The sequence below is a fragment of the Klebsiella sp. A-Nf5 genome, from assembly GCF_002810545.1.
Lineage (GTDB): Bacteria > Pseudomonadota > Gammaproteobacteria > Enterobacterales > Enterobacteriaceae > Klebsiella > Klebsiella variicola.
The window spans coordinates 1-57,671 of record NZ_PIOG01000269.1; the positions used below are offsets into that span (position 1 = coordinate 1).

50 protein-coding genes, 1 pseudogene and 1 riboswitch (1 of these 52 running past the window's edge) are annotated in these 57,671 nt (G+C 57.4%); of the genes and pseudogenes, 28 read left to right on the plus strand and 23 right to left on the minus strand.

Annotated elements, in window-relative coordinates:
* Positions 1–248: 248 nt before the first annotated feature.
* Positions 249–710, minus strand: a complete 462-nt coding sequence (locus CWM53_RS27255; protein WP_061156145.1) for an acetyltransferase — start codon at positions 708–710, stop codon at positions 249–251.
* Positions 711–866: 156 nt separating this feature from the next.
* On the opposite strand from CWM53_RS27255, the gene metA reads away from it, so the two are divergent.
* The 4 genes from metA (at position 867) to aceK (ending at position 6,869) form a co-directional block, all read left to right on the plus strand.
* Positions 867–1,796, plus strand: coding sequence for a homoserine O-acetyltransferase MetA (metA, locus tag CWM53_RS27260; protein WP_074387372.1), 930 nt, complete (start codon positions 867–869; stop codon positions 1,794–1,796).
* A 260-nt stretch (positions 1,797–2,056) separates the two neighbouring features.
* Positions 2,057–3,658, plus strand: coding sequence for a malate synthase A (gene aceB, locus CWM53_RS27265; RefSeq protein WP_074387371.1), 1,602 nt, complete (start codon positions 2,057–2,059; stop codon positions 3,656–3,658).
* A gap of 79 nt (positions 3,659–3,737) precedes the next feature.
* Positions 3,738–5,042, plus strand: a complete 1,305-nt coding sequence (aceA, locus tag CWM53_RS27270; RefSeq protein WP_012543201.1) for an isocitrate lyase — start codon at positions 3,738–3,740, stop codon at positions 5,040–5,042.
* Positions 5,043–5,144: 102 nt separating this feature from the next.
* The gene (aceK, locus tag CWM53_RS27275; RefSeq protein ID WP_074387370.1) at positions 5,145–6,869 is read left to right on the plus strand and encodes a bifunctional isocitrate dehydrogenase kinase/phosphatase; all 1,725 of its coding nucleotides are present in this window, start codon (positions 5,145–5,147) and stop codon (positions 6,867–6,869) included.
* An 87-nt stretch (positions 6,870–6,956) separates the two neighbouring features.
* On the opposite strand, the gene iclR is transcribed toward aceK, so the two are convergent.
* On the minus strand, positions 6,957–7,787 hold the full coding sequence (gene iclR, locus CWM53_RS27280; protein ID WP_100730081.1) for a glyoxylate bypass operon transcriptional repressor IclR: 831 nt from the start codon (positions 7,785–7,787) through the stop codon (positions 6,957–6,959).
* A gap of 194 nt (positions 7,788–7,981) precedes the next feature.
* Here iclR and metH point away from each other — a divergent pair, with 194 nt between their 5' ends.
* Positions 7,982–11,665 (plus strand): methionine synthase, encoded by a 3,684-nt coding sequence (gene metH / locus CWM53_RS27285; RefSeq protein WP_074387369.1) that lies wholly within the window; start codon positions 7,982–7,984, stop codon positions 11,663–11,665.
* A 130-nt stretch (positions 11,666–11,795) separates the two neighbouring features.
* Entirely contained in the window at positions 11,796–13,427 is a 1,632-nt protein-coding gene (locus CWM53_RS27290; protein WP_061156140.1) for a Na/Pi cotransporter family protein, read from the plus strand.
* An 87-nt stretch (positions 13,428–13,514) separates the two neighbouring features.
* Here CWM53_RS27290 and CWM53_RS27295 read toward each other — a convergent pair whose 3' ends face one another.
* The 8 genes from CWM53_RS27295 to CWM53_RS27330 form a co-directional block, all read right to left on the minus strand.
* Positions 13,515–14,324, minus strand: a complete 810-nt coding sequence (locus tag CWM53_RS27295; RefSeq protein ID WP_074387368.1) for a shikimate 5-dehydrogenase — start codon at positions 14,322–14,324, stop codon at positions 13,515–13,517.
* A complete protein-coding gene (sorE, locus tag CWM53_RS27300) occupies positions 14,317–15,549 on the minus strand; it encodes an L-sorbose 1-phosphate reductase (protein WP_008807323.1) in 1,233 nt (410 codons plus the stop codon). Before sorE ends, CWM53_RS27295 begins: the two co-directional genes overlap by 8 nt.
* 72 nt (positions 15,550–15,621) lie before the next feature.
* Positions 15,622–16,446: a PTS system mannose/fructose/sorbose family transporter subunit IID gene (locus CWM53_RS27305; RefSeq protein WP_002884590.1), complete on the minus strand. Its 825-nt coding sequence runs from the start codon at positions 16,444–16,446 to the stop codon at positions 15,622–15,624.
* An 11-nt stretch (positions 16,447–16,457) separates the two neighbouring features.
* The gene (locus CWM53_RS27310) at positions 16,458–17,258 is read right to left on the minus strand and encodes a PTS mannose/fructose/sorbose transporter subunit IIC (RefSeq protein WP_100730082.1); all 801 of its coding nucleotides are present in this window, start codon (positions 17,256–17,258) and stop codon (positions 16,458–16,460) included.
* A 65-nt stretch (positions 17,259–17,323) separates the two neighbouring features.
* Positions 17,324–17,818, minus strand: a complete 495-nt coding sequence (locus CWM53_RS27315) for a mannose/fructose/sorbose PTS transporter subunit IIB (protein WP_004151751.1) — start codon at positions 17,816–17,818, stop codon at positions 17,324–17,326.
* The gene (locus CWM53_RS27320) at positions 17,818–18,225 is read right to left on the minus strand and encodes a mannose/fructose/sorbose PTS transporter subunit IIA (RefSeq protein ID WP_100730083.1); all 408 of its coding nucleotides are present in this window, start codon (positions 18,223–18,225) and stop codon (positions 17,818–17,820) included. The genes CWM53_RS27315 and CWM53_RS27320 overlap by 1 nt, the downstream gene beginning before the upstream one ends.
* 9 nt (positions 18,226–18,234) lie before the next feature.
* Positions 18,235–19,038, minus strand: a complete 804-nt coding sequence (locus tag CWM53_RS27325; RefSeq protein WP_025713358.1) for an SDR family oxidoreductase — start codon at positions 19,036–19,038, stop codon at positions 18,235–18,237.
* A 70-nt stretch (positions 19,039–19,108) separates the two neighbouring features.
* Complete coding sequence (locus tag CWM53_RS27330; protein ID WP_002884616.1) at positions 19,109–20,056, minus strand: sugar-binding transcriptional regulator; 948 nt, start codon at positions 20,054–20,056, stop codon at positions 19,109–19,111.
* Positions 20,057–20,405: 349 nt separating this feature from the next.
* Here CWM53_RS27330 and rluF point away from each other — a divergent pair, with 349 nt between their 5' ends.
* Positions 20,406–21,281, plus strand: a complete 876-nt coding sequence (gene rluF / locus CWM53_RS27335) for a 23S rRNA pseudouridine(2604) synthase RluF (protein WP_074387367.1) — start codon at positions 20,406–20,408, stop codon at positions 21,279–21,281.
* On the opposite strand, the gene CWM53_RS27340 is transcribed toward rluF, so the two are convergent.
* From CWM53_RS27340 to lysC, 3 genes are all read right to left on the minus strand, one after another.
* Complete coding sequence (locus CWM53_RS27340; protein WP_012969166.1) at positions 21,278–21,550, minus strand: DUF3811 domain-containing protein; 273 nt, start codon at positions 21,548–21,550, stop codon at positions 21,278–21,280. The genes rluF and CWM53_RS27340 overlap by 4 nt on opposite strands.
* A 116-nt stretch (positions 21,551–21,666) precedes the next feature.
* The gene (panS, locus tag CWM53_RS27345) at positions 21,667–22,596 is read right to left on the minus strand and encodes a ketopantoate/pantoate/pantothenate transporter PanS (protein ID WP_100676111.1); all 930 of its coding nucleotides are present in this window, start codon (positions 22,594–22,596) and stop codon (positions 21,667–21,669) included.
* A 139-nt stretch (positions 22,597–22,735) separates the two neighbouring features.
* The gene (lysC, locus tag CWM53_RS27350; protein ID WP_074387365.1) at positions 22,736–24,085 is read right to left on the minus strand and encodes a lysine-sensitive aspartokinase 3; all 1,350 of its coding nucleotides are present in this window, start codon (positions 24,083–24,085) and stop codon (positions 22,736–22,738) included.
* 179 nt (positions 24,086–24,264) lie between these two features.
* A riboswitch (Lysine riboswitch) is annotated at positions 24,265–24,500 on the minus strand.
* 349 nt (positions 24,501–24,849) lie between these two features.
* On the opposite strand from lysC, the gene pgi reads away from it, so the two are divergent.
* Positions 24,850–26,499, plus strand: coding sequence for a glucose-6-phosphate isomerase (gene pgi, locus CWM53_RS27360; protein WP_012543196.1), 1,650 nt, complete (start codon positions 24,850–24,852; stop codon positions 26,497–26,499).
* Positions 26,500–26,546: 47 nt separating this feature from the next.
* Here pgi and CWM53_RS27365 read toward each other — a convergent pair whose 3' ends face one another.
* Positions 26,547–27,002 carry an acyltransferase gene (locus CWM53_RS27365; RefSeq protein ID WP_032701144.1) on the minus strand — a complete coding sequence of 152 codons (456 nt, stop codon included), beginning with the start codon at positions 27,000–27,002 and terminating at the stop codon, positions 26,547–26,549.
* A gap of 32 nt (positions 27,003–27,034) precedes the next feature.
* Positions 27,035–27,184 (minus strand): annotated as a pseudogene (locus tag CWM53_RS27370) (N-acetyltransferase); the annotation flags it as partial.
* 144 nt (positions 27,185–27,328) lie between these two features.
* On the opposite strand from CWM53_RS27370, the gene psiE reads away from it, so the two are divergent.
* On the plus strand, positions 27,329–27,739 hold the full coding sequence (gene psiE, locus CWM53_RS27375) for a phosphate-starvation-inducible protein PsiE (protein WP_004206282.1): 411 nt from the start codon (positions 27,329–27,331) through the stop codon (positions 27,737–27,739).
* 192 nt (positions 27,740–27,931) lie between these two features.
* Here psiE and malG read toward each other — a convergent pair whose 3' ends face one another.
* The 3 genes from malG to malE form a co-directional block, all read right to left on the minus strand.
* Positions 27,932–28,822, minus strand: a complete 891-nt coding sequence (gene malG, locus CWM53_RS27380) for a maltose ABC transporter permease MalG (RefSeq protein WP_002884725.1) — start codon at positions 28,820–28,822, stop codon at positions 27,932–27,934.
* Between the two features lie 14 nt (positions 28,823–28,836).
* Complete coding sequence (gene malF, locus CWM53_RS27385; RefSeq protein WP_100631198.1) at positions 28,837–30,381, minus strand: maltose ABC transporter permease MalF; 1,545 nt, start codon at positions 30,379–30,381, stop codon at positions 28,837–28,839.
* 117 nt (positions 30,382–30,498) lie between these two features.
* Positions 30,499–31,689: a maltose/maltodextrin ABC transporter substrate-binding protein MalE gene (gene malE / locus CWM53_RS27390; protein WP_061156128.1), complete on the minus strand. Its 1,191-nt coding sequence runs from the start codon at positions 31,687–31,689 to the stop codon at positions 30,499–30,501.
* Between the two features lie 370 nt (positions 31,690–32,059).
* Here malE and malK point away from each other — a divergent pair, with 370 nt between their 5' ends.
* The 5 genes from malK (at position 32,060) to ubiA (ending at position 37,152) form a co-directional block, all read left to right on the plus strand.
* The gene (gene malK / locus CWM53_RS27400; RefSeq protein WP_061156127.1) at positions 32,060–33,169 is read left to right on the plus strand and encodes a maltose/maltodextrin ABC transporter ATP-binding protein MalK; all 1,110 of its coding nucleotides are present in this window, start codon (positions 32,060–32,062) and stop codon (positions 33,167–33,169) included.
* Positions 33,170–33,254: 85 nt separating this feature from the next.
* On the plus strand, positions 33,255–34,544 hold the full coding sequence (locus CWM53_RS27405; protein WP_100681897.1) for a maltoporin: 1,290 nt from the start codon (positions 33,255–33,257) through the stop codon (positions 34,542–34,544).
* Between the two features lie 114 nt (positions 34,545–34,658).
* On the plus strand, positions 34,659–35,588 hold the full coding sequence (gene malM / locus CWM53_RS27410) for a maltose operon protein MalM (protein ID WP_100730084.1): 930 nt from the start codon (positions 34,659–34,661) through the stop codon (positions 35,586–35,588).
* A gap of 187 nt (positions 35,589–35,775) precedes the next feature.
* Positions 35,776–36,273, plus strand: coding sequence for a chorismate lyase (ubiC, locus tag CWM53_RS27415; RefSeq protein WP_008807309.1), 498 nt, complete (start codon positions 35,776–35,778; stop codon positions 36,271–36,273).
* Positions 36,274–36,285: 12 nt separating this feature from the next.
* Complete coding sequence (gene ubiA / locus CWM53_RS27420; RefSeq protein WP_023287012.1) at positions 36,286–37,152, plus strand: 4-hydroxybenzoate octaprenyltransferase; 867 nt, start codon at positions 36,286–36,288, stop codon at positions 37,150–37,152.
* 56 nt (positions 37,153–37,208) lie between these two features.
* Here the strand turns inward: ubiA and plsB are convergent, their stop codons facing one another.
* Positions 37,209–39,632 (minus strand): glycerol-3-phosphate 1-O-acyltransferase PlsB, encoded by a 2,424-nt coding sequence (gene plsB / locus CWM53_RS27425; protein WP_100730085.1) that lies wholly within the window; start codon positions 39,630–39,632, stop codon positions 37,209–37,211.
* Between the two features lie 128 nt (positions 39,633–39,760).
* On the opposite strand from plsB, the gene CWM53_RS27430 reads away from it, so the two are divergent.
* The 4 genes from CWM53_RS27430 to CWM53_RS27445 all read left to right on the plus strand — a co-directional run bounded on the left by CWM53_RS27430 (position 39,761) and on the right by CWM53_RS27445 (position 42,691).
* Positions 39,761–40,129 (plus strand): diacylglycerol kinase, encoded by a 369-nt coding sequence (locus CWM53_RS27430; RefSeq protein WP_004206290.1) that lies wholly within the window; start codon positions 39,761–39,763, stop codon positions 40,127–40,129.
* A gap of 122 nt (positions 40,130–40,251) precedes the next feature.
* Positions 40,252–40,860, plus strand: coding sequence for a transcriptional repressor LexA (gene lexA / locus CWM53_RS27435; RefSeq protein ID WP_016160103.1), 609 nt, complete (start codon positions 40,252–40,254; stop codon positions 40,858–40,860).
* 69 nt (positions 40,861–40,929) lie between these two features.
* Positions 40,930–42,246, plus strand: coding sequence for an MATE family efflux transporter DinF (gene dinF, locus CWM53_RS27440; protein WP_100730086.1), 1,317 nt, complete (start codon positions 40,930–40,932; stop codon positions 42,244–42,246).
* 235 nt (positions 42,247–42,481) lie between these two features.
* Positions 42,482–42,691, plus strand: coding sequence for a CsbD family protein (locus tag CWM53_RS27445; protein ID WP_004206293.1), 210 nt, complete (start codon positions 42,482–42,484; stop codon positions 42,689–42,691).
* 95 nt (positions 42,692–42,786) lie between these two features.
* On the opposite strand, the gene zur is transcribed toward CWM53_RS27445, so the two are convergent.
* The gene (gene zur, locus CWM53_RS27450; RefSeq protein ID WP_061156124.1) at positions 42,787–43,302 is read right to left on the minus strand and encodes a zinc uptake transcriptional repressor Zur; all 516 of its coding nucleotides are present in this window, start codon (positions 43,300–43,302) and stop codon (positions 42,787–42,789) included.
* A gap of 249 nt (positions 43,303–43,551) precedes the next feature.
* Here zur and CWM53_RS27455 point away from each other — a divergent pair, with 249 nt between their 5' ends.
* From CWM53_RS27455 to pspG, 3 genes are all read left to right on the plus strand, one after another.
* Complete coding sequence (locus CWM53_RS27455) at positions 43,552–44,040, plus strand: cupin domain-containing protein (protein ID WP_061156123.1); 489 nt, start codon at positions 43,552–43,554, stop codon at positions 44,038–44,040.
* 100 nt (positions 44,041–44,140) lie between these two features.
* Positions 44,141–45,139 carry a tRNA dihydrouridine(20/20a) synthase DusA gene (dusA, locus tag CWM53_RS27460; RefSeq protein ID WP_100730087.1) on the plus strand — a complete coding sequence of 333 codons (999 nt, stop codon included), beginning with the start codon at positions 44,141–44,143 and terminating at the stop codon, positions 45,137–45,139.
* A 139-nt stretch (positions 45,140–45,278) separates the two neighbouring features.
* Positions 45,279–45,521 (plus strand): envelope stress response protein PspG, encoded by a 243-nt coding sequence (gene pspG, locus CWM53_RS27465; protein WP_012543188.1) that lies wholly within the window; start codon positions 45,279–45,281, stop codon positions 45,519–45,521.
* A gap of 181 nt (positions 45,522–45,702) precedes the next feature.
* Here the strand turns inward: pspG and CWM53_RS27470 are convergent, their stop codons facing one another.
* Complete coding sequence (locus CWM53_RS27470; RefSeq protein ID WP_100730088.1) at positions 45,703–46,686, minus strand: quinone oxidoreductase; 984 nt, start codon at positions 46,684–46,686, stop codon at positions 45,703–45,705.
* 169 nt (positions 46,687–46,855) lie between these two features.
* Here CWM53_RS27470 and dnaB point away from each other — a divergent pair, with 169 nt between their 5' ends.
* The 6 genes from dnaB (at position 46,856) to CWM53_RS27500 (ending at position 52,567) form a co-directional block, all read left to right on the plus strand.
* Positions 46,856–48,271, plus strand: a complete 1,416-nt coding sequence (dnaB, locus tag CWM53_RS27475) for a replicative DNA helicase (RefSeq protein WP_008807299.1) — start codon at positions 46,856–46,858, stop codon at positions 48,269–48,271.
* A 31-nt stretch (positions 48,272–48,302) separates the two neighbouring features.
* The gene (alr, locus tag CWM53_RS27480) at positions 48,303–49,382 is read left to right on the plus strand and encodes an alanine racemase (RefSeq protein ID WP_074387353.1); all 1,080 of its coding nucleotides are present in this window, start codon (positions 48,303–48,305) and stop codon (positions 49,380–49,382) included.
* Positions 49,383–49,559: 177 nt separating this feature from the next.
* Positions 49,560–50,753 carry an aromatic amino acid transaminase gene (gene tyrB, locus CWM53_RS27485; RefSeq protein ID WP_061156120.1) on the plus strand — a complete coding sequence of 398 codons (1,194 nt, stop codon included), beginning with the start codon at positions 49,560–49,562 and terminating at the stop codon, positions 50,751–50,753.
* Positions 50,754–50,946: 193 nt separating this feature from the next.
* Complete coding sequence (gene aphA, locus CWM53_RS27490) at positions 50,947–51,660, plus strand: acid phosphatase AphA (protein WP_100730089.1); 714 nt, start codon at positions 50,947–50,949, stop codon at positions 51,658–51,660.
* 130 nt (positions 51,661–51,790) lie between these two features.
* On the plus strand, positions 51,791–52,207 hold the full coding sequence (locus CWM53_RS27495; protein ID WP_008807295.1) for a secondary thiamine-phosphate synthase enzyme YjbQ: 417 nt from the start codon (positions 51,791–51,793) through the stop codon (positions 52,205–52,207).
* A 3-nt stretch (positions 52,208–52,210) separates the two neighbouring features.
* Complete coding sequence (locus tag CWM53_RS27500; RefSeq protein WP_061156119.1) at positions 52,211–52,567, plus strand: MmcQ/YjbR family DNA-binding protein; 357 nt, start codon at positions 52,211–52,213, stop codon at positions 52,565–52,567.
* Here CWM53_RS27500 and uvrA read toward each other — a convergent pair whose 3' ends face one another.
* Positions 52,568–55,393 carry an excinuclease ABC subunit UvrA gene (uvrA, locus tag CWM53_RS27505; protein ID WP_008807293.1) on the minus strand — a complete coding sequence of 942 codons (2,826 nt, stop codon included), beginning with the start codon at positions 55,391–55,393 and terminating at the stop codon, positions 52,568–52,570.
* A 251-nt stretch (positions 55,394–55,644) separates the two neighbouring features.
* Here uvrA and ssb1 point away from each other — a divergent pair, with 251 nt between their 5' ends.
* Positions 55,645–56,172: a single-stranded DNA-binding protein SSB1 gene (ssb1, locus tag CWM53_RS27515; RefSeq protein ID WP_008807292.1), complete on the plus strand. Its 528-nt coding sequence runs from the start codon at positions 55,645–55,647 to the stop codon at positions 56,170–56,172.
* A 151-nt stretch (positions 56,173–56,323) separates the two neighbouring features.
* On the opposite strand, the gene CWM53_RS27520 is transcribed toward ssb1, so the two are convergent.
* On the minus strand, positions 56,324–57,671 hold the 3' portion of the coding sequence (locus tag CWM53_RS27520) for a lytic transglycosylase F (protein WP_100730090.1). It continues 233 nt past the right edge of the window; the window shows 1,348 of its 1,581 coding nt (coding positions 234–1,581); its start codon lies off the right edge, out of view; the stop codon is at positions 56,324–56,326.

The following is a 57,671-nucleotide window of genomic DNA, read 5'->3' on the forward strand; positions in this document are numbered from 1 at the left end:
CCCATGTGAGAGTAGGGAACTGCCAGGCATCAAATAAAGCAGAAAGCTCAGTCGAAAGACTGAGCTTTTTGTTTTGCGTTAAAAAAGAACCCCGTGCCGAAAGGTGCGGGGTTTTTTGCTGTGTGGGTATATCTCTCCGGTGGCGCTGCGCTGACCGGGGCTACAAACCGGGGCCGACTGGTAGCCCGGATAAGGTGCGCAGCACCGCCTCAGGGGAAGCCCCTGTCTAAGAGTCAGCAGTTGCGACGTCAATCTTCGTCTGCTTCAGCCTGCGGCTCATGTATCAAATTCAATAATGGATACGGTTGCCCCAGATCGTCCGTCTCAGAACGTCCTGTCACGTTAAAACCCATCCTCTGATAAAACCCGACCGCTTGTTCATTCTGCTCATTCACATTCGTCGTCAACTTCGGCGTTAACGACAGCGCATGCTCAATCAGCAATTTCCCCACGCCACAGCCGCGGACATCCGGATCGACGAACAGCGCGTCCATATGCTCTCCGGTAAGCAGCATAAAGGCGATCGGCTCGTCCTGGGCGTTAACCGCTACCCACAGCGGAGCCTCCGGTAAAAATGCGCGTACCATCTCCTCCAGCTCCTTTCGATACGCTTTTGACAGAAAATCGTGCGTGGCGTCGACCGACCGACACCATATCGCAATCAGTTTATCCCCTTCATCAGGCCGGGAACGGCGGATGCTAATAACCATATTTTCTCCTTTTCTTCATTCTTATATTCTAACTCAACGCGCGCCGTGAAATTTTCTCACCGTGAACATGCAGACTCGACATTCACCCGATTCCTGGTTATCTTCAGCTATCTGGATGTCTAAACGTTTATACGTATGCTATGAGGTAATACAGTTATGCCAATTCGGGTGCAGGACGAGCTACCAGCCGTCAATTTCTTGCGCAATGAAAACGTCTTTGTGATGACGGCAACGCGTGCAACGACTCAGGAAATTCGCCCCCTGAAGGTGTTAATCCTCAACCTGATGCCGAAGAAAATCGAGACGGAAAATCAGTTCCTGCGTCTGCTGTCGAACTCTCCGCTGCAGGTGGACATCCAGTTGTTGCGTATTGATGCGCGTGAGTCGCGTAATACGCCGACGGAGCATCTGAATAACTTTTACTGCAATTTCGATGAGATCTGCGATCAGAACTTTGATGGCCTGATTGTCACCGGAGCCCCCTTAGGCCTGGTTGAGTTTAACGATGTTGCTTACTGGCCACAGATCAAACAGGTGCTGGAGTGGGCGAAGGATCACGTCACCTCCACGCTGTTCGTCTGTTGGGCGGTTCAGGCCGCGCTGAATATTCTGTACGGCATTCCCAAGCAGACCCGCGCCGAAAAGATTTCCGGCGTCTATGAACACCATATTCTGCATCCACACGCCTTACTGACCCGCGGCTTCGACGACTCTTTCCTGGCCCCGCACTCACGCTATGCTGATTTTCCGGCGGGGCTTATCCGCGACTACACCGATCTCGAGATCCTCGCGGAGACGGAAGAGGGCGATGCGTATTTGTTTGCCAGCAAAGATAAGCGTATAGCCTTTGTCACCGGCCATCCGGAGTACGATGCCAATACCCTGGCAAGCGAATATTTCCGCGACGTGGAAGCCGGTTTGGATCCAGAGGTGCCTTACAACTATTTTCCGCAAAACGACCCGCAGAACAAACCGCGCGCCACCTGGCGGAGCCACGGCAATCTGCTGTTCGCTAACTGGCTTAACTATTATGTCTACCAGATTACACCATACGATCTGCGACATATGAATCCTACGTTAGAGTAATACTCTACACGAAACGATCCTAAAGCGTTTCAGCACTTTGCCTCTGGCACCTTCGGGTGCCTTTTTTATTTCCGAAATTCACTTCACGGCTAATGATAACTTTAATTCTATTGTTATCAACATGTTAATTGTATTTTAAAATTAAAATGGAAATTGTTTTTGATTTTGAAAATTAATTGAGTAGTCTTAATTGTGCTGAGCGAAAACTACACAACGATCTTTCGCTCGCTTCCAGCGGATCAACCAAGAGGAACAGCACAATGACGCAGCAGGCGACAATCACCGATGAACTGGCCTTTAGTCAGCCCTATGGCGAGCAGGAGAAGCAGATCTTAACGCCTGAGGCGGTAGAATTTCTGACGGAACTGGTGAGCCGCTTTGCGCCGGCGCGTAATAAGCTGCTGGCCGCGCGTCAGCAGCAGCAGCAGGCCATTGATGAAGGTGTACTTCCGGATTTCATTTCGGAAACCGCTTCCATTAGAAATGGAAGCTGGACTATTCGCGGTATCCCTGCGGATTTGCAGGATCGCCGCGTTGAAATCACCGGCCCCGTCGAACGCAAAATGGTCATTAACGCGATGAATGCCAACGTCAAAGTCTTTATGGCGGACTTTGAGGATTCGCTGGCGCCTGACTGGCGTAAAGTCATTGATGGCCAAATTAACCTGCGTGATGCCGTGAACGGGACCATCAGCTACACCAACGAGGCCGGCAAAATCTACCAGCTGCAGCCCAATCCCGCCGTGCTGGTATGCCGTGTGCGCGGCCTGCACCTGCCGGAAAAACACGTCACCTGGCGTAATGAGGCTATCCCCGGCAGTCTGTTCGATTTTGCGCTCTATTTCTTTCATAACTACCAGGCGCTGCTGGCGAAGGGGAGCGGTCCCTACTTCTATCTGCCAAAAACCCAGGCCTGGCAGGAGGCGGCATGGTGGAACGATGTCTTCAGCTTTACGGAAGATCGCTTTGACCTGCCGCGCGGCACCATCAAGGCCACGCTGCTGATTGAGACGCTGCCAGCGGTGTTCCAGATGGATGAGATCCTGCATGCGCTGCGCGACCATATTGTTGGCCTGAACTGCGGCCGTTGGGACTACATCTTCAGCTATATCAAAACGCTGAAAAACCATCCGGACCGCGTGTTGCCTGACCGTCAGGTGGTGACGATGGATAAACCCTTCCTCAGCGCCTACTCACGTTTGTTGATTAAGACTTGCCACAAACGTGGTGCGTTTGCGATGGGCGGCATGGCGGCGTTTATCCCAAGCAAAGATGCCGAACGTAACCGCCAGGTGCTGAATAAAGTCACCGCCGATAAAGAGCTGGAGGCGAACAACGGTCACGATGGGACCTGGATCGCTCATCCGGGGCTGGCGGATACCGCCATGGCGGTGTTTAACCGCGTGCTGGGCGATAAGCCGAATCAGCTCTCGGTGACCCGTAATGAGGATGCGCCAATTACCGCCGAACAGCTGCTGGCCCCCTGCGAGGGCGAGCGTACGGAAGCCGGGATGCGCGCCAACATTCGCGTGGCGGTGCAGTACATCGAAGCCTGGATCTCTGGCAACGGTTGCGTCCCGATTTATGGCCTGATGGAAGACGCCGCGACGGCCGAGATCTCGCGCACCTCTATCTGGCAGTGGATCCATCATCAGAAAACCCTGAACGATGGTACCCCGGTTACTAAGGCGCTGTTCCGCCAGTGGCTGGCGGAAGAGCTGATGGTGATTCAGGAGGAGCTGGGAGAGCACCGCTTCAGCCACGGCCGCTTTGACGATGCGGCGCGACTGATGGAGCAGATCACCACCTCCGACGAGCTAATTGATTTTCTGACATTACCGGGCTACCGCCTGTTGGCCTAACCGCCAGAAGGTGTTGTTCGCCATTTAGTCCTTCACCAATGAGCCTGGGGAGCCAGGAAATTATATGGAGCATCTGCACATGAAAACCCGTACCCAACAAATCGAAGAATTAAACAAAGAGTGGACGAACCCGCGCTGGGAAGGCATTACCCGCCCGTACAGCGCGGAAGAGGTGGTGAAGTTACGCGGCTCGGTGAATCCGGAATGCACGCTGGCGCAGCTTGGCGCGGCGAAAATGTGGCGTCTGCTGCACGGTGAGGCGAAAAAAGGGTACATCAATAGTCTCGGCGCGCTGACCGGCGGCCAGGCCTTGCAGCAGGCAAAGGCCGGCATCGAAGCCATTTATCTCTCAGGTTGGCAGGTGGCGGCGGATGCTAACCTGGCGTCCAGCATGTATCCGGATCAATCTCTGTATCCGGCCAACTCGGTACCGGCGGTGGTGGATCGGATCAACAACACTTTCCGCCGCGCCGATCAGATCCAGTGGTCGGTCGGGATTGAACCGAACGATCCGCGTTATATCGACTACTTCCTGCCGATCGTGGCGGATGCGGAGGCCGGTTTTGGCGGCGTCCTTAACGCCTTTGAGCTGATGAAATCGATGATTGAAGCCGGTGCAGCGGCTGTTCACTTCGAAGATCAGCTGGCGTCAGTGAAGAAGTGCGGTCATATGGGCGGTAAAGTGCTGGTCCCGACTCAGGAGGCGATTCAGAAGCTGGTTGCGGCACGTCTGGCAGCCGACGTGATGGGGGTCCCGACGCTGGTGATTGCCCGTACCGATGCCGACGCTGCGGATTTAATTACCTCAGACTGCGATCCGTACGATCGTGAGTTTATTACCGGGGATCGCACCAGCGAAGGGTTCTTCCGCACCCACGCCGGGATCGAGCAGGCGATCAGTCGCGGGCTGGCTTATGCGCCGTATGCGGATCTGGTGTGGTGCGAAACGTCGAAACCGGATCTTGAGCAGGCGCGCCGCTTTGCCGAGGCTATTCATGCACGTTTCCCAGGCAAACTGCTGGCCTATAACTGCTCGCCGTCATTTAACTGGAAGAAAAATCTCGACGATAAAACCATCGCCAGCTTCCAGCAGCAGCTGTCGGACATGGGATACAAATACCAGTTTATTACCCTCGCCGGGATCCACAGCATGTGGTTCAACATGTTCGACCTCGCCCATGCCTACGCTCAGGGTGAGGGGATGCGCCACTATGTTGAGAAAGTGCAGCAGCCGGAATTCGCTGCCGCGCCGGAAGGCTATAGCTTCGTCTCGCACCAGCAGGAGGTGGGCACTGGCTACTTCGACAAAGTCACCACCATTATCCAGGGCGGCGCCTCATCGGTGACGGCGCTGACCGGCTCGACCGAAGAAGATCAGTTTTGAGCCATGCCCGGCGGCGCGACGCTGACCGGGCCTGGGAAGGGATGCAGGCCGGATAAGCGAGCGCGCCATCCGGCCTGACGTGGTGCCGGATGGGAGAAAGCGATGACGCGTGGCCTGGAACTACTGATTGCCCAAACCATTTTACAGGGATTCGACGCCCAGTACGGGCGTTTCCTGGAGGTGACCTCCGGCGCGCAGCAGCGCTTTGAACAGGCTGACTGGCACGCCGTGCAGCAGGCGATGAAGCAGCGTATCCATCTCTACGATCACCACGTTGGCCTGGTGGTAGAGCAGCTGCGCTGCATTACCGAAGGGAAAAGTACCGACGTCGATTTTCTTTTGCGGGTGAAACAGCAGTACACCCAACTTTTGCCGGATTACCCTCGCTTTGAAATTGCCGAGAGCTTTTTCAATTCGGTCTACTGCCGACTGTTTGACCACCGCTCGCTGACCCCCGAGCGGCTCTTTATTTTCAGTTCGCAGCCCGAGCGCCCCTTTCGCACCCTCCCGCGACCGCTGGCGAAAGATTTTTTTCCGGAACGCGGCTGGTCGCACCTGCTGGGCAAAGTACTGTCCGATTTGCCGCTGCGGTTGCCGTGGCAGAACAAAGCGCGGGATATCGGCTATATCATTGCCAGTCTGCAGGAGGCGCTGGGGGAGGAACTGCTCGCCACCTGTCATCTGCAGGTCGCCAACGAGCTGTTCTATCGAAATAAAGCCGCCTGGCTGGTGGGCAAACTGGTGATGCCGATGGCGACGCTGCCTTTTTTGCTACCGATCCACCGCAGCGATGAGGGCGAGCTGTTTGTCGATACCTGCCTGACCACCCATGCCGAAGCGAGCATCGTTTTTGGCTTTGCGCGTTCCTATTTCATGGTTTATGCGCCGTTGCCCGGCGCTCTGGTGGAATGGCTGCGTGAGATCCTGCCAGGTAAAACGACGGCCGAGCTGTACATGGCGATTGGCTGTCAGAAGCACGCCAAAACCGAAAGCTATCGCGAATATCTGCACTACATTACTCGCTGCGATGAGCAGTTTATTGAAGCGCCGGGCATTCGCGGGATGGTGATGCTGGTGTTTACCTTGCCGGGGTTTGACCGGGTGTTTAAGGTGATCAAAGACCGCTTCGCGCCGCAGAAAGAGATGACCGCCGCCCACGTGCGCGCCTGCTATCAGTTGGTAAAGGAGCATGACCGCGTCGGGCGGATGGCGGATACCCAGGAGTTTGAAAATTTCGTGCTGGATAAACGGCAAATCGCGCCGGCGCTGCTGGCGCTGTTGCAGACGGAAGCGGGGAACAAACTCACCGATCTCGGTGACCGCATCGTCATCAGCCATCTCTATATTGAGCGGCGAATGGTGCCGCTCAACCTGTGGCTGGAGCAGGTTAATGGCCAGGCATTGCGTGATGCGGTAGAAGAGTATGGCAATGCTATCCGCCAGCTGGCTGCCGCCAACATCTTTCCCGGCGATATGCTGTTTAAAAACTTCGGCGTCACCCGCCACGGCCGGGTGGTATTCTACGACTATGATGAAATCTGCTATATGACGGAGGTGAATTTCCGCCAGATCCCGCCGCCGCGCTATCCGGAGGATGAGCTGGCCAGCGAGCCGTGGTATAGCGTCTCGCCGGGGGATGTGTTTCCGGAGGAGTTCCGCCACTGGCTGTGCGCCGACCCGCGCATTGGGCCGCTGTTTGAGGAGATGCATGCCGACCTGCTGCGCGCGGACTACTGGCGCGAACTGCAGACGCGGATTAAAAACGGCCATGTGGAAGATGTCTACGCCTACCGGCGTAAGCAGCGTTTTAGCGTGCGCTATGGCTGATGTAGCCCGGCCGAGCGAAGCGACGCCGGGGTTTTGTGCCGTGCTTCCCCGGCGTCGCTTCGCTCGGCCGGGCTACTTAATCTTTCTTTATTTAACCCCGCCGTATGCCAGCGTGACCTCTTTCGCGGCCTTAATGACCAGCGCGCCAAGCTCGGTCACCCGATCATCGGTCATACGCGAGATGGGTCCGGAGATGGAGATCGCCGCGAACGGTTCGCGATGTTCATCGTAAATGCAGGCGGCGACGCAGCGCAGACCGAGCGCATGCTCCTCGTCATCGAAAGAGTAACCCCGCTTGCGGATCTGGGCTAAATCTTCCTTCAGATGTAGCGGGGAGACCAGCGTGGCATGCGTATAGGCATGCAGCCCTTTACGGTGCAGCAGGCTGGTGACCTGCTCTTCGCTCAATTGCGAGAGAAACGCCTTCCCGGCGCCAGAGGCGTGCATCGGCAACTTACCGCCGATCGGCGCCGACATACGCATCAGCTGGGTGCACTGCACCTGATCGATAATGATCGCCTGGTGGTCGCTCTGGTCAAGCACCGCCAGATTCACCGTTTCACCGGAATCTTCCATCAGCTGGCGCAGGATCGGGTGGACAATGGCCAGCAGATTACGGCTTTGCAGAAAGCTGCTGCCGACCACGAAGGCATGCGCCCCGACGGCCCAGTGTCCCAGCTCACCGACCTGGCGGACGAAGCCCAGCTGCTGCATGGTGGTCAGCAGACGGTGTGTGGTGGAGTTGGGCAGACCCACCTGTTGCGCCAGCTCGGTCAGCGCGACGCTGCTGTGGGACTCAGCAATCCATTCGAGTAATTTCAGGCCGCGGGTCAGCGACTGAACCTGACCGCCAGCCTGCTGGGCGGTGGCAGCCGCGGGTTTTCTGCCGCGTTTCGCGGGAACGGGGGTAGTGGCCATCGCGGACTCCTTTTTCTGTATCGTGGAAATGATTTTCGTTTTATTTGGCGATAATGCAATCACAACCGGACTCATCGGAGGAGTGAAGCTGAACATGTCTCATATTGCCTGTTGTTGTCTTTTCCGCTCCGGTGGTTTATGCCAGTATGGTTTGTTGGCTATTTGGCCTGAGTTGAGCGTTGTCGGGAGCAAGTGTGAGCAGCAAAGTTGAGCAACTGCATCAGCAGTTAAAAGAACGTATTCTGGTTCTGGATGGGGGCATGGGCACCATGATCCAGGGCTATCGTCTGAGTGAGCAGGACTTTCGCGGTGAGCGCTTTGCTGACTGGCCGTGCGACCTGAAAGGCAACAACGACCTGCTGGTGCTCAGCAAGCCCGAGGTGATCCGCGAGATCCACGACGCCTACTTCGAGGCTGGCGCGGATATCATTGAGACCAACACCTTTAACTCGACGACCATCGCGATGGCGGATTACCAGATGGAATCCCTGTCGGCAGAGATCAACTTTGCCGCGGCGAAGCTGGCTCGCGCCAGCGCCGACGCCTGGACGGCCCGTACGCCGGAAAAACCGCGCTACGTCGCGGGCGTGCTTGGCCCGACCAACCGTACCGCCTCTATTTCGCCTGATGTGAACGATCCGGCGTTCCGTAATATTACCTTTGACCAGCTGGTGGCCGCTTATCGCGAATCCACCCGGGCGCTGGTGGAAGGTGGTGTGGATCTGATCCTGATTGAAACGGTATTTGATACTCTGAACGCCAAAGCGGCCATCTATGCGGTGAAAGAGGAGCTGGAGGCGTTGGGTGTTGACCTGCCGCTGATGATTTCCGGCACCATCACCGATGCTTCCGGCCGCACGCTTTCCGGGCAGACCACCGAAGCCTTTTATAACTCGCTGCGCCACGCCGAAGCCTTATCGTTTGGTCTGAACTGCGCCCTCGGGCCGGACGAACTGCGGCAGTATGTCCAGGAGTTGTCGCGCATCGCCGAATGCTACGTCACGGCGCACCCGAACGCCGGTCTGCCCAACGCCTTCGGTGAATACGATCTGGATGCCGACACCATGGCGACGCAGATTCGCGAATGGGCGGAAGCCGGTTTCCTCAATATCGTCGGCGGTTGCTGTGGTACGACTCCGGAGCATATTGCCGCCATGAGCCGGGCGGTGGCCGGTTTACCGCCGCGCCAGTTGCCGGAACTGCCGGTGGCCTGCCGCCTCGCCGGTCTGGAGCCGCTGAACATCGGCGATGACAGTCTGTTTGTTAACGTCGGCGAACGTACCAACGTCACCGGCTCGGCGAAGTTTAAGCGCTTGATCAAAGAAGAGAAGTACAGCGAAGCGCTGGACGTTGCCCGTCAGCAGGTGGAAAGCGGCGCGCAGATTATCGATATCAACATGGATGAGGGGATGCTCGACGCGGAAGCGGCGATGGTGCGCTTCCTCAACCTGATTGCCGGCGAGCCGGACATTGCCCGCGTGCCGATCATGATCGACTCCTCCAAGTGGGAAGTCATTGAAAAGGGTCTGAAATGCATTCAGGGCAAAGGCATTGTTAACTCGATTTCGATGAAAGAGGGTGTCGAACCCTTTATCCACCATGCGAAGCTGGTTCGCCGCTATGGCGCCGCGGTAGTGGTGATGGCCTTTGACGAAGTCGGCCAGGCCGACACTCGCGAGCGAAAAATTGAGATTTGTCGTCGCGCTTACAAAATCCTCACCGAAGAGGTCGGCTTCCCACCAGAAGATATCATTTTTGACCCCAATATCTTCGCCGTTGCGACCGGTATCGAAGAGCACAACAACTATGCGCAGGACTTTATCGGCGCCTGTGAAGACATTAAGCGCGAGCTGCCGCATGCGCTGATCTCCGGCGGCGTCTCCAACGTGTCGTTCTCCTTCCGCGGTAATGACCCGGTACGTGAGGCGATCCACGCCGTATTCCTCTACTACGCGATCCGTAACGGTATGGATATGGGGATCGTTAACGCCGGCCAGCTGGCGATTTACGACGATCTGCCGGGCGAGCTGCGCGACGCGGTCGAAGACGTGATCCTCAACCGCCGCGATGACAGCACCGAAAGACTGCTTGAACTGGCGGAAAAATATCGCGGCAGCAAAGCGGACGATGGCGCGAATGCCCAGCAGGCGGAATGGCGCAGCTGGGACGTGAAAAAGCGTCTCGAATACTCGCTGGTAAAAGGGATCACCGAGTTTATCGAGCAGGATACTGAAGAGGCGCGCCAGCTGGCCGCCCGCCCAATCGAGGTGATTGAAGGGCCGCTGATGGACGGCATGAACGTGGTCGGCGACCTGTTCGGCGAAGGTAAAATGTTCCTGCCGCAGGTGGTGAAATCCGCACGCGTGATGAAACAAGCTGTGGCCTACCTCGAACCTTATATCGAAGCCAGCAAAGAAAAAGGCTCCAGCAACGGTAAGATGGTGATCGCCACCGTGAAGGGCGATGTGCACGACATCGGCAAAAATATCGTCGGCGTGGTGCTGCAGTGCAACAACTATGAAATTATCGATCTGGGCGTGATGGTACCAGCGGACAAAATCCTTAAAACCGCCAAAGAGGTGAATGCGGATCTGATCGGCCTTTCCGGGCTGATTACCCCATCGCTGGACGAGATGGTTAACGTGGCGAAAGAGATGGAGCGCCAGGGCTTCACCATCCCGCTGCTGATCGGGGGGGCGACCACCTCGAAAGCGCACACGGCGGTGAAAATCGAGCAGAACTACAGCGGCCCGACGGTCTACGTGCAGAACGCTTCGCGCACCGTCGGCGTGGTGGCCTCGCTACTCTCCGATACGCAGCGCGATGATTTTGTCGCCCGCACGCGCAAAGAGTATGAAACCGTGCGTATCCAGCACGGGCGTAAAAAACCGCGTACGCCGCCAGTGACCCTGGCCGCCGCGCGGGAGAACGATCTGGCCTTTGACTGGGAGAGCTATAGCCCGCCGGTGGCCCATCGGCTGGGCGTCCACGAGGTCGAAGCGAGCATCGAGACGCTGCGCAACTACATCGACTGGACGCCGTTCTTCATGACCTGGTCGCTGGCAGGCAAATACCCGCGAATTCTGGAAGATGAAGTGGTGGGGGAAGAGGCGCAGCGCCTGTTCAAAGACGCCAACGAGCTACTGGATAAACTCAGCGCGGAGAAAACCCTGAACCCGCGCGGCGTGGTGGGGCTGTTCCCGGCCAACCGCGTCGGCGACGACGTGGAAATCTATCGCGATGAAACTCGCACCCACGTGCTGACGGTGAGTCATCATCTGCGTCAGCAGACGGAAAAAGTCGGTTTCGCCAACTACTGTCTCGCCGACTTTGTTGCGCCGAAGCTGAGCGGCAAGGCGGACTACATCGGCGCCTTTGCCGTGACCGGCGGCCTGGAAGAGGATGCGCTGGCGGATGCCTATGAAGCGCAGCATGACGACTACAACAAGATCATGATCAAGGCCATCGCCGATCGTCTGGCGGAAGCCTTCGCCGAGTATCTGCACGAGAAAGTGCGCAAGGTGTACTGGGGGTATGCAGCCAATGAGAACCTCAGCAATGAGGAACTTATTCGCGAGAATTACCAGGGGATCCGTCCGGCGCCGGGGTATCCGGCCTGTCCGGAGCATACCGAAAAAGGCACCATCTGGCAGCTGCTGGACGTGGAAGCCCATACCGGCATGAAGCTGACCGAATCGTTCGCCATGTGGCCGGGCGCCTCGGTTTCCGGCTGGTATTTCAGCCATCCGGACAGCAAGTACTTCGCCGTGGCGCAGATCCAGCGCGACCAGGTCGAAGACTACGCGCTGCGTAAAGGGATGACGCCGGCGGAAGTCGAACGCTGGTTAGCGCCTAATCTGGGCTATGATGCCGACTAAGCCGTCACCTTTCCTTACAACAAACAAGGCGCTCTGTGAGCGCCTTGTCTCTTTATTGAGGTTAACCCCTTATACTGAGAGAGGTTCCAGAACGTCGGAAAACCTATAACGATAAGGAGAAGCTGATTCCGTGTTAACTCTGCTACACCTGTTGTCCGCGGTTGCTCTGCTGGTGTGGGGCACGCATATTGTGCGTACCGGGGTGATGCGCGTCTATGGCGCTCGCCTGCGTACCGTTCTCAGTAGCAGCGTAGAGAAAAAGCCGCTCGCCTTCTGCGCGGGTCTTGGCGTCACTGCGCTGGTACAAAGCAGCAATGCCACCACCATGCTGGTGACCTCGTTTGTCGCCCAGGATTTGGTGGGCCTGACGCCAGCGCTGGTGATGGTGCTGGGGGCCGATGTCGGGACGGCGCTGATGGCGAGGGTGCTGACCTTCGACCTGTCGTGGCTGTCGCCGCTACTCATTTTTATCGGGGTGATCTTCTTCCTTGGCCGCAAGCAAACCCGCGCCGGGCAGCTGGGGCGGGTGGGGATTGGTCTGGGGCTGATCCTGCTGGCCCTGGAGCTGATTGTGCAGGCCGTGAACCCCATCACCCAGGCCAACGGCGTGCAGGTGATTTTCGCCTCGCTGACCGGCGATATCATGCTGGATGCCTTAATTGGCGCGGTATTCGCGATCATCAGCTACTCCAGTCTGGCGGCGGTGCTGCTGACGGCGACGCTGACCGCGGCGGGAGCGATCTCCTTCCCGGTGGCGCTGTGCCTGGTGATTGGCGCCAACCTGGGCTCCGGGCTGTTGGCGATGCTTAACAACAGCGCGGCAAACGCGGCGGCGCGCCGGGTGGCGCTGGGTAGCCTGCTGTTTAAGCTGGTGGGTAGCCTGATTATTCTGCCCTTCGTCCATCCGCTGGCTGCGGCGATGCACAAGCTGCCATTGGCGGAGTCCGAGCTGGTTATCTACTTTCACGTCTTTTACAACCTGCTGCGCTGCATCGCGATGGTCCCCTTTGCCGGACCGATGGCAAAGCTGTGCCAGCGTATGATCCGCGATGAGCCCGAGCTGGATAACCAGCTGAAACCCAAGCATCTCGACCCGTCGGCGCTGGATACGCCGGCGCTGGCGCTGGCCAATGCTGCGCGCGAGACCCTGCGCATTGGTGATGCGATGGAGCAGATGCTGGAGAGCCTGCGCAAGGTAATGCATGGCGAACCGCGTCAGGAAAAAGAGCTACGTCGTATGGCGGACGATATCAACGTGCTGTACACCGCCATTAAGCTCTATCTGGCGCGAATGCCAAAGGATGAGCTGGCGGAGGAGGAGTCCCGGCGTTGGGCGGAAATTATTGAGATGTCGCTAAACCTCGAGCAGGCGTCCGATATCGTCGAGCGGATGGGCAGCGAGATCGCCGATAAATCGCTGGCGGCGCGGCGCGCCTTCTCGGTGGAAGGGTTAAAGGAGCTGGATGCGCTGTACGATCTGCTGCTCAGCAATCTGCAGCTGGCGATGTCGGTCTTCTTCTCCAGCGATGTCCCCAGCGCCCGCCGTCTGCGGCGCAGCAAACACCGGTTCCGCATTCTTAACCGCCGTTACTCGCATGCGCACGTTGACCGTCTGCATCAGCAGAACGTACAGAGTATCGAAACCAGTACGTTGCATCTGGCGCTGCTGGGGGATATGAAGCGCCTGAACAGCCTGTTCTGCTCGGTGGCCTACAGCGTGATGGAGCAGCCGGATGAAGACGACGAACGGGATGACTACTGAGACGGATTATTTTCCGTTTATGTCGCCTCTTTTCTGGCGAGATAGCCCTCCCGGGACGTGGCTGACGCCTTTCCCGGGAGGGGCATCCTAGCTTCTGGCAAACGCCGAGGCCTCTGCCACCAGCGCGCTATCCGGCCGTACGCCGGTATAAAGGACGAACTGCTCGACGGCTTGCAGGGCAATGACTTCCGCGCCGCTGATGGTTTGCTTACCCCGTTGTTGCGCCAGGCGGATCAGCGGGGTTTCCGCCGGCAACGCGACCACGTCAAACACGACGCTGGCCTGGGCCACCATGGCCTCGCTGAACGCCAGCGTGTTGCTTTCCGCTCCCCCCGCCATGCCCAGCGGTGTGACATTGACCAGAATCTCGGTTGCGATCCCTTCCGGCAGGGGCTGCCACTGAAAGCCATACTGTTTTGCCAGCGCCAGGCCGCGCTGGCGATTGCGGGCCGCAATGATCACGTCGCGGAAACCGGCATCACGGAAGGCGGCAATGACGGCTTTCCCCATGCCGCCGCTACCCTGAATCATCACTCTGGCGTTGGTATCGAGCCGATGGCTGGCGATCAGGCTTTTGACCGCGATGTAATCGGTGTTTAGCCCGGTTAACTTCCCGTCGTCATTGACGATGGTGTTGACGGAATCGATGACTTTTGCTGACGGATCGATAGCGTCAAGAAACGGTATGCAGCTCTCTTTAAACGGCATGGAGACCGCACAGCCGCGGATACCCAATGCGCGAACCCCTTTTACCGCCGCCTCAATATCCTTAGTCGTAAAGGCTTTGTAGAGGTAGTTCAATCCCAGCTTGTCATACAGATAGTTATGAAAGCGGGTGCCGAAGTTGCCGGGGCGACCCGCCAGGGAGATGCACAACAGCGTATCGCGGTTAATCATGCGTAATATCCTCCGCGTGGGCCAGCAGATACGCTTCAGCTTCCTGGGACCAGATCCCATGGTGACGCGCCACAATCGCTGCCAGTTCGGGATCGGCGATCTCGCCCAGCGGCGTGAGCGGGAAGGCTTTTCCGGTATACACCAGCTTTTTTCCCCCGCCGACGGCAGGCAGATCGAGGGTGGTTTCGCCCGCGGCGTTCAGGCCGAGAATATGGGTGACCACTTTCGCCGTCTGGACCTTTTTCGCCTGCATCAGCGCCACCGCGGCGCGCATATCGTCAGTATTACCGCCGGAGGTGCCGACGTAGTGGGTAAAGGCGTAGTGCACGTCGTAGAAGTTGATCGGGGCGCTGAATTGCTTATCCTGGGGGCCAGCAAAGAAATTCAGGCAGCCGTCCGGGGCCAGCAGCGAGGAGGCCAGGGTGATCAGCTGTTCGTTTGGCACAAACACGAAGATATCGTCGAAGCCATGGCCGCCGCTGAGCGCCAGCAGCGTATCGCGACTGGCCTCATGGCCGTCGAGGTAGTGGATCAGCGTCTGCGGTTCAGAGGGGTAATGACGGCGGGCGTAGCTGAGCTTCGGCTTATTGGTATCGGTCACTACCAGTAGTGAAGGATTGATGGGGCCGTGCAGCGCATAGTCGATGGCCAGCAGCCCCATCGGCCCCGTCCCGCCCAGGATCAGGGTGCGTCCCTGAGGACGGATCCCCATCACGTGGTTGTAACTCCCCTCCTGCAGATGATAGTTGGCGTTGAAGGCGCCAATGACGCAGGAGAGCGGCTCCACCAGCGATCCTTCAAACCAGGTATCCCCCTCCCAGGTGAGCAGGCAATCCTGCGCCATCACCTCATTGGGGATCACCACATGGGTGGCTTCGCCACCGATCCATGGGAATGAGTAGCCGGGGCAGTCGGGTCGGTCGGGCAACTGCAGGTTGGCCTGGATCACGTAGCGCTGCCCCGGCTGAAACTTATGCTGCCACTTTTTACCGACGGCGAGGATTTCGCCGCAGAATTCATGACCGATAATAATGGGCCTGGTGGCCACATCATCTGGTACCTTTTTATGATCGGCACCCTGATTGGCCTCTTTCCATGAGGAAAGACACAGGCTGTCAGTGACCACCCGGGCGAGGATCTCATCGTCCTGCATCGCCGGGAGGGTAAAGGTTTCCAGGCGCAGGTCTCGTTTGCCATACAGGCGCAGGGCCGTTGTTGTTTGCATAAACCACCTCATCCCCTTCATCTTTCGGGGCTATGTTGTTGACGTCACCCCGGCATCGCCGGGGCGGAATAATCAGGACAGAAAGCCGAGGGCGTTGCCGATAATGCCTAAGCCGAAAAGGGCGAAAATCAGCCAGACCGGATTCACTTTCTTGTTCAGCAGACGCACCATCAGTAGCGTCAGGCCCAGCGCCAGCAGGCCGGGGCAGAGCTGATCGAGGATGTTCTGGACGGTCATCGTGACGGTGGCGCCGTCTGCACCGGGCGTTTGGGACACCACCAGCGGCACATTGATGGTGGTCCATTTGGTCACCAGCACCCCCATGACAAACAGGCCGAGAATGGAGGCGCCTTCGGTCAGCTTCTGCAGCAGGTTACCGCCCATATCGCTGACGATATTGACCCCTTTACGGAAGCCCAGTTGCAGGCCGTACCACTTCATTGCCAGCCGCACTGCATTGAAAATAAAGAAAAATAACAAAGGTCCCAGAATGTTGCCGGAGAGGGCCAGCGAGGCGCCAAGGGCCGCGGTAATCGGCCGCAGCGTGCCCCAGACCAGCGGGTCGCCGACGCCGGCCAGCGGGCCCATCAGACCCACTTTGATGCCGTTGATAGCGCCATCGTCAATGGCCGCACCGTTAGCCCGGGCCTCCTCCATGGCGGCGGTGACGCCGATCACCGGGCCACATACCGCCGGCGTGGTATTAAAGAACACCAGATGACGCTTCAGCGCCGCGACCTGATCGGCTTTGAGCGGATACAGGCGTTTGATCGCCGGGATCATGTCGTAGCAAAATCCCAGGCCATGAATACGTTCGAAGTTAAAGGAGGCCTGCTGGAGGTTGGAGCGAAGAAACATGCTCACCAGGTCGCCTTGCGTGATTTTTTTCTGTTCCATTTTCGGCTCCGTTAGTCGTCAAGCTGGTCAAGGGAGGGTGCAGAGGGGGCGGTGGAGGCGGCGGGTTCAGCCTTACGCCACTGCGGATTGAGCTGGATGTAGATCAGCGCGATGATGACGCCCACGCCGCCGAAGGCCAGCAGGCTGAAGTCGAGATAACCCCCGGCGAGAAAACCGAGGAAAAAGAAGGGCATCAGGTACTTCACGCCCATCATTCGCAGCACCATCGCGTAGCCCACGACGACAATGAAACCACCGGCAATCTGCAGGCCGCGGGTGACGAATTCCGGGATTGCGCTGAGCATACTGCTGACCATGTCCGCGCTAACGAACAGTGAGACCACCAGCGCCGGGATTGCCACGCGCAGTGCCTGCACCCCCAGCGCGGAGACATGCAGCAGGTCGATGGTGCGAAAGCGCGCCTCCTCGGCCGCTTTGTCCGCAGCGTGCTGGAACACCACGGTAATGGTACGGGCGAAAACGGTCAGCACCTGCCCGGCAGCGGCCACCGGCAGGGCAATGGCAATGCCGGTGGCAATGCTCTGGTGGCCCACAATCACCAGAATGGCGGAGATAATGCTGGCCAGCGCCGAATCGGGCGACTGTGCTGCCCCCACGTTCATCCAGCCGAGGGCGATCAGCTCCAGCGTACCGCCGAGCATAACCCCGGTTTTTAAATCGCCCAGGATGAGGCCAATCACGGTACAGGCGATAAGGGGCCGATGGGTCTGAAATTCATCCAGCACACTGCCCATTCCGGCAATACAGGAAAAAATAAATATGGCTATTATCTGTAGGGTACTAATTTCCATAATTTATGACCTTTAAGGTGTGAGTCATCCTGCCTGCTACGGCATATCACAACAGGCGCTATTTTTTATTCGCAGAAAGCTGTTTCGTTAATTTTGTCGAGAATATTGACTGACGGATCTGATGCGACCACGCGTAAATCGAGTTTTACTCCCAGTTTATCGAGTTCACGGAATGCCTGGATATCCTGCGGATCCAAAGAAACGGCTTTGGTTAGCTGTTTTTTTCCGGGGCGCCAGGCCATGCCACCAATATTTAACGTGGCGATCTGCACGCCCTGGCGCACCATCGTTAAAACATCGTGTGGATTGGTAAATAAATAAAAGACGGTCTCATCCTGATATTGCGGGTTATGATAGACCGCAACCGCTTTTTCCAGACTGACAACGTTTACCTTCATGCCTGGCGGGGCCGCCTGGCGCAACAGGGTCCGGCGAACCTCATCGTTAAAGACATCGTCATTGCAGATAATTATCCGCTGGGCGTTGGCGACTTTTGACCACACGGTGGTGACCTGGCCATGAATCAGTCGGTCATCAATACGGGCGAGGGTAATTTGCATCAGAACTCCTCCTCAACGGTTTCTGGCTGCTGCCAGACCACACAGCACTGACTGGCGATGGCCTGCAGATGCTGACATAAGTCATCGGCGCTCAGGGTATGCTGGTTATCCACCAGCTCGAGCGCCAGCGGCAACGACAGGCCGCTAATCACCCGGATCTGCGGGTGATGCATTGCCAGCCCGGCGGCGGCATTCCATGGGCTTCCGCACTGCAAATCTACCGCGATTACCCACTCCTCATCGGTGTGGGCGCTTACTAACTTTTCCAGGTTAATGGCGATATCCGCCGCGTTTTCACCGGGAACAAACGCGACGGCGCTGACGTTAACCTCACCGTAGACCATGCGTACCGAATCAAGCATGGCCCCGGCCAGCTGGCCGTGGGCGCAGAAGATAGCGTGAACCATACTTCCTCCTTAACCGCGCGTTTTTCCGCCGGCAATGTTAGTGGTGACTCCGGTGATGTAGCTGGCGCGCGATGACAAGAGATAGCAAACAAAATCAGCGACTTCTGAGAGCTTTCCTGCCCGCCCGATAGGAATGGCGTTTTTGGTATATCCCTCGCGAAGTTGCTCGACGGTGATATTGCGCGTCCAGGCCAGCGCCTCTTCATATTCCGGCGTCCGCAGGCCGGTTTTTTCGAGGATCCCCGGCGCAACGCCGACTACGCGGATCCCATATTTACCCAATTCTTTGGACCAGGAGCGGGTAAAGCTGTTGAGCGCGGCCTTGGTCGCGGCGTAGCAGCTTTGACCTTCAGAGCCTTCCAGACCGCTCTCCGAAGAGACATTGACAATCACACCGGCGCGCTGTTTGACCATTTGACGCGCCACCGCCTGCGACATGAAAAACACCCCTTTCTGGTTGATATTGACCATTTTTTCAAAAGCGGCTTCGTTTAATTCATAGCGGCCGGCCGGTGCTTTTTCATCGACTAATAAACGCGGGAAATTCACGCCGGCGTTATTGACCAGACCATCAATACGTGACCAGCGCTGAATAATGGCATCGATAGTCTGTTGCACCTCTGTTGCGCTGGAAATATCCGTCGGCCAGAAGTGATAATTATCGCCATTGTGATGGCGATCGCCGCCATGAATATCAATCATCTGGACATGAGCACCTTGTGATAATAATTCATCGACAATGGCCAGCCCAATTCCCGAGGCGCCGCCGGTCACGATAATGACGTTATCTTTTAAATTTAACCATGTATTCATTATTCACTCCCATTTCTTTAGATAAAGGGATCCCCCGCAGCGCGTGCTGCGTGAAATCATATCCTGTGTGTTATTTAAGTAATAATTCAGCCGTTTCTCTGTTTGTCACCAGACAATTAATATAGCGTCCGTGCAATGCGCCAAGAATGCCAGAGTATTTCTCTTCCCCCATGGCGATGCCGATGGAATAGCGAGCCTGGCGCAGCTTCGCCATTTCGATCGACAGGGTTTTTTCGCTCATATTGGTATCGACTAACCCACCGTTAATATCGTAGAAACGCGAACAGATATCCCCGGCGACGTGGCGGGCGTTCAGATCGTCGCTCTCTTCGCTGCCGTAGAAGGCGTGCCAGTTTGCGCCGTCGCGAATGGCCGGTGAACCAATACCCACCAGCGCCACATCCAGGCTGTCCCAGTAGGATGAGATGGTTTTAAAGTGCTGGGACTGCATGATGCCGTTGCGGATCAGCGGGTTATCCAGCAGGGCTGGAAAATCGGCAAGGTGGGATTCCGCTTTCAGTCTGGCTGCCGCGCCGTAGGTTAACGTGTTCACATGGTAGCGGCTCTCCAGTTTACCGGAAGGTCCGCCGATGATGGGGACGCAGATCACCTGGCGTGACTGGCTGGCCTGCGGCAGGTTCTCCACCAGCGAACGCACGGCGCGGCCCCATGAAAAACCGATGATATCGCCGGGCTCCAGCAACCGGTCGACAAGCAGGGCGCCATGCTGGCCCATCGCACTCAGCTGTTCTTCTTCCAGCAGCCCATCGCTGCTGGCAACCACCGCCTCTTTCAGACCAAATTTTTGCTTGAGCTGTTGCTCGAGCCACAGGTTCTCGTTGTAGTCATAGTTGATGGCGATGGTGACAATGCCCTGCTCGCGGCCACGCTTCAGCAGGCGGCTGATGGTGGTGCGATAGATCCCCAGCTCACGAGCGATTTGCGCCTGAGTCATATCCTGCTCGTAATAGAGCTGGGCGATTTTGACAATCAGCCGGATATCGTCACTGTTTTCCATGGTCATCTGCAGGCTCCTGCACATTTGTGCAAATCGCGGGTTTGTGCTGTTGATCTGATATAACCCTATTAGAGCCACCGTTTAAAGCGATTTTCTTTTATTTCATCACCCTAATCTGGCGAATAATCTTGCACATTTGCGTTATCAATAGCGGGTTGTTGGCACCTTTGTGCATTGCACGCTAAATCGCTGATTCTGTGATATTTCATCATGCAAAGTTGCCAGGCGTTGAGCGGGACACTTTTGTGAAAAAAGGCGTAGTCGATCACACCTTGCGCCGGAGGGCGCAAAGGCACATCTTTTTTCTCGCCCACAAGGTAGGGTATATTTCGCTTTTACAGGAGAATCTATGCTGCCCGACTCATCAACCCGATTAAATAAATACATCAGCGAAAGCGGCATCTGCTCGCGTCGCGAAGCGGACCGCTTTATTGAACAAGGCAACGTCTTTATCAATGGCAAGCGCGCCACCATTGGCGATCAGGTGAAGCCTGGCGATTTAGTCAAAGTTAACGGACAGTTGATTGAGCCGCGTGAAGCGGATGATCTGGTGCTGATTGCGCTGAATAAGCCGGTCGGCATTGTGAGCACCACGGAAGACGGCGAGCGCGACAACATTGTCGATTTCGTCAACCACAGCAAGCGAATCTTCCCTATCGGCCGTCTGGATAAAGACTCTCAGGGGTTGATCTTCCTCACCAACCATGGCGATCTGGTGAACAAGATCCTGCGCGCCGGCAACGACCATGAAAAAGAGTATCTGGTGACGGTCGATAAGCCGGTGACCGATGAGTTCATTCGCGGCATGGGCGCGGGTGTGCCGATTCTCGGGACCGTGACGAAAAAATGTAAGGTGAAGAAAGAAGCGCCGTTCGTTTTCCGCATCACTCTGGTGCAGGGGCTGAATCGCCAGATCCGTCGTATGTGTGAGCACTTTGGCTATGAAGTGACGAAGCTAGAGCGTACGCGGATTATGAACGTGAGCCTGACGGGGATCCCCTTGGGTGAATGGCGTGATCTAACCGATGACGAGTTGATCGACCTGTTCAAGCTGATTGAAAACTCCTCTTCAGAAGCGAAGCCAAAAGCCAGGCCGAAGGCCAAAGCGGCGACCCCCGGGATCAAGCGCCCGGTGGTGAAGATGGAAAATAGCAACGATAAAGGCCGCCCGGCTGCTAACGGGAAACGTTTCACCCAGCCGGGACGTAAAAAGAAAGGTCGTTAACGCCTGCCGCGGGTCGGCGTATTCGCCGACCAGGAAAAGGTCGCTTCTTTATCCGTTTTATAAGCCTGCTGTTTTTTCACCTGGCGGGCTTTCTTCGCATCCGCTTCACGCTGTGCCATCAGCTTATCGATATATTCCTTTTTCACGCTGTTCGTTTCCGCATTGCTCAGCGGGCGGCCATGCGCAATGCGCGCGCGGTCAAGCAGCGTTTTCAATTCGCGCTGTTCGCGCTCGGTCATCTCTTTTTGTGTAATACGGGGGAGTGCCATGGTGGTGCCCTCAGTCAGACCAGAGCACCCAGTGTACGGCAATGAATATTTTACTGATAGCCTGTATGGCAACTAAAGCAGGCACACGCCCGGGCCTGGGCCCGGACGTATCACGCTCAGCGTTTGTCGGCTTTTTTGGCGATGGGCTTTCCTGACCAGTACCCGGCCAGCAGCGAACCGGACAGGTTATGCCAGACGGAGAACAGCGCGCCCGGCAGCGCCGCCAGTGGGCCGAAGTAAATTTTACCCAGCGCGGCCGCCAGGCCGGAGTTCTGCATCCCCACCTCGATCGCCAGCGTACGACAGGTGGATTCATCAAAACCAAACAGACGTCCGCCCCAGTACCCGCCAAGCAGGCCAATAGTGTTATGCAGGATCACCGCGATAATCACCACCAGGCCGACGGAGGCGATATGGGCGGCGGAACCCGCCACCACCGCGCTGATGATCGCCAGAATGCACACCATCGAGAAGGCAGGTAAGAACGGCTCTACCGCTTTCACCACCTTCGGCAGCAGATGATGGACAATCAACCCCAGCGTGATGGGAATGACCACGATCTGCAGAATGCTGAGCAACATCCCCATGATGTCGACCTGAATGTGCGCGTCGACGTACAGACGGGTGAGCAGCGGTGTCGCCACGACGCCGACGAGAGTGGAGACCGAGGAGATGGTTACCGACAGTGCAACATCCCCCTTGGCAAGAAAGATCATCACGTTGGAGGCGGTTCCGCTGGCGACGCTACCGACCAGTACCATCCCGGCGGAGAGCTCGGGTGGCATATGAAACAGCAGCGCCAGCAGCCAGGCGGCGAGCGGCATCACCAGATAATGGAGAAAGATCCCCGCGGCGACCGGCGCCGGGCGCGACAGGACGCGCTTAAAATCTTCCAGCTTCAGATGCACGCCCATACCGAACATGATCAGCATCAGCAGAGTGGTGACCCACGGGCCAATCGGGGTGAAGGTGGTGGGAGTGTAATAGGCCAGAACGGAGAGCAGCAGTGCCCATAACGGGAACAGCCGCGTCAGAGTTGCGAGCATGTTGTGTTCCTTGGGATACGCGAACCGGGCCGCGCCATCCCGATGGGGCGGCGAGCAGGTCAGCTGGTTGTGTTGATGTTGTTATAAAAAAGCCGGGTTCGAGCCCGGCTATAGGTATTGTTTATCGTGCTAAGGAATTTTATTCAAACAAATTATGATGCAGCTTCTGCACTACCTTCTCCGCATCGGGGCCAGGCACCAGGAAGCAGAGGTTATGACTGGAGGCGCCATAGCAAATCATGCGGATGTTAAACGGCTCGAGGACGCCAAAGACCTCTTTACCGACGCCGCAGGCTTTCGACAGCTCATTGCCAATCAGGGCCACCAGCGCCAGGTCTTCCTCCACTTCCACGCGGCACAGCGATGAGAGTTCAGTCAGCAGCGCCTGGGTCAGCAGGGTATCGCCTGCAGAGGTTGAGCCGGTGGTATCCATGGTCAGGGCCACACTCACTTCGGAGGTGGTGATCAAATCGACGGAGATGTTATGGCGCGCCAGAATGCCGAACACTTCGGCGAGGAAGCCGCGGGAGTGCAGCATATTCAGGCTATGCAGTGTCAGCAGCGTCTGACGGCGACGCAGGGCCAGGGCGCGGAACAGCGGTGGGTTCTCGGTGGTTTTACACACCAGCGTACCGCCCGCTTTAGGCTCTTTACTCGAGCCGACAAACACCGGAATATCGCTGCGCACGGCAGGCAGCAGGGTCGCCGGGTGCAGCACTTTGGCGCCAAAGGTGGCCATTTCCGCGGCCTCTTCAAAGGCGATGACGTCGATGCGTTTCGCCGCCGGCGCCACGCGAGGATCGGTAGTATAAATCCCCGGGACATCGGTCCAGATATCGACGCGGGTGGCATTCAGCGCTTCGCCGAGCAGAGCGGCGGTATAATCGCTGCCGCCGCGGCCGAGGGTGGTGGTGCGGCCTTTCGCTTCGCTGCCGATAAAGCCCTGGGTCACCACCAGGCCTTCCGCCAGACGCGGCGCCAGCTGCTGCTGGGTCAGTTCGGCGACAGCGGCGATGTCCGGTTCGGCGCGGCCAAAGCGATCGTTAGTGCGCAGCACTTTGCGGGCGTCAAACCACTGCGCCTGAATGCCGCGCTCACGCAGGATTTCCACAAACAGCAGGGTGGACATCAGTTCGCCATGGCTGACCAGTTCGTCGGTCAGGGCGGTCGAGGAGGCGAGCGCGGCGGCTTCCGCCAGCGTCGTGATGTTTTCCAGCAGGCGCTCAATCTCTTCGCGGATCACATTGGGATAGCGCAAACGCTCCAGAATATTGGACTGGATCTGGCGCAGAGCGTCCAGCTGGGTAAAACGTTCGGTGGGTTCCAGCCCTCCCGCTAAGGCCACCAGAATGTTGGTCACGCCAGCAGAGGCGGAGAGCACAACAATACGGGTGTTAGCATCGAGCAACGCCACATCGATGCTGCGGTTCATAGCGTCAAAATCGGCAACGCTGGTGCCGCCAAATTTGGCGACGACTAGATCTGTCATAACAACCTCGTGTCAGGGGGCCTGACTTATTAAAACGATTCCTGAACACCGATCGTGGCAGGGGCTGGACGCCGCCGGATCGCAACAAAATGTCTTAATAAGCCAGGCCAAATTATTCAGCCATGGCACAAGGGAAGAGCGATAAACAGGGTGGCGCAGAGTGATAAACAACTACGATGTCACCCAGAAGTGCTCCACCTTGTAGACCCGACTCACCGCTCTGGGCGCAGAGGTGTTCGGGTATGAAACGCCCGACTGCGAACGTTTCTGGTGACAACCCAGGGGATTCAGCCCCTGTGGCCGGTGAGGAGCGTGACCAGACGCTCTTTCACCTCGGCGTTGCTCCCCCTCACGTATTTTCCCCGGACTGGTTCCTCCAATACGGTTACCTGGGCAACGCACCTCTTCTGGCAATTACCGACGTCTTTCACCTGGCCGGGGGAACAGGGACATTATATCCCCCGCGAATACCCTTTCGCTGTAGCGTGAAATGCGCGAGCAATAGATACCTACCAATACGTAAGCACTGCGGATATATAAAGGCTTAACACCAGCTATGTCAACGCTGCGGTTATGCGGATTTTTCATGCCCCTGCGGCTAACAGAAAAAAGCCTTATGATAGCTATACTAATGGGGCTTTTTACTCCGTTTTGACCCGATTCCTGACCGGCGTCAGGGACAAGTCACAAAAATCATCACAATTTTCCGTCACCGGCGCTACAATCGACCGAAGTCACAATCTCAAATCAGAAGAGTATTGCTAATGAAAAACATCAACCCAACGCAGACCTCTGCCTGGCAGGCATTACAGAAACACTTCGACGAAATGAAAGATGTCACTATCAGCGAGCTGTTCGCCAAAGATAGCGACCGTTTTTCTAAGTTTTCCGCGACGTTCGACGATCTGATGCTGGTGGACTTCTCCAAAAACCGCATCACCGAAGAGACGCTGGCTAAACTGCAGGATCTGGCGAAAGAGACCGATCTGGCAGGCGCCATTAAATCGATGTTCTCCGGCGAAAAGATCAACCGTACCGAAGACCGTGCGGTACTGCACGTCGCGCTGCGCAACCGCAGCAATACGCCGATTGTGGTTGATGGTAAAGATGTGATGCCGGAAGTGAACGCTGTGCTGGAGAAGATGAAAACCTTCTCAGAAGCGATTATCTCCGGTAGCTGGAAAGGCTATACCGGCAAACCGATCACCGACGTGGTTAACATTGGTATCGGCGGTTCCGACCTCGGTCCGTTCATGGTCACCGAAGCGCTGCGTCCGTACAAAAACCACCTCAACATGCATTTTGTCTCCAACGTCGATGGCACCCACATCGCTGAAGTGCTGAAGAACGTCAACCCGGAAACGACCCTGTTCCTGGTGGCGTCCAAGACCTTCACCACTCAGGAAACCATGACCAACGCCCACAGCGCGCGCGACTGGTTCCTGGCGACCGCGGGCGACGACAAGCACGTGGCCAAACACTTCGCGGCGCTTTCTACCAACGCGAAAGCGGTTGGCGAGTTCGGCATCGACACCGCCAACATGTTTGAATTCTGGGACTGGGTTGGCGGCCGTTACTCCCTGTGGTCGGCGATTGGCCTGTCCATCATTCTCTCCGTGGGCTTCGACAACTTCGTTGAGCTGCTGTCCGGCGCGCATGCGATGGATAAACACTTCTCCACCACCCCGGCGGAGAAAAACCTGCCGGTGCTGCTGGCGCTGATCGGTATCTGGTACAACAACTTCTTCGGAGCAGAAACCGAAGCGATTCTGCCGTACGACCAGTATATGCACCGTTTTGCCGCCTACTTCCAGCAGGGCAACATGGAGTCCAACGGTAAGTATGTTGACCGTAACGGCCACGCGGTAGACTACCAGACTGGCCCGATCATCTGGGGTGAGCCGGGCACCAACGGTCAGCACGCGTTCTACCAGCTGATCCACCAGGGCACCAAAATGGTACCGTGCGATTTCATCGCCCCAGCTATCACCCACAACCCGCTGTCCGACCATCATCCGAAGCTGCTGTCCAACTTCTTCGCTCAGACCGAGGCCCTGGCTTTCGGTAAATCCCGTGAAGTGGTCGAGCAGGAATATCGCGATCAGGGTAAAGATCCGGCGACCCTGGAGCACGTGGTGCCGTTCAAAGTGTTTGAAGGCAACCGTCCGACGAACTCCATCCTGCTGCGTGAAATCACCCCGTTCAGCCTGGGGGCGCTGATTGCCCTGTACGAGCACAAAATCTTCACCCAGGGCGCGATCCTCAACATCTTCACCTTCGACCAGTGGGGCGTTGAACTGGGCAAACAGCTGGCTAACCGCATCCTGCCGGAGCTGAAAGACGGCAGCGAAGTTAGCAGCCACGACAGCTCGACTAACGGCCTGATTAACCGTTATAAAGCCTGGCGCGCATAATCTTGCGCAGCTAAGACGCAATGCCGACCTTTAGGTCGGCATTTTTTTTACAGCCGCCGCAGCAGGCGGGCTGGATTTCCCGCCCACACCCCTTTCTCGGTAATGGACTTCGTCACCACGCTGCCCGCGCCAATCACCACGCCGTCGCAGATGCTGACGGCCAGAATCGTGGCGCCGCTGCCGATCGACACGTCATCGCCAATCTCAATCCGCCCCCAGCTGGCGCGGTCGGCATTCGGTTTGCCGTCGCGAAACAGGTCGTTGGCAAACATCACGCCGTGACCGATAAAGCAGCGCTGGCCAATGGTGACGTACTCGCAGATAAAAGTATGGGACTGAATTTTACTGTTCGCGCCAATGCGGGTATTGCCCTGGATCTCAACGAACGGCCCGACGAAGACGTTATCGCCAAGGACACAGTCGTACAGGTTGGCGGGCTGGTATATCACCACGTTCTCACCGCTGGTGACGTTGCGGATCGCCGTTTCCCGAAGGGTATGCATAGTGCCTCTCAGATCGGTTTGGCCAGAATATATAAGGTGCTCAGGGAATACTCTTGTTGCAGGTAGCACGCCAGCTCGTCGGCGTTATGCCAGAGGTGAGCAAAGTGATGGCGATAGCTGGCATTGCCCATTTCATTGAGTAAAGCCGCATCCTCTGCGCGTGCGGTACGAATCTTCAGCATGGTTGTTTCCTTTTTAACCCGTCCGTCTGGGCTGTGATTGTTACATCTTCGCCGGTGGTGGCAAAAAGTTAGCGAATAATGTCGATCTGGATCACATTTTTGCGTTATACAGGTCTCAAAGAAGCATAATGATGAGGGGTATTTATGTCGTCGGTTTATCGTCCGCTGGTGAATTTTATCGCCACCGCGATGCAAACGGTTTTGAATCTTGGGCTGCTGTGCCTGGGGATTATTTTGATCGTCTTCCTCGGGAAAGAGACGCTGCATCTGGCCGATGTCCTCTTTACCCCGGAGCCGACCAGTAAGTACCGGCTGGTGGAAGGTCTGGTGGTCTACTTCCTCTACTTCGAGTTTATCGCGCTGATCGTCAAGTATTTTCAGTCGGGGTTCCACTTCCCGCTGCGCTATTTCGTCTATATCGGCATCACCGCGATTGTACGCCTGATTATCATCGACCATGAGTCGCCGATGGCGGTGCTGATTTACTCCGCCGCGATCCTGATCCTGGTGATTACGCTCTGGCTGTGTAACTCCAATCGCCTGAAACGCGAATAAAAAAAAGCGGCCTCCAGGGCCGCTGACCAACAGTCACAAATAGAATTTATGTAGGGTCCAGTTGAGGATAGCAGTGGCATTGGCCTTACTTTTTCAGCTGAGGGCGACGGCGACAATACCCGGTTGGGGTCGTGTATTGCGGCTAGACCGTCGGCCCTCATCTGAAATTTGGGGCCGGTGTTACAAAAAAACTTAACCTTTCACCCCACCCGCCGTCAGGCCGTTAACCAGCCAGCGCTGCGCCAGCAGGAAGACGACCGTGATCGGGATGGCGGAGAGCACCGCCGCAGCGGCGAAGTCGCCCCACAGATAGTTCTGCGGGTTGAGATACTGTTGCATACCTACCGCCAGGGTATAGCTGTTCACATCGCGCAGCAGCAGCGAGGCGACGGGCACTTCGGTGATGGCCGCGATGAACGACAGAATAAACACCACCGCCAGAATCGGCACCGACAGCGGCAGCAGCACGAGGCGGAAAGCCTGCCATGGGGTCGCGCCATCCAGCGCCGCCGCTTCTTCCAGCGAACCATCGATGGTTTCGAAGTAGCCTTTAATCGTCCAGACGTGCAGCGCGATACCGCCCATATAAGCGAAGATCACGCCGCCGTGGGTGTTGAGGCCGACGAACGGGATGTACTGGCCCAGGCGGTCAAACAACGCATACAGGGCCACCAGCGACAGCACCGCCGGGAACATCTGGAAAATCAGCATCCCTTTCAGCAGGGTCGCTTTCCCCGGGAAGCGCATACGGGCAAAAGCGTAGGCGCAGGTGGTGGAAAGGGCGACGATACCGATCGCGGTAATGCCGGCGACCTTAATCGAGTTCCACAGCCACAGCAGGACCGGGAACGGCGGCGGCGTGACGCGGCCATCGGCGTGTTCGACGCTGAAGCCTAACGCCAGACGCCAGTGTTCCCAGGAGATGGTATCCGGGATCAGGCTGCCGGTGGCGAAGTTGCCTTCGCGCAGCGAGATAGCGATAACCATCAGCAGCGGAAACATAATCGCGGCGATAAAAATCAGCAGTAACAGGTGTGTCGTAAAGAGACGCAGTTTCTGAGATTTGGGTTGGACCATAGCCATTATCGTTATCTCCCTTAATCAAACTTCATGCGTGTGGCTTTCAGATTCACAATCGCTAACGCGCCAACCAGCAGGAAGATAAGCGTTGCGATAGCCGCCGCCAGGCCGAAGTCCTGACCGCCGCCGCCTTCAAAGGCGATGCGATAGGTGTAGCTCACCAGCAGGTCGGTATAACCGGCCGGGGTGGTGGTGCCGAGACGGTCCGGACCACCGTTGGTCAACAGCTGAATCAGCACGAAGTTGTTAAAGTTAAAGGCGAAGCTGGCGATCATCAGCGGTGTCAGCGGTTTGATCAGCAGCGGCAGCGTAATTTTAAAGAAGTTCTGGAACGGACCGGCGCCATCCATCGCCGACGCTTCGTACAGATCGTCCGGAATCGCCTTCAGCAACCCCATGCACAGGATCATCATGTACGGATAGCCCAGCCAGGTATTGACGATGATGATCATGGTACGCGCGGTGGTCGGGTCGCTAAACCAGGCCGGCTTAATGCCGAACAGCGCGCTGAGCATCATATTGATTTCACCAAAGCTCTGGTTGAACAGCCCTTTGAAAATCAGAATCGAAATAAACGACGGTACGGCATACGGCAGAATCAACAGGACGCGGTAAATTGCTTTGCCTTTCAGCGCTTCCCACTGCACCAGACAAGCCAGCACCATTCCCACGGCCACGGTCAAAATCACCGTCAGCACCGAGAACACCACGGTCCAGACGAAAATAGCGAAGAACGGTTTCTGGATACCTTCGTCCTGGAAGACGCGAGTGAAGTTATCCCAGCCGATCGTCACGGTGTAGCCCGGGCTCAGCTTTTCAGTGCCCCAGCTGCCGTCGGCGTTAATCGCCTGGTAGAAGCCTACGTCATTGTTCGGGCGGTATTTGACGTGGGTCTGATTGTTGGTCAGCACCCCATCTTCGCTAAGCGTATACAGCGGTTGAGTGCCGGAGAACTGACGCAGCGAGCTCATGATCACTTTGCTGTCATCCGGCAGCACGGCGGTCAGTTGGTTCAGCGCGGTGCGGTTCTGGGTAATGACGCGCAGGCTGACGCGCTCGCCTTCCGGCAGGGCGTCGGTTTCTTTTAACGCCAGCTTCTGCTCACCGCCGAATTTAAAAGCGTCGGAAAGGTAGTTTTTACCGCTCTCGCCGTCGGTCAGGGCCAGTTTCCACTCGTCCCCCGCCGGGATCAGCGTGAAGTTATAGGCTTTGCCAGCCTGGAAAGAGCGATCCATCAGCACCTGCTGCGCACGTTCAAAGGTCAGCTGGTTGGTGCTGCTGTAGTTCGTGAAGGCGATGGCAATGGTACAGACCAGCGGAAACAGGACGAACAGGCCCATGCCGGCGAGGCCGGGATAGACATAGCGCCAGGCATAAGCCTTGCGATTAGCGAAAATATACAGGCCAACTGAGCTTAAAATCAGCGTCATGATGGCGAACAGGTACTCCCCCTGGGCGTACATCAAAACAACAAGGTAACCCACCAGCAGGCACAGTAAGCCAATCACAGACCATGTGAGTTGCGGACTTTGCCACCAGTGTTTCTTTTTAACGGCATCCATGGGGATCATCCTCTACAGCGGTGAAAACTTATTTGTCAGGTGGCGCTTCGCTTACCTAACCTACGGTCCGAGCCGCAGTGGTAGGGCGGGTAAGCGCAAGCGCTACCCGCCGTTTTCTTACTTAGTGATACGACTCTGTGCATCCTTCAGTGCAGCATCGACAGTCTGGCGACCGCTGGCGGCGTTGATAACCGCGGTACGAACGGCATACCAGAAGGCAGACATCTGCGGGATGTTAGGCATGATTTCGCCATTCTGGGCGTTCGCCATGGTGGCGGCGATGCGCGGATCTTTTTCCAGTTTCTCCTGGAAGGATTTCAGCGCGACAGCACCCAGCGGTTTGTCGTTGTTAACCGATTCCAGACCCTGATCGGTCATCAGGTAGTTTTCGAGGAACTCTTTCGCCAGCTCTTTGTTCGGGCTGGCGGCGTTGATACCCGCGCTCAGTACGCCAACGAACGGTTTCGATGGTTTGCCTTTAAAGGTCGGCAGCAGGGTGACGCCGTAGTTAACCTTGCTCTTATCAATGTTAGACCACGCCCACGGACCGTTGATGGTCATGGCGGTTTCGCCTTTGTTGAAGGCGGCTTCCGCGATGGAGTAATCCGTGTCGGCATTCATGTGCTTGTTCTTGATCAGGTCAACCAGGAAGGTGAGACCCGCTTTCGCGCCTGCGCTGTCTACGCCGACGTTTTTCACGTCATATTTGCCGTTTTCAAACTTGAAGGCGTACCCGCCGTCGGCAGCGATCAGCGGCCAGGTGAAGTACGGTTCCTGCAGGTTGAACATCAGCGCGCTCTTACCTTTCGCTTTCAGTGCTTTATCCAGCGCCGGGATCTCTTCCCAGGTTTTCGGCGGGTTCGGTACCAGGTCCTTGTTATAAATCAGGGACAGGGCTTCAACCGCCACCGGATAGGCGATCAGTTTGCCGTTAAAGCGCACGGCATCCCAGGTGAATGGGTAGAGTTTGTCCTGGAACGCTTTGTCCGGGGTGATTTCAGCCAGCAGGCCGGACTGTGCGTAGCCGCCGAAACGGTCATGCGCCCAGAAGATGATGTCCGGGCCGTCGCCAGTCGCCGCAACCTGCGGGAACTTCTCTTCCAGCTTGTCCGGATGTTCTACGGAAACTTTAATGCCGGTGTCTTTTTCAAACTTTTTACCCACTTCAGCGAGGCCGTTATAGCCTTTGTCGCCATTAATCCAGATAACCAGCTTACCTTCTTCAATTTTCGCGAGGGCAGAGGCGGAAAACATCATCGTGGTCAGTGCTGACAGCGCGAGGATGCGAGCGCCAGTTTTGATTTTCATATACCCGTCCTATTTGGTGATGTACTCGTGGATACACTTCGGTGGCTTAACGATGATGAGTTTCCTTTTTTAACAACCCCTTTCCATCCTCCCCTGGTCTACGCCCCACCCGCTGGTTGTGTGATCTCCATTGCAAAAACGGCCGTATTGCGTCCTGGAGCACAGAAAAAAGTGCCCAATTTTGTCGTCCCCATCACGAAATCACGCTTCGTCCGCCATCCCCCGCGGCGAGAGGCAATCTCTCATCCTCCCATCTCCTCCCCCATAAAAAAGCCGGGGGGTGGAGGATTTGCCAGCTTAAGGAATGCCGCATAGTCGACCCATCTTGAATGTGTCTTTAAGTGACAGGTTGTAACGAAGGGAGAAGGGCATGGCGAGCGTACAGCTACGAAATGTAACGAAAGCCTGGGGCGACGTGGTGGTATCTAAAGATATCAATCTCGAGATCCAGGATGGGGAGTTCGTCGTGTTTGTTGGACCGTCGGGCTGCGGCAAATCCACTCTGCTGCGTATGATTGCCGGACTGGAAACAGTCACCAGCGGCGATCTGTTCATTGGCGATACCCGGATGAACGACGTGCCGCCCGCTGAGCGCGGCATCGGCATGGTATTCCAGTCATATGCGCTTTATCCCCATCTTTCCGTTGCCGAAAATATGTCTTTCGGCCTGAAGCTGGCCGGCGCGAAAAAAGAGGTCATTAACCAGCGAGTGACTCAGGTGGCTGAGGTCTTACAGCTGGCGCATCTCCTGGAGCGTAAACCGAAAGCGCTTTCCGGTGGTCAGCGCCAGCGTGTAGCGATCGGCCGTACGCTGGTGGCAGAGCCAAGCGTCTTCCTGCTGGATGAACCGCTCTCTAACCTGGATGCCGCCCTGCGTGTCCAGATGCGTATCGAGATCTCCCGTCTGCATAAGCGGCTGGCCCGCACCATGATTTATGTTACCCACGATCAGGTGGAAGCGATGACCCTCGCGGACAAGATTGTGGTTCTGGACGCCGGCCGTGTGGCACAGGTCGGGAAACCGCTGGAGCTTTATCACTATCCGGCTGACCGCTTCGTTGCCGGCTTTATCGGTTCACCGAAGATGAACTTCCTGCCGGTGAAAGTCACCGCGACGGCTATCGATCAGGTGCAAGTAGAACTGCCGAACCGCCAGCAAATCTGGCTGCCGGTAGACAGCGCCAACGTTCAGGTTGGCGCCAACATGTCATTAGGTATCCGCCCCGAGCATTTACTGCCCAGCGATATCGCCGATGTGACCCTCGAAGGTGAGGTTCAGGTCGTCGAACAGCTCGGCCACGAGACGCAAATTCATATCCAGATCCCCGCCATCCGTCAGAACCTGGTTTACCGCCAGAATGACGTGGTGTTGGTAGAAGAGGGAGCCACATTCGCCATCGGTTTGCCGCCAGAACGTTGCCACTTATTCCGTGAGGATGGCACCGCTTGTCGTCGGCTGCATAAAGAGCCGGGCGTGTAAGGCTTCCCATTAAAAAAAAGCGCGAACCCGGCTGGCGGTACACCGGCGAAGCGTTCAAAGAAAAGCAATGATCTCAGGAGATAGAATGATGATTACTCTGCGCAAACTTCCTCTGGCGGTCGCCGTCGCAGCAGGCGTTATGTCTGCTCAGGCGCTGGCTGTCGATTTCCATGGTTACGCGCGTTCCGGCATTGGCTGGACCGGCAGCGGCGGCGAGCAACAGTGTTTCAAAGCGACAGGCGCACAAAGTAAGTACCGTCTTGGTAACGAATGTGAAACCTATGCGGAACTGAAGCTGGGCCAGGAACTGTGGAAAGAAGGGGATAAGAGTTTTTATTTCGATACTAACGTTGCCTATTCCGTGAATCAGGAAGATGACTGGGAAAGCACCTCTCCGGCGTTCCGTGAAGCCAACATCCAGGGTAAAAACCTGATCGACTGGCTGCCGGGCTCCACGCTGTGGGCAGGTAAACGCTTCTATCAGCGTCATGACGTTCACATGATCGACTTCTACTACTGGGATATCTCCGGCCCGGGTGCAGGTCTGGAAAACGTTGACCTTGGCTTCGGCAAGCTCTCTCTGGCCGCTACCCGCAACTCAGAAAGCGGCGGCTCTTACACTTTCTCCAGCGATGACACCAAAAAATACGCAGCGAAAACCGCAAACGACGTCTTTGACGTCCGTCTGGCGGGCCTGGAAACTAACCCGGGCGGCGTGCTGGAGTTAGGTGTCGATTACGGTCGTGCGAACCCGCAGGATGATTATCGTCTGGAAGACGGCGCGTCGAAAGACGGCTGGTTGTGGACTGGTGAACATACCCAGTCTATCTGGGGCGGCTTCAACAAGTTCGTAGTTCAGTACGCGACTGACGCGATGACCTCCTGGAACAGCGGCCACTCTCAAGGGACCAGCATCGATAACAACGGCAGCATGATCCGCGTTCTGGATCACGGTGCGATGGACTTCAACGATGATTGGGGCCTGATGTACGTGGCGATGTACCAGGACGTGGACCTGGACAGCAAAAACGGTTCTACCTGGTACACCGTGGGTGTCCGTCCGATGTACAAATGGACGCCGATCATGAGCACCCAGCTGGAAATCGGTTACGACAACGTGAAATCCCAGCGTACCAGCGAAAACAACAACCAGTACAAAATTACTCTGGCTCAACAGTGGCAGGCAGGCAACAGCGTCTGGTCTCGTCCGGCTATCCGTATCTTCGCAACCTACGCGAAGTGGGATGAAAACTGGGGTTACAGCAACGCCTCTGGTCTGCAGACCAAAGACAGCAGCGGAAGCGGCATGTACACCTCCAGCCGCGGTGACGACAGCGAAGTTACCTTCGGTGCCCAGATGGAAGTGTGGTGGTAATACCGCCTGTAAGACGGTTGTAACCTGGGAGGGGCATCGGCCCCTCCTGACTATTCAAGGTTAGCGCGCTATTGCCTGGCTACCGCTAAACCGATGCTATCCAAGGTGAGAAGAATGAAAATGAAGAAAACTCTCGTCGCTCTGTGTTTATCCACAGGGATGTTGGCATGCGTGCCGGGGATGAGCCTTGCCGATGTTAACTTTGTACCGCAGAACACCAGCGCCGCGCCGTCTATTCCAGCCAGCGCGCTGCAACAGCTGATCTGGACGCCTGCCGATCAATCAAAGACGCAGAGCGTTGATTTAACCACCGGCGGTCAACGCCTGGATGTCCCGGGGATCGTCGGACCGGTCGCCGCCTGGAGCGTACCGGCCAATATCGGCGAGCTGACCCTGACGCTCGACAGCGAACTGAACAAACATAAGCAGATTTTTGCGCCGAACGTGCTGATTCTGGATCAGAATATGACGCCAGCGGCGTTCTTCCCCAGCAACTACTTTACCTATCAGCAGCCGGGCGTGATGACCGCCGATCGCCTGGGCGGCGTGATGCGCCTGACTCCGGCGTTGGGCCAGCAGAAGCTCTATGTGCTGGTATTTACCACTGAAAAAGATCTTCAGCAGACCACGACCCTGCTGGATCCGGCGAAAGCCTATGCCAAAGGCGCCGGAAATGCGGCCCCGGATATCCCGGATCCGATCGCTAAACATACCACCGATGGCGTGCTGAAGCTGAAAGTGAAAACCAATAGCACCTCCAGCGTGCTGGTGGGCCCGCTGTTCGGCTCTTCCGGCCCGGGACCGGTGACCGTCGGCAATACCGCCGCGCCGGTAGCCGCGCCAGCCGCCGCAGCCGCTGCGGCGCCGGCAGCCAAAAGCGAACCGATGCTCAGCGATACCGAAACCTACTTCAACAACGGTATTAAGCAGGCGGTGAAACAAGGTGACATCGACAAAGCCCTGAAATTGATGAACGAAGCTGAGCGCCTCGGCTCGAAATCCGCTCGTTCCACCTTTATCAGCAGTGTAAAAGGCAAGGGGTAATCGTCTCCCCACAATGCTGATGTTTAGGCACAGCCTTTAGGTGCATCCTCCGGGATGCACCTTTTTTTGCACGCGCGGCAGCCTGTTGCATGGCTGTTGCGTGAATGATCGTATATTGACGTTTGCCCGCCACCAACCGCCTATTCTGCGATACAATGCTCTCACGTTATGTACCGGAGAATCAGGCATGTCCCATCCTGCGCTTACGCGACTGCGTGCGCTGCGCTATTTTGCCGTTATGCCATCCCTGGCGCCGCCCCTGAGTGACTGGCTGCTGCTGGAGGACTCAATGACCCAGCGCTTTGAGCAACAAGGAAAGCAGGTCACCGTGACCCTGATTAACGAAGGGTATATTGAGCGTGAGGCGCTGACTGACGAAGCGGCGCTGCTACCTGACGAGCCGCGCTACTGGCTGCGGGAGATTATACTCAACGCCGATGGCGAGCCCTGGCTGGCCGGGCGCACGGTGGTGCCGGAGTCGACGCTGTGTGGTCCGGAGCTGGCGCTACAGCAGCTCGGGCAGATCCCGCTGGGCCGATACCTGTTCACGTCGTCGACATTAACCCGCGATTTTATTGAAATTGGTCGCGATGCAGCGCTGTGGGGGCGTCGTTCCCGTCTGCGGCTGAGCGGCAAACCCTTGCTGCTGACCGAGCTGTTTTTGCCTGCGTCGCCGTTGTACTAAGAGGAAGAAAAAATGGAGTGGAGTCTGTCGCAGAATAAGCTGTTGGCGTTTCATCGCCTGATGCGCACTGACAAACCGATCGGCGCCTTGCTGCTGCTGTGGCCGACGTTGTGGGCGCTGTGGGTAGCCTCGCCGGGCGTACCACCGCTGTGGATCCTGGCGGTATTCGTCGCCGGCGTCTGGCTGATGCGCGCCGCCGGCTGCGTGGTGAATGACTATGCCGATCGAAAATTTGATGGTCACGTTAAGCGTACCGCCCGTCGTCCGCTACCGAGCGGCGATGTCACCGAGAAAGAGGCGCGAACGCTGTTTATCGTTCTGGTGCTGCTCTCCTTCCTGCTGGTGCTCACCCTCAACACCATGACCATTCTGCTGTCGGTCGCGGCGCTGGCCCTGGCATGGGTCTATCCGTTTATGAAGCGCTACACTCATCTGCCGCAGGTGGTGCTGGGGGCGGCCTTTGGCTGGTCAATCCCGATGGCCTTCTCGGCCGTCAGTGAATCGCTGCCGCTGAGCTGCTGGCTGATGTTCCTCGCCAACATTCTGTGGGCCGTAGCCTACGATACGCAGTATGCGATGGTGGATCGTGATGACGACGTTAAGATCGGCATCAAGTCGACGGCGATCCTGTTCGGCGAAAACGATCGTCTGATTATCGGTATTCTGCAGGTGGCCGTACTGGTGCTGATGGGCGCGGTGGGCTGGCTGAATGGGCTGGGCTGGGAATACTACTGGTCGTTATTTGTCGCGGCGGGTCTGTTTGGCTGGCAGCAGAAGCTTATCTTCAATCGCGACCGCGATAACTGCTTCAAAGCGTTTATGAACAATAACTACGTCGGGCTGGTGCTGTTCCTGGGCCTGGCGATGAGCTACCTGTAACCCCTGTCCGCTTCCCCCCGGCATACCGGGGGGAAGTGAGGGCAGAAAACACCGCGTTACGCGTCGTCCTGCGTGACGCTTTCAATCGTCAGCCGCACATCCGACGTAATCAATTCCGCCAGCATCCGATAAACCTTCAGCGTCTCTTCCGGCTCGGCATCGCCGGTATCGCTAATGTAGCCTTCGTCGCGCAGGGTCAGCACCAGGGTACTGAACACCGCTTTGTCGAAGAACTCCGGCGCGTTAATGCCATGCAGCACCGACAGACGCTGGGCCACGGTACGACTCTCTTTTTCCAGCGAACTGCGGTTGATCGACGGGTTGGCGCTCAGCAGCCAGAAGGTAATGGCATAGCGCTGCAGCGTCTCGCGCGCGCCAGCGGCCAGCAGTTGCAGGGAGCGAGAGTGCGACGGATTGAGGCTCATCACATCGCCATCAACGACGATCAGCTCCTGACGCAGCATCTCGGCAATCAACGCATCCACCACCCCGGCCAGCTCTGCTTTCTCCCAGCGCAGGAACAGCTCGGCCTTGAGGAACGGATACAGCGTTTCGACATGGCGCAGCACTTCGGTGCGGCTGAGTTGACGATGCTGAGTCACCAGGGCGGCTAACAGCGACGGAATCACCAGCATATGGGCGATGTTGTTGCGATAGTAGGTCATCAGCACCGCCTGCTCGCGCGGCAGGATGATGATATCGCCGATGGTGTCCTTCTCTACTTCGAACTTGTTCATCTGCAGCGCGTGGTCGATAAGCTCGCTGGCCGAAGCGGAGGGGGCGGTCGCATCTGGCGAATAGGGCACATTGCGCAGCAGCGCGAGGTAGCACTCCAGCTGTTGGGTCAGCTGCTCACGGGTGAGCGAACGCTGGCGCGAGGCCAGCAGCGCCGTGCAGCACAGGTTCATGGCGTTGGCCGCGCCGGCGTTGTTGATGCGCACCATCAGGTCTACGGCGATGTTATTCACCGTTGGCGTCAGCCAGGAAGGGCGGATGGCTTCGATTGGGTCGATGGCTTCCCGCCACTCTGGCACATGGTGGTTAAGGTAGGTCATCAGCGGCAATGGTTCGCCGAAGTTGACATAGCCCTGGCCAAGGTTGCGCAGCTTACTCAAGCCGCGCACCATCTGCGGCAGGCTCTCTTTCTCTTTGGTGGCGCCGCGCAGCTCTTTGGCGTAGGTTCCTACTTCCATCACGTGCTCATAGCCGATGTAGATAGGCACCAGAGTGATAGGCCGGGTACCGCCACGCAGCATCGCCTGGATGGTCATCGACAGCGTACCGGTCTTCGGATCGAGCAGACGGCCGGTACGGGAGCGGCCGCCTTCGACGAAATACTCGACGGAATAGCCGCGGCTGAACAGTTCGCCAAGATATTCGCGGAACACCGTGGAATAGAGCTTGTTGCCCTTAAAGGTGCGGCGAATAAAGAACGCGCCCAGGCGGCGGAAGATTGGCCCGGCTGGCCAGAAGTTGAGGTTGATGCCCGCCGCGATATGCGGTGGCACCAGGCCCTGATGATACAGAACGTAGGAGAGCAGCAGATAGTCCATGTGGCTGCGGTGGCAGGGGACATAGACAATCTCATGGCCGTCGTGAGCCAGCTGACGCACGCGCTCGGCGTTATGCACGTTGATCCCCTGGTACAGGCGGTTCCAGGTGAAGCCGAGAATGCGGTCGGTCAGGCGGATCATCTCGTACGAGAAGTTCGCGGCAATCTCTTCCATCAGCGCGATAGCGTTCTGCTGAGCCTTCTCGTGAGAAATTTTCTTGCTGCGCGCTTCGTCTTCCACCGCGCGGGCAATCGCTTTCGAGGCCAGCAGTTTATTAAACAGATCCTGACGGGCCGGCAGACGCGGGCCGACGGCGGCCAGGCGCTGGCGGGCAAAGTGCATCCGGGCGACGCGAGCCAGCTTCTGCGCGATGATCTTATCGGTGCCGTGTTCATCCGCCATGCGGCGCAGCGACACGGAAGGCGAAAAGCGCACAAAGCTGTCGCGGCCGAGCCAGGAGACGGCGAAAAATTTCTGGATACCGTTAAGCATCCGCAGCGGTGGATTGACTTCCCCTTTCTCACGGCCCGGCGAGCGGCCGAACATCACCGAGACCGGCACCATTTGCACATCGAGATCCGGATGGTTGCGGTGCAGATCGAGGTAGTCGTGGAACAGCTTGATGGACTCTTCTTTTGGCGTGTAATAGGTAAATACGCGCGGCCCACCGTGGATGAATACGTAACGCGGCAGCAGCGCGCCGTCGATCTCCAGCGGTTCAAGCGGATCGGGTAAATCATGCGCCAGGCATTGGGCGCGCAGCGTCAGCAGGTCCGCCTTGGAGTTATAGGGCAGGACGTACATGACCGGACGCGAGGTATCGAGTCCTAATTCCTGAGCAGGCTCTGCCGGAATAGACTTGCTTTTTACCAGCACCCGTAATGGTAAATTCAGTAATTTATAGTAAATTCGTTGCCAGCCGGACATAAACGATGTGAAGCCTCTGGTTAATCATGCAAATGCGCGGCAAGAATAACAGAAAGTGGGCAAAATTTCCGTTACCACGCGGCAAACGCGTACACTCATCGACGTCATTTACGTAAAAAGGTTTTGTGATGGCCAATAATACCACCGGGTTAACCCGAATCATTAAGGCGGCAGGTTACTCCTGGAAAGGATTTCGCGCGGCGTGGATCAACGAGGCCGCGTTTCGTCAGGAAGGCGTCGCCGCCATCGTGGCCGTCGCGATAGCCTGCTGGCTGGACGTCGACGCCATCACCCGCGTATTGCTGATCGGGTCGGTCCTGCTAGTGATGATAGTCGAAATTCTCAACAGCGCGATTGAGGCGGTCGTGGACCGTATAGGCTCGGATTATCATGAGCTTTCAGGGCGCGCCAAAGACATGGGGTCGGCAGCGGTCCTGCTGGCGATTATCATCGCGCTGATCACCTGGGGAACGCTGCTGTGGAGCCATTATCACTAACGTTCTTCGCTAAGCCTCGCAAAATATAAACAATCTACCGATTTTTGTGTGCCATGTGGTTCCAAAATCACCGTTAGCTGTATATACTCACAGCATAACTGTATATACACCCAGGGGGCGGAATGAAAGCGTTAACGACCAGGCAGCAAGAGGTGTTTGATCTCATTCGGGATCATATCAGCCAGACGGGCATGCCGCCGACGCGTGCGGAAATTGCTCAGCGCTTGGGGTTCCGTTCCCCAAACGCGGCGGAAGAACACCTGAAAGCGCTGGCGCGTAAAGGCGCGATCGAGATCGTCTCCGGCGCATCTCGCGGTATCCGCCTGCTGACGGAAGAAGAACACGGCCTGCCGCTGATCGGCCGCGTCGCCGCTGGCGAGCCGCTGCTGGCGCAGCAGCACATTGAGGGCCACTATCAGGTCGACCCGTCGATGTTTAAACCCAACGCGGATTTCCTGCTGCGCGTCAGCGGCATGTCGATGAAAGACATCGGTATCCTTGATGGCGATCTGCTGGCGGTACACAAAACCCAGGACGTGCGTAACGGCCAGGTGGTCGTGGCGCGCATTGACGACGAAGTGACGGTGAAGCGCCTGAAAAAGCAGGGCAACGTCGTCGAGCTGTTGCCGGAAAACAGCGAGTTTTCCCCTATCGTTGTCGATCTGCGCCAGCAGAGTTTTACCATTGAGGGTCTGGCCGTTGGCGTGATCCGTAACGGAGAATGGCTGTAGCGCCTGCCCCTGCGCAGCGTCATCGGATGCATGACGCTGCGACGTTTTTCCTCAATCAGGTCCCCCATCATGCTGCTCAACGCTGCCGATAAAGCGCTGTGGCGCCTTGCTATCCCGATGATCTTCTCCAACATCACCGTCCCGCTGCTGGGGCTGGTAGATACGGCGGTGATCGGCCACCTTGACAGCCCGGTATACCTCGGCGGCGTCGCGGTCGGGGCGACGGCCACCAGTTTTCTTTTCATGTTGCTGCTGTTTTTGCGCATGAGCACCACCGGGCTCACCGCTCAGGCCTGGGGTGCCAAAGATCCGCTGCGTCTTGCGCGCGCGCTGGTGCAGCCGCTGGCCCTGGCGCTGGGCGCCGGGGTTCTCATCATCCTGTTTCGCCTGCCGCTGATTAACCTCGCTCTGCATATTGTCGGCGGCAGTGAGGCGGTGCTTGAGCAGGCACGGCGGTTCCTTGAAATTCGCTGGCTCAGCGCTCCCGCTTCGCTGGCCAACCTGGTGCTGCTCGGCTGGTTGCTGGGGGTTCAGTACGCCCGGGCGCCGGTGATTCTGCTGGTGGTCGGCAATCTGCTCAATATTGTGCTCGACCTGTGGCTGGTGATGGGCCTGCGGATGAACGTCCAGGGGGCGGCGCTGGCCACGGTTACCGCGGAGTACGCAACCTTGATTATCGGCCTGATGATGGCGAAGCGGGTGCTGACGCTGCGCGGCGTGTCGCTGAGCATGTTGAAAAACGCCTGGCGCGGGGATCTGCGCCGTCTGCTGGCGTTGAATCGGGACATCATGCTGCGTTCCCTGCTGCTGCAGCTGTGCTTTGGCGCGCTGACCGTGTACGGCGCGCGTCTGGGCAGCGACATTGTGGCGGTCAATGCGGTACTGATGACTATGCTGACCTTTACCGCCTACGCGCTGGATGGCTTTGCCTATGCCGTGGAGGCCCACTCCGGCCAGGCCTACGGCGCGCGCGACGGCAGCCAGCTTCTTGAAATCTGGCGGGCGGCCTGCCGCCAGTCTGGCATGGTGGCGCTGGCATTTGCCCTGATTTACAGCCTGGCGGGGGAGTACATCATCGCGTTGTTAACCTCGCTGCCTTCCCTGCAGCAGCTGGCCGATCGCTATCTGATCTGGCAGACCATCCTGCCGGTGGTGGGCGTCTGGTGCTACCTGCTGGACGGCATGTTCATCGGCGCGACGCGCGGCGCGGAGATGCGTAACAGCATGGCGGTCGCCGCGGCGGGGTTTGCCGTGACGCTGCTTTCGGTCCCGCTGCTCGGCAACCACGGACTGTGGCTGGCGCTGGCGGTGTTCCTCGCCCTGCGCGGCCTGTCGCTGGCGCTGATCTGGCGTCGCCACTGGCGACACGGCACCTGGTTTAGCTAGTCATTGCCGTTCATCACGGCCATCCATGAATTCCCACGGTTGCGCACCGCTTACCGGGGCAGCTCAGTAGCCCGGCTCAGCGCAGCGCAAGCCGGGAAAATCGCCTCAGCCTTACCCATCGGTATGATGGTTAAAAATTCCGAATAACGAATCGGTGCCAGCATTCTCATCTATAGTTAATACCATGTCCGGTACAAAACGGGCTGTAAACCCACCGAATGATGAGGACGTTATCATGAATAAAGACGAAATCGGCGGTAACTGGAAACAGTTGAAAGGTAAAGCCAAGGAACAGTGGGGCAAACTTACCGATGATGATATGACCGTGATCGAAGGTAAGCGCGATCAGCTGGTCGGTAAAATTCAGGAACGGTACGGCTATGCGAAGGATCAGGCTGAGAAAGAAGTCTCAGACTGGGAGCATAAGAACGACTACCGCTGGTAGCGTTCCGTGGCTCAAAGAATAAAACATTTGTGTTAGTGCCTGTCTGAATGGCGTAAGGACGCGCCGTTAACCCTGTTTCCCGCTGCGGCTGACGCTCAGCGGGCTTTCTTTTTCAGCTGAATCGTATGGTCGTGCTGGCAGTGTCCCGGTGTGCTGCAGGCTTCGACTTCAACGCAGTCTGCACAAAGGCCGTGGGCTTCAATCACGTTATGGCGCAGGGCAAAGCCCATTCTGGCCGCTAACGTATGCATGATATCTTCCACCCCTTCCGCCGCTTCTTCCTTCACCACGCCACAGCGGTCACAGATAAACATGGCTGAGCTATGGGTCGGCTGGTCAAAGAGATGGCACAGCACATAGCTGTTGGTTGACTCCACCTTGTGAACAAAACCCTGCTCGAGTAAAAACTCCAGCGCACGGTAAACCGTCGGTGGTTTAGCCTGCGGCTCTTTGTCACGCAGGAGATCCAGCAGGTCGTAGGCGCTGATCGCCCCTTGTTGCAGGCTCATCAGTCGCAACACCTCCAGACGCTGTGGGGTCAGGCGTACGCCGCGCTGCGCACATAGCTTTTCAGCATGCGCTAACATCTCTTGCGAAGGGGTCTTATCCATGAGCATCCTCGGGTTGCGTGAATTTGAATCTGTTACTTTATCACGTTCCTCAGAAAACACCGAGAGCCGGCGGGTGATACGGGTCATACTTCAGATTGTCGGTACCTGCGCCAGCTCCGGGCGCTGGCCGCTGACTTTCGAACAGACCACGCCTTAGTCGATCGCTAAAACTGTCCTGCCCGATTTAATCGCAATACGCCTGACCCAGGGTATGCTATATCTGAAGTGTCTCATTTTCGGGAGAAAACGATGAAACGACCTGATTGCATTCGCCACTGGCGCGAACTGGAAGGGCCCGACGATGCCACTTATCCCGACAGCCCGGAGCGTTTTTCGATTGGCGCGCCGCTGGGGCGCGGTTTACGGCTCAACCGGCTGGGGATACATCACGAGCGACTGCCTCCGGGACGGCGCACCTCTTACCCGCACGCCGAGAGCGATGAGGAAGAGTTCATCTATGTGCTGGAGGGCTATCCGGAGGTATGGATAAACGGCTATCTCTGGAAGCTGGAGCCGGGCGACAGCGTGGGTTTTCCCGCGGGTACCGGCATCTGCCACACTTTTCTCAATAACACCGAGCAGGAGGTTCGTCTGCTGGTGGTGGGTGAGTCCAACAAAAAATACAACCGCATCTATTACCCGCTTAATCCCGGCTATGCCGCGACGCGCCAGGATCGCTGGGTTGACCATCCGCCGCAGTTCTTTGGTCCACACGACGGCAAACCGCGGAAAAAGTAATCGACCTGGGGGAGGGGGGACGCTCGCCGCACTATGCGCCAGTGGTTTATCTTTATGCTATAGTAGCGCCCCTTTTTACCCGGATGCTTATTTATTCGCCATGATGCCTGAATCAACGTCACCTGCTTTCCCTGCTCACCGCTTCTCCATCGCGCCGATGCTCGACTGGACTGACCGACACTGCCGCTATTTCCTGCGGCTGCTGTCGCGGCATACGCTGCTGTATACCGAAATGGTGACCACCGGGGCGATTATTCACGGCAAAGGTGACTATCTGGCCTATAGCGAAGAAGAGCACCCGGTTGCTCTGCAGCTCGGCGGCAGCGATCCGCAGGCCCTGGCGCAGTGCGCGAAGCTGGCTGAAGCGCGCGGCTATGATGAGATCAATCTCAACGTCGGTTGCCCCTCCGATCGCGTGCAGAACGGGATGTTTGGCGCCTGCCTGATGGGCAATGCGCCACTGGTGGCCGACTGTATTAAGGCGATGCGCGATGTGGTGTCGATTCCGGTCACGGTGAAAACCCGTATCGGGATCGACGATCAGGATAGCTATGAGTTTCTGTGCGATTTCATTGAGACGGTCTCCGGCAAGGGCGAGTGTGAGATGTTTATTATTCACGCCCGCAAAGCCTGGCTCTCCGGCCTGAGCCCAAAAGAGAACCGCGAGATCCCGCCGCTGGATTACCCCCGCGTCTGGCAGCTGAAGCGCGACTTCCCCCATCTGACGATGGCGATCAACGGCGGAATCAAATCGCTGGACGAAGCCAGACTGCAGCTTGAACATATGGATGGGGTAATGGTCGGGCGTGAGGCCTATCAGAACCCGGGCATTCTGGCCTCGGTCGACCGCGAAATTTTCGGCATCGCAGGCGCGGATGCCGATCCGGTGGCGGTGGTGCGAGCCATGTACCCGTATATTGAGCGCGAGCTCAGCAATGGCACCTATCTGGGCCATATCACCCGCCATATGCTGGGGCTGTTTCAGGGGATCCCCGGCGCTCGCCAGTGGCGTCGCTATCTGAGCGAGAACGCGCATAAAGCCGGCGCCGATATTGCGGTGCTGGAGCATGCTCTGCAGCTGGTGGCCGATAAACGTTAATTTCTGACGAAAACTTGGTGAAATTGACCACGCCTCGCGCACTGACGCGGGGCGTTTTCTTTTAAAGTCAAATGCTTATGTTTGGCATGCTTTTTGTAATACCTGCAGAGTGAAGTATTCATTCGTTGGGGAGAGAACCATGCTGGAACTGCTATTTGTCATTGGATTTTTTGTCATGCTGTTGGTGACCGGCGTATCGCTGCTGGGGATTATCGCGGCTATCGTGGTCGCTACCGCGCTGATGTTCGTCGGCGGGTTGTTTGCCTTGATGATCAAATTACTGCCGTGGTTGCTGCTGGCCGTGGTGGTGGTGTGGATTATTCGGGCGCTGAAATCCCCGAACGGAAACGCTTTTCGCGACAATAACCGTTGGCGTTACTAAGGTATTGAGGGGTCTGTCACAACCTGAACAATTTTGCAGACAACCGCGTAGGCATTACTGAGCAAATCTGTCACTATTAGCGCGTTAACGAATTCATCGCGCTGTACCCTACATACAGCCGAACTAAAAAAAAGTAAGGGCTTCCCAGGTGGAAGCCCTAAACTTTTGTCCCTTTGTCCGCTTACGGCAGCAGCAGACTCGACCCCTGAGTTACCCGGCTTTCCAGAACTTCATGCGCCCGACGGGCCTCGGTCAGCGGATAGGTCTGACTCTCGGGCACGTCCACTTTGATTACCCCACTGGCGATCAGTGAAAACAGTTCACTGCAGGCTTCCTCCAGCTCTTCCCGGTTGGTGATATAGCCCTGCAGAGATGGTCGGGTGACATACAGAGAACCTTTCTGATTCAGGATCCCCAGATTGACGCCGGTCACCGGGCCGGAGGAGTTGCCAAAGCTGACCATCAGACCGTGTCGCTGCAGGCAGTCCAGAGAGGCTTCCCAGGTATCTTTCCCCACCGAGTCGTAGACCACGGCCACTTTCTTACCGTCGGTAAGCGCCTTGAGTCGCTCCACGATTTGCTCTTCGCGATAGTTAATCACCTGCCAGGCACCAGCCTCTTTGGCACGCTGCGCTTTCTGCGCGCTGCCGACGGTGCCGATAAGTTTCGCGCCCAGCGCTTTCGCCCACTGACAGGCAATCAGCCCCACGCCGCCAGCGGCCGCGTGAAACAGGAACACTTCATTAGGCTTAATTTCATAGGTTTTGCGCAGCAGATACCAGACCGTCAATCCTTTCAGGAACGATGCCGCGGCCTGTTCGAAAGAGATGGCGTCCGGCAGGACCGCGGCTTTGTCGGCCAGCACATTGTGTACCGTGCTGTAGGCGCCGAGCGCCGACTGGGCGTACACCACCCGATCGCCTACCTTAATGTGCGTTACCCCATGGCCAACTTTACTGACGACGCCGGCTGCCTCGGTGCCCAGACCGCTCGGCAGCGATGGTGGCGGATAGAGGCCGCTACGAACATAGGTGTCGATATAGTTGATACCGATGGCTTTGTTTTCGACCTGAATTTCATGCTCTGCGGGATCGCAGGGCGTGAACTCAACCGCCTGAAGCACCTCCGGCCCGCCGTGTTTTGAAAATTCGATGCGTGTTGCCATGTTCGCTCCTGTGTTGTTCTGAGATTATCCAGTAAGCTTAACAGCCTGCGGCGGCGGTGACGGATTTTCTTATCCGCCTCAGGCCTGCCACGCTTAATGGGTTCTTTAGCGGCAATGGCTTTCTCGCTATACTGTCACGCTCTTTTCCGTATCGGTGAAATGTTAGGCTATGGCAGGAAATAAACCCTTCAACAAACCACAGACAGAAACCCGCGAACGCGATCCGCAGCTCGCCGGGCTGAAAGTCCCGCCGCACTCGATTGAAGCGGAGCAGTCGGTGTTGGGCGGTTTAATGCTGGATAACGAGCGCTGGGACGACGTCGCCGAACGCGTGGTGTCGGAAGATTTCTATACTCGTCCGCATCGTCATATCTTTACCGAGATGGCGCGTCTGCAGGAGTCAGGTAGCCCGATTGATCTGATTACCCTTGCGGAGTCGCTGGAGCGTCAGGGGCAGCTGGACAGCGTGGGCGGCTTCGCCTATCTGGCTGAACTGTCTAAAAACACGCCCAGCGCGGCGAACATCAGCGCCTATGCCGACATCGTGCGCGAACGCGCGGTCGTGCGCGAGATGATTTCGGTGGCCAACGAGATCGCCGAAGCCGGCTTCGACCCGCAGGGGCGAACCAGCGAAGATCTGCTCGATCTCGCCGAGTCCCGGGTTTTCAAAATCGCCGAAAGCCGGGCCAACAAAGACGAAGGGCCGAAAAACATCGCCGATGTGCTCGATGCCACTGTCGCCCGTATCGAACAGCTGTTCCAGCAGCCGCATGACGGCGTCACCGGGGTGAATACCGGCTACGACGACCTCAACAAAAAGACCGCTGGCCTGCAGCCGTCGGATCTGATTATTGTCGCCGCCCGTCCGTCGATGGGTAAAACGACCTTCGCGATGAACCTCGTGGAAAACGCGGCAATGCTGCAGGATAAGCCGGTATTAATCTTCAGTCTCGAGATGCCCTCGGAACAGATCATGATGCGTTCTCTGGCCTCGCTGTCGCGCGTCGATCAGACCCGCATTCGTACCGGTCAGCTGGACGATGAAGACTGGGCGCGGATCTCCGGCACCATGGGCATCCTGCTGGAAAAACGTAACATCTACATCGATGACTCCTCCGGCCTGACGCCGACGGAAGTGCGCTCCCGCGCGCGGCGTATCGCCCGCGAGCACGGCGGCATCGGGCTTATCATGATCGACTACCTGCAGCTGATGCGCGTGCCGTCGCTCTCCGACAATCGTACGCTTGAGATCGCCGAAATCTCCCGCTCGCTGAAGGCGCTGGCGAAAGAGTTGCAGGTGCCGGTGGTGGCGCTGTCGCAGTTGAACCGCTCCCTGGAACAGCGCGCCGATAAACGCCCGGTCAACTCCGACCTGCGTGAGTCCGGCTCTATCGAACAGGATGCCGACTTAATCATGTTCATTTACCGTGATGAGGTTTATCACGAGAACAGCGATCTTAAAGGCATCGCGGAAATTATCATTGGTAAACAACGTAACGGCCCGATCGGCACCGTGCGACTGACCTTTAACGGCCAGTGGTCGCGTTTCGATAATTATGCCGGCCCTCAGTATGACGATGAGTAAACCTCCGTCAGTCTTTTTTTAAGGAATTCAAATGCAAGCGGCAACTGTAGTCATCAACCGCCGCGCTCTGCGACACAACCTGCAACGTCTACGTGACCTGGCGCCTGCCAGCAAACTGGTTGCGGTGGTGAAAGCGAACGCCTACGGACACGGTCTTCTCGAGACCGCGCGAACGCTGACCGACGCCGACGCCTTTGGCGTCGCCCGCCTGGAAGAGGCGCTGCGCCTGCGAGCAGGAGGCATCGCCCAGCCGATCCTCCTGCTGGAAGGCTTTTTTGCTGCGGAAGACCTGGCGGTGATCGCCGCCCAGCGCCTGCATACGGCGGTGCATAGCCCCGAACAGCTGGCGGCGCTGGAGCAAGCCGATCTCCCCGAGCCGGTAACCGTGTGGATGAAGCTGGACACCGGCATGCATCGCTTAGGGGTGCGCCCGGAGGAAGCCGAGGCGTTTTATCAGCGTCTGAGCCAGTGTAAAAACGTCCGCCAGCCGGTGAACGTGGTGAGCCATTTCGCCCGCGCCGATGAGCCGACCTGCGGCGCCACCGAACGCCAGCTGGACATCTTTACCACCTTTACCGAAGGCAAGCCGGGGCTGCGCTCTATCGCCGCCTCGGGCGGCATTCTGCTGTGGCCGCAATCGCATTACGACTGGGTGCGTCCCGGGATTATCCTGTATGGCGTTTCGCCGCTGGACGATCGCTCCACCGGGAAAGATTTTGGCTGCCAGCCGGTGATGACCCTGACGTCCAGCCTGATTGCGGTGCGCGAGCATAAAGCAGGGGAGCCCGTCGGCTACGGCGGCACCTGGGTCAGCGAACGCGATACCCGTCTCGGCGTGGTGGCGATGGGCTATGGCGACGGTTATCCGCGCGCCGCGCCGTCGGGCACGCCGGTGCTGGTCAATGGCCGCGAAGTGCCGATTGTCGGCCGGGTGGCGATGGATATGATCTGCGTTGACCTCGGACCGCAGGCCCAGGATAAAGCCGGCGACGCGGTGGTGCTATGGGGAGAGGGGCTCCCGGTAGAGCGCATCGCCGAGATAACGAAAGTGAGTGCTTACGAACTTATTACGCGACTGACCTCCCGCGTCGCCATGAAATACCTCGACTAAGCACCAGCCGTACCGGGTAAACCCGACGTTTATCCGGTACGCCATCGGCACAGCCGCGAGCGAAAAAGCGGTTTATGCCACCTCGCGGTCATTTTCCCCTCAACATCCTCTCGACCTGCCGTCATATCCGGTTTATTGTGTAAGAACCTGCCCTATGTAAACCTGGAGATACATCGCGTGTTTCAAAAAGTTGACGCCTACGCCGGCGACCCTATTCTTTCTCTGATGGAACGCTTCAAAGAAGATCCGCGAAGCGACAAAGTCAACCTGAGTATCGGGCTGTACTACAACGATGACGGTATCATTCCGCAGCTGCAGGCGGTGGCGGAAGCGGAAGCGCGCCTGAACGCCGAGCCGCATGGCGCCTCGCTGTATCTGCCGATGGAAGGGTTGAGCGGCTACCGTCAGGCGATTGCGCCGCTGCTGTTTGGCGCAGAGCATACCGCGCTTAAGCAAAACCGCATTGCCTCCATTCAGACGGTCGGCGGTTCGGGCGCGCTGAAGGTCGGGGCCGACTTCCTCAAACGCTACTTTCCGGAGTCTCATGTCTGGGTCAGCGATCCGACCTGGGAAAACCACATCGCCATTTTTGAAGGGGCTGGCTTCGAAGTAAGTACTTACCCCTGGTTTGACAAAGCCACCAACGGCGTGCGCTTTGAGGACCTGCTGGCGACGCTGCAAACGCTGCCGGCGCGCGATATTGTGCTGCTGCACCCTTGCTGCCACAACCCGACCGGCGCCGACCTGACGCCAGCCCAGTGGGACCGCGTGGTTGAGGTATTACAAGCGCGTCAGCTGATCCCCTTCCTCGACATCGCCTACCAGGGCTTTGGCGGGGGGCTGGAAGAGGATGCTTACGCCATTCGCGCCATCGCCAGCGCCGGGATGCCGATGCTGGTCAGCAACTCGTTCTCCAAGATTTTCTCCCTGTACGGGGAGCGCGTCGGCGGCCTGTCAGTGGTCTGTGACGACAGCGAAACTGCAGGCCGCGTGCTGGGTCAACTGAAGGCCACCGTGCGCCGCAACTACTCCAGCCCGCCAAGCTTTGGCGCGCAGGTGGTGGCGACGGTGCTGAACGATGCAGCTCTGAAAGCCACCTGGCAGGCGGAAGTGGACGCCATGCGCGCGCACATCCTGACCATGCGTCAGGCGCTGGTCGACGCGCTGCAGCAGGTTGCCCCGGGCAGCAAGGTGGATTACCTGCTTAAGCAGCGCGGGATGTTCAGCTACACCGGCTTCAGCGCGGCGCAGGTCGATCGTCTGCGCGACGAGTTTGGCGTCTACCTGATTGCCAGCGGTCGTATGTGCGTGGCAGGGTTAAACTCACGTAATGTTCAGCAGGTGGCGAAAGCCTTTGCTGCGGTGATGTAAGCCGCTCCCCAGTGGGTTGCCGCTGCCGGTCAACGGGCAGCGGCAACCTCCTCTCTGATTGTGATCATCCTCTTTTTCTATGACATCTACGCGAAAAAGGCTTTTCATCCACGCGATCGGCGGGTAAGGTCGGGGCGTTGCTAAGCATGCACATTATTAAAAATAATAATGATTGATAGATTTAGGGATAAATATGCGCAAACTTACTCTCGCCTTTGCGGCGGCTTCTCTCTTGTTCACGCTGAACAGCGCCGTTGTGGCGCGCGCCTCCACGCCACAGCCGCTGTGGGTGGGCACCAATGTGGCCCAGCTGGCCGAGCAGGCGCCGATCCACTGGGTTTCGGTGGCGCAAATCGAGAACAGCCTGCTGGGGCGGCCGCCGATGGCCGTCGGCTTTGATATCGATGACACCGTCCTCTTCTCCAGTCCGGGCTTCTGGCGCGGGCAAAAAACCTTCTCTCCCGGCAGTGAGGATTACCTGAAAAACCCGCAGTTCTGGGAAAAAATGAACAACGGCTGGGATGAATTCAGTATGCCGAAAGAGGTAGCGCGCCAGCTGATCGCGATGCATGTGAAGCGTGGGGACAGCATCTGGTTCGTCACCGGCCGCAGCCAGACCAAAACAGAAACCGTTTCTAAAACCCTGCAGGATGATTTTCTCATTCCGGCCGCCAGTATGAATCCGGTGATTTTCGCCGGTGATAAGCCTGGCCAGAACACCAAGACCCAGTGGCTGCAGGCGAAGCAGATAAAGGTTTTCTACGGCGATTCGGATAACGATATCACCGCCGCTCGTGAGGCCGGCGCCCGTGGGATCCGCGTGCTGCGGGCCGCCAACTCCTCCTATAAGCCGCTGCCGATGGCCGGGGCACTGGGCGAAGAAGTGATCGTCAATTCCGAATACTGATGATCGCCTGAACGCGATAAACGGCAGCGGCAGCGCTGCCGTTTTTTTATGCAAAATCAGGGGTGGAAGGTTTTACCTTTTCACGTATTGCTGCACACTTAGAAGGATTCATTCGCAAAAGGAGTCGATGATGTGGTATCAGCAAACCCTGACGCTTGGGCCAAAATCCCGCGGTTTTCATCTGGTCACCGATGAGGTCCTCGGCCAGATCCGCGGGCTGTCCGGGGTGAAGGTTGGCCTGCTGCACCTCCTGCTCCAGCATACTTCCGCTTCCCTGACGCTCAACGAAAACTGCGATCCCACCGTCCGCTATGACATGGAGCAGTATTTTCTCAACGCCGTGCCGGACAATGCGCCGTACGAACATGATTATGAAGGTCCTGACGATATGCCTTCGCACATCAAATCATCGATGCTTGGCGTGTCGCTGATGCTGCCGGTCGAGGACGGGCGCGTCAGGCTGGGAACCTGGCAGGGCATCTGGCTGGGGGAGCATCGGATACACGGCGGTTCGCGGCACATCGTTGCGACGCTCATGGGGGAATAAAAGATGACCATTTCGGAGTTATTGCAGTACTGCATGGCGAAACCGGGAGCGGAGCAGAGCGTCCATAGCGACTGGAAAGCCACGCAGATCAAAGTCTCGGACGTGCTGTTTGCCATGGTGAAGGAAGTAGAGGACCAGCGGCCAGCGGTCGCGCTGAAAGCGAGCCCGGAACTGGCGGAGCTGCTGCGAGAGCAGCATCGCGATGTCCGGCCCAGCAAGCATCTCAATAAAGCGCACTGGAGCACCGTCTTTCTGGATGGCTCGCTGCCGGATTCGCAAATCTACTACCTGGTCGATGCATCTTACCAGCAGGCGGTGAAAATGCTGCCGGAGCCGGTCCGGCAGCAGCTATCCCGCTAATTATTTCAGCATCGGTTTCAGGAAGCGCGCGGTGTGCGAGGCTTCGCACTCGGCGACGGTCTCAGGCGTACCGGAGACCAGTATTTCGCCGCCGCCGCTGCCGCCTTCCGGACCCAGATCGACAATCCAGTCAGCAGTTTTAATCACATCGAGGTTATGCTCAATCACCACGATGGTATTGCCCTGATCGCGCAGCTGATGCAGCACTTCCAGCAACTGCTGAATATCGGCGAAGTGCAGACCCGTGGTCGGCTCATCGAGGATATACAGCGTCTGGCCGGTACCGCGTTTGGAGAGTTCGCGCGCCAGCTTCACGCGCTGCGCCTCGCCGCCGGACAGCGTCGTCGCCGACTGGCCGAGACGGATATAGGTCAGGCCGACGTCCATCAGGGTTTGCAGCTTGCGCGCCAGCGCCGGTACGGCATCAAAGAATTCACGCGCCTCTTCAATGGTCATATCCAGCACTTCGTGGATGGTCTTACCCTTGTACTTAATCTCCAGCGTTTCGCGGTTATAGCGTTTGCCTTTGCACTGGTCGCACGGTACGTAGATATCCGGCAGGAAGTGCATTTCGACCTTGATCACCCCGTCGCCCTGGCAGGCTTCACAACGACCGCCGCGGACGTTAAAACTAAAGCGCCCCGGCGTATAGCCGCGTGAACGTGATTCCGGCACCCCGGCGAACAGCTCGCGCACCGGCGTAAACACCCCGGTATAGGTCGCCGGGTTGGAGCGCGGCGTACGGCCGATCGGGCTCTGGTCGATATCGATCACTTTATCGAAGTGCTCCAGCCCCTGGATATCGCGATACGGCGCCGGTTCGGCGATGGTCGCGCCGTTAAGCTGGCGCTGAGCAATCGGGAACAGGGTGTCGTTAATCAGCGTCGATTTACCCGAGCCGGAAACGCCAGTAATGCAGGTAAACAGACCGACCGGCAGGGTCAGCGTTACATCCTTCAGGTTGTTGCCGCGCGCGCCGGTCAGCTTCAGCACTTTTTCCGGATTGGCGGGCACGCGCTGTTTCGGCACTTCGATTTTGCGCTTACCACTCATGAACTGCCCGGTGAGGGATTCTGGTACCGCCATAATGGCGTCCAGTGGCCCTTCGGCCACCACCTGGCCGCCGTGAACCCCGGCGCCAGGACCGATATCGATCACATGGTCGGCGGCGCGAATCGCGTCTTCGTCATGCTCAACGACGATCACCGTGTTGCCTAAATTACGCAGATGGATCAGGGTACCCAGCAGGCGTTCGTTATCGCGCTGGTGCAGGCCGATGGAGGGCTCATCCAGCACGTACATCACGCCAACCAGCCCGGCGCCAATCTGGCTCGCCAGACGGATACGCTGGGCTTCACCGCCGGAGAGGGTTTCTGCCGAGCGGGAAAGCGTGAGGTAGTTCAGGCCGACGTTGACGAGGAACTTCAGGCGATCGCCGATCTCTTTCAGCACTTTTTCAGCGATTTGCGCACGCTGGCCGGAGAGCTTCAGGTTGTTGAAGAAGTCCATCGCGTGGCCGATGCTCATATCGGAAATGGTCGGTAGCGGCGTGTTCTCTACAAACACATGGCGCGCTTCGCGGCGCAGACGCGTACCGTCGCAGCTGGCGCACGGACGGTTGCTGATGAATTTCGCCAGCTCTTCGCGCACGGCGCTGGATTCCGTCTCTTTGTAACGGCGCTCCATATTGTGCAGCACGCCTTCGAACGGGTGACGACGTACCGAGGTGTCGCCGCGATCGTTCATGTATTTGAATTCAATATTCTCTTTACCGGAACCGTACAGGACCACTTTCTGCACGCTGGCGCTGAGGGTGCCCCACGGCGCTTCGACGTCGAATTTATAGTGCTCCGCCAGCGACTTCAGCATCTGGAAGTAGTAGAAGTTGCGGCGATCCCAGCCGCGGATGGCGCCGCCCGCCAGCGACAGCTCCGGATTCTGCACCACGCGGTCGGGATCGAAATATTGCTGAACGCCGAGGCCGTCGCAGGTCGGGCAGGCGCCCGCCGGGTTGTTGAAGGAGAACAGGCGCGGCTCCAGCTCGCGCATGCTATAGCCGCAGATCGGGCAGGCGAAGTTAGCGGAAAACAGCAGTTCTTCCGCTTTTTCATCATCCATATTGGCCACAATGGCGGTACCGCCGGAGAGCTCCAGCGCGGTTTCGAACGACTCGGCCAGGCGCTGCGCCAGATCGTCGCGCACCTTAAAGCGGTCGATGACCACCTCGATAGTGTGCTTCTTCTGCAGCTCCAGCTTCGGCGGATCCGAGAGATCGCAGACTTCGCCGTCGATCCGTGCGCGGATGTAGCCCTGGCTGGCGAGGTTTTCCAGGGTTTTGGTGTGCTCGCCTTTGCGCTCTTTAATAATGGGCGCCAGCAGCATCAGGCGCAGGCCTTCCGGCTGCGCGAGGACGTTATCGACCATCTGGCTGACGGTTTGCGCCGCCAGCGGCACATCATGATCCGGACAGCGCGGTTCACCGACGCGGGCGTACAGCAGGCGCAGGTAGTCGTGAATTTCGGTAATGGTACCCACCGTCGAGCGGGGGTTGTGAGAGGTTGATTTCTGTTCGATGGAAATCGCCGGCGACAGCCCTTCGATATGGTCGACGTCCGGCTTCTCCATCAGCGACAGGAACTGTCGCGCATAGGCGGAGAGCGATTCGACGTAGCGACGCTGGCCTTCGGCATACAGGGTGTCGAAAGCGAGTGAAGATTTGCCAGACCCGGAAAGCCCGGTGACGACAATGAGTTTGTCGCGCGGGATAACGAGGTTGATGTTTTTGAGATTATGGGTGCGGGCGCCCCGAACTTCGATCTTATCCATTCACCTTTCCCGGTAGGTAGATACACGGATTGCCTGGTTTGCTTGAAGGACAAACGGCAGAAACGGCTAATTATGACACAATTTAACCTGAATGAATATACAGTATCGGAATGCAAATTCAGGGGGAGTGTGCAACAATGTCTTGTACGAGTGCTATCTCTGGAATCAGCCTCGCAGCTATCAAAATGCTACGTGGAAATGGTACACTCGCGCGTTTACACTATTAAGAAACGTATTCAGGAGACACGAACATGGCCAGCAGAGGCGTAAACAAGGTGATTCTCGTCGGTAATCTGGGGCAGGACCCGGAAGTACGCTACATGCCAAGTGGCGGCGCTGTCGCCAACTTCACGCTGGCAACTTCCGAATCCTGGCGTGACAAGCAGACCGGCGAAATGAAAGAGCAGACCGAGTGGCACCGCGTTGTGCTGTTCGGCAAACTGGCGGAAGTCGCTGGCGAGTATCTGCGCAAAGGTTCGCAGGTGTATATCGAAGGCCAGCTGCGTACCCGCAAGTGGACCGATCAATCCGGTCAGGAGAAATACACCACCGAAGTCGTGGTTAACGTTGGCGGCACCATGCAGATGCTGGGTGGCCGTCAGGGTGGCGGCGCACCGGCAGGCGGCGGCCAGCAGCAGGGCGGTTGGGGTCAGCCTCAGCAGCCGCAGGGCGGCAACCAGTTCAGCGGCGGCGCACAGTCCCGTCCGCAGCAGCAGGCCCCGGCAGCGCCTTCTTCTAACGAACCGCCGATGGACTTCGACGACGACATCCCGTTCTAAGGCTTGCCTTAAACGCGTTGCCTGCGCAGTAAAAAAACAGAAAGCCCCGGTTTCGCCGGGGCTTTTTCTTTATCCTTTCAGCCTCATCCTTTCAGCATCATTTCTGCACCACCGTCTCAGAACCGGTTTTTAACCTGTGGCGACGAGCGTTTCAGGCAGAGGGCGCCTGAGCGGTCTCCGGCGTCGCCACGCTGGGCTGCGGTTTGGTTGGCTCTGCCGCTGGCTCCTGTCGCGGCGCGGCCGTCGCTTTCTGTTTGCGGGCCATGTCATCGACGATCAGCCGATAGGCAATGTAATACTTATAGATATTACTGACGTAGGTGACCGTCTCGGCGCCAATTTTTTCTGCTGCCAGATTTTCGACGTTACCGAACCAGATGTTCGGGTCAAACCCGCGCTGTTTGGTCATGGTGCGCAGGCGGGCGATACGCGCCGGACCCGCGTTATAGGAGGCAAAGGCAAACAGCGCCTTATCGAGCCGGGTCATGGGCTCATCAGCATAGTAGCGATCTATCATCCAGCGCATGTATTTCACGCCAGCATGGATGTTGGGATCCAGCTGTTTAATATCGCCCACTTTCAGCTCTTTTCCGGTGCTGGGCATCACCTGCATCACCCCGACGGCGCCGACGTGGCTTCGCACCGACTGGTTCAGTCGCGATTCCTGGTACCCCTGGGCCGCCATCAGCAGCCAGTCGACATCGTAGCGATCGCCATATTTGCGGAAGACTTCCACCATGGCGAGGAACTTGCGCCGTTCCTTACTCGCGGCGGCATTTTTGACATATTTGGCATTTTTCAGGTAACGCAGCAGGAGGGTATTACCCAGCGTGGTGCCCTGACGATTCTTTTTGACGAAGTTGTTCAGCACCGCCAGCAGTTGCGGGCTGTCTTTGCGTACCGCCCACGCAATGTTGCCGCCGTCACGCAGCACCACGTTGTCATGGACCTGAATTTTCGGAAACACTTGTTTCCAGAAAACGGCTTTGTGTTGATCGACGACGATCAGCGGAATCAGCCCGGCGTTGAGCATTTCCAGCAGATCTTCATCCTCCAGCGCCTCCGGCGCTGCCTCCAGGGTAACCGGCGGCCGCGACTCACTGGCAAATCGGGCATTCAGCGCCTGCAGACTCTCGTAATAGCTGGAGGAGCGGCGAACAAAGACGGTTTGACCAGAGAGCTGCTCCAGGCTGTCGACCTTCGGCGATGCCGGGCCGGAGATCAGTAATTCTTTCACGTTGCTGTAGAGCGGTTGGGCGAAATCGACCTGGGCTTCCCGCGAGGGCGTGATGGTCAGATTGGCAGCCGCAATATCGCCTTTACCTTCATTAAGCGCGGTGAAGAGATTATCCCGACTGACCGGCACAAAAACGATATGCAGCTTCAGGTGGCGCTGTTTGAGCTTTTTATCCTTCGCCAGCTGTTTATTCAGATCGTTTTCCAGCGCCATAAAGATATCGTGCGTTGCGCCACGCTGGGTGCCTTTATCAATAAAAAAG

Coding starts and splice junctions, on each gene's coding strand:
- CWM53_RS27255 (WP_061156145.1), bottom strand. CDS start 710: ATGGTTATTAGCATCCGCCGTTCCCGGCCTGATGAAGGGGATAAACTG.
- metA (WP_074387372.1), top strand. CDS start 867: ATGCCAATTCGGGTGCAGGACGAGCTACCAGCCGTCAATTTCTTGCGC.
- aceB (WP_074387371.1), top strand. CDS start 2,057: ATGACGCAGCAGGCGACAATCACCGATGAACTGGCCTTTAGTCAGCCC.
- aceA (WP_012543201.1), top strand. CDS start 3,738: ATGAAAACCCGTACCCAACAAATCGAAGAATTAAACAAAGAGTGGACG.
- aceK (WP_074387370.1), top strand. CDS start 5,145: ATGACGCGTGGCCTGGAACTACTGATTGCCCAAACCATTTTACAGGGA.
- iclR (WP_100730081.1), bottom strand. CDS start 7,787: ATGGCCACTACCCCCGTTCCCGCGAAACGCGGCAGAAAACCCGCGGCT.
- CWM53_RS27295 (WP_074387368.1), bottom strand. CDS start 14,324: ATGATTAACCGCGATACGCTGTTGTGCATCTCCCTGGCGGGTCGCCCC.
- sorE (WP_008807323.1), bottom strand. CDS start 15,549: ATGCAAACAACAACGGCCCTGCGCCTGTATGGCAAACGAGACCTGCGC.
- CWM53_RS27305 (WP_002884590.1), bottom strand. CDS start 16,446: ATGGAACAGAAAAAAATCACGCAAGGCGACCTGGTGAGCATGTTTCTT.
- CWM53_RS27310 (WP_100730082.1), bottom strand. CDS start 17,258: ATGGAAATTAGTACCCTACAGATAATAGCCATATTTATTTTTTCCTGT.
- CWM53_RS27315 (WP_004151751.1), bottom strand. CDS start 17,818: ATGCAAATTACCCTCGCCCGTATTGATGACCGACTGATTCATGGCCAG.
- CWM53_RS27320 (WP_100730083.1), bottom strand. CDS start 18,225: ATGGTTCACGCTATCTTCTGCGCCCACGGCCAGCTGGCCGGGGCCATG.
- CWM53_RS27325 (WP_025713358.1), bottom strand. CDS start 19,038: ATGAATACATGGTTAAATTTAAAAGATAACGTCATTATCGTGACCGGC.
- CWM53_RS27330 (WP_002884616.1), bottom strand. CDS start 20,056: ATGGAAAACAGTGACGATATCCGGCTGATTGTCAAAATCGCCCAGCTC.
- rluF (WP_074387367.1), top strand. CDS start 20,406: ATGCTGCCCGACTCATCAACCCGATTAAATAAATACATCAGCGAAAGC.
- CWM53_RS27340 (WP_012969166.1), bottom strand. CDS start 21,550: ATGGCACTCCCCCGTATTACACAAAAAGAGATGACCGAGCGCGAACAG.
- panS (WP_100676111.1), bottom strand. CDS start 22,596: ATGCTCGCAACTCTGACGCGGCTGTTCCCGTTATGGGCACTGCTGCTC.
- lysC (WP_074387365.1), bottom strand. CDS start 24,085: ATGACAGATCTAGTCGTCGCCAAATTTGGCGGCACCAGCGTTGCCGAT.
- pgi (WP_012543196.1), top strand. CDS start 24,850: ATGAAAAACATCAACCCAACGCAGACCTCTGCCTGGCAGGCATTACAG.
- CWM53_RS27365 (WP_032701144.1), bottom strand. CDS start 27,002: ATGCATACCCTTCGGGAAACGGCGATCCGCAACGTCACCAGCGGTGAG.
- psiE (WP_004206282.1), top strand. CDS start 27,329: ATGTCGTCGGTTTATCGTCCGCTGGTGAATTTTATCGCCACCGCGATG.
- malG (WP_002884725.1), bottom strand. CDS start 28,822: ATGGCTATGGTCCAACCCAAATCTCAGAAACTGCGTCTCTTTACGACA.
- malF (WP_100631198.1), bottom strand. CDS start 30,381: ATGGATGCCGTTAAAAAGAAACACTGGTGGCAAAGTCCGCAACTCACA.
- malE (WP_061156128.1), bottom strand. CDS start 31,689: ATGAAAATCAAAACTGGCGCTCGCATCCTCGCGCTGTCAGCACTGACC.
- malK (WP_061156127.1), top strand. CDS start 32,060: ATGGCGAGCGTACAGCTACGAAATGTAACGAAAGCCTGGGGCGACGTG.
- CWM53_RS27405 (WP_100681897.1), top strand. CDS start 33,255: ATGATGATTACTCTGCGCAAACTTCCTCTGGCGGTCGCCGTCGCAGCA.
- malM (WP_100730084.1), top strand. CDS start 34,659: ATGAAAATGAAGAAAACTCTCGTCGCTCTGTGTTTATCCACAGGGATG.
- ubiC (WP_008807309.1), top strand. CDS start 35,776: ATGTCCCATCCTGCGCTTACGCGACTGCGTGCGCTGCGCTATTTTGCC.
- ubiA (WP_023287012.1), top strand. CDS start 36,286: ATGGAGTGGAGTCTGTCGCAGAATAAGCTGTTGGCGTTTCATCGCCTG.
- plsB (WP_100730085.1), bottom strand. CDS start 39,632: ATGTCCGGCTGGCAACGAATTTACTATAAATTACTGAATTTACCATTA.
- CWM53_RS27430 (WP_004206290.1), top strand. CDS start 39,761: ATGGCCAATAATACCACCGGGTTAACCCGAATCATTAAGGCGGCAGGT.
- lexA (WP_016160103.1), top strand. CDS start 40,252: ATGAAAGCGTTAACGACCAGGCAGCAAGAGGTGTTTGATCTCATTCGG.
- dinF (WP_100730086.1), top strand. CDS start 40,930: ATGCTGCTCAACGCTGCCGATAAAGCGCTGTGGCGCCTTGCTATCCCG.
- CWM53_RS27445 (WP_004206293.1), top strand. CDS start 42,482: ATGAATAAAGACGAAATCGGCGGTAACTGGAAACAGTTGAAAGGTAAA.
- zur (WP_061156124.1), bottom strand. CDS start 43,302: ATGGATAAGACCCCTTCGCAAGAGATGTTAGCGCATGCTGAAAAGCTA.
- CWM53_RS27455 (WP_061156123.1), top strand. CDS start 43,552: ATGAAACGACCTGATTGCATTCGCCACTGGCGCGAACTGGAAGGGCCC.
- dusA (WP_100730087.1), top strand. CDS start 44,141: ATGATGCCTGAATCAACGTCACCTGCTTTCCCTGCTCACCGCTTCTCC.
- pspG (WP_012543188.1), top strand. CDS start 45,279: ATGCTGGAACTGCTATTTGTCATTGGATTTTTTGTCATGCTGTTGGTG.
- CWM53_RS27470 (WP_100730088.1), bottom strand. CDS start 46,686: ATGGCAACACGCATCGAATTTTCAAAACACGGCGGGCCGGAGGTGCTT.
- dnaB (WP_008807299.1), top strand. CDS start 46,856: ATGGCAGGAAATAAACCCTTCAACAAACCACAGACAGAAACCCGCGAA.
- alr (WP_074387353.1), top strand. CDS start 48,303: ATGCAAGCGGCAACTGTAGTCATCAACCGCCGCGCTCTGCGACACAAC.
- aphA (WP_100730089.1), top strand. CDS start 50,947: ATGCGCAAACTTACTCTCGCCTTTGCGGCGGCTTCTCTCTTGTTCACG.
- CWM53_RS27495 (WP_008807295.1), top strand. CDS start 51,791: ATGTGGTATCAGCAAACCCTGACGCTTGGGCCAAAATCCCGCGGTTTT.
- CWM53_RS27500 (WP_061156119.1), top strand. CDS start 52,211: ATGACCATTTCGGAGTTATTGCAGTACTGCATGGCGAAACCGGGAGCG.
- uvrA (WP_008807293.1), bottom strand. CDS start 55,393: ATGGATAAGATCGAAGTTCGGGGCGCCCGCACCCATAATCTCAAAAAC.
- ssb1 (WP_008807292.1), top strand. CDS start 55,645: ATGGCCAGCAGAGGCGTAAACAAGGTGATTCTCGTCGGTAATCTGGGG.